The following is a 56,606-nucleotide window of genomic DNA, read 5'->3' as shown; positions in this document are numbered from 1 at the left end:
GTCGCTTGGTCGATCTATGCGGGCTGGATGCCGTGGGGCTATGCGCAGGATAGCGGAATCGTCCAGAAATGGGCGGATAAATACGGGATCGAGATCGAGGTCACCCAGTTTAACGACTATGTGGAATCGATGAACCAATATACTGTAGGCGCCTATGATGCGGTGACGCTGACCAATATGGACGGGCTGTCCATTCCGGCAGCAGGCGGCGTGGATACCACCGCCGTGATCGTGGGCGATTTCTCCGATGGCAATGATGCCGTGATCCTGAAGGGCAAGGACAAGCTCGAGGATATCAAGGGCGAGAGCGTCAATCTGGTCGAGTTCTCGGTGTCCGAATACCTGCTGAACCGTGGTCTGGAGACCGTGGGTCTGACGGGCCGCGATGTGAAGATCGTCAATACTGCCGATCCCGATATGGTCGGTGCCTTCCAGACGGCGGATGTGCAGGCGATGGTGACATGGAACCCGATGGTCTCGGAGATCGCCAAGCTCGATGACGCGCATATCGTGTTCGACAGCTCGAAGATCCCGGGCGAGATCCTCGATCTGATGGTGGCCAATACCGACACGCTCAAAGCGCATCCCGAATTCGGCAAGGCGCTTGCGGGGATCTGGTATGAAACCGTGGCGCTGATGACCTCGGATACGCCCGAGGGCGCCAGGGCGCGTGCCGCGATGGGCGCGGCCTCCGGCACCGATCAGGCGGGTTTCGAGGAGCAATTGGCCGCAACGCATTTCTTTGCCGATCCGGTCAAGGCGGTGAGCTTCACGCAGTCGAAAGAGATGGCCGATGGTATGGACCATGTGCGCAACTTCCTCTTCGACAAAGGCCTTCTGGGTGCGGGCGCGCCCTCAGTGGATGTGATCGGGATCGAACTCGCCGATGGCACGGTGCTGGGCGACGAAAGCAATGTGAAGCTGCGCTTCGACACGCAGTTCATGCAGGCCGCCGCCGATAACGCGCTGTAATCAGGGCCTCCCATGCGTCTCATCAACGTCAGACCCTCGCGTCGGACGGGGTTGTTTCTTGCCTGCCTGCCGTTCATCGCCCTGCTTGTCGCCTATGCGATCGGTTCGGCGGTGCGGCTCGAGGCCAACCCCGCCGACAAGCTCTTGCCCGGATTCCAGACGATCGCCGATGCGGTCAATACCTATGCCTTTACCCAAGACCGGCGCACCGGCGACTATCTCCTATGGGCCGATACCCGCGCCAGCCTGACCCGCCTTGTTTCGGGGCTGGGGATCGCCACGGCCATCGCGCTCGTTGTGGGCGTGGCGCAGGGCGTGCTGCCACTGGCGCGGGCCGCCCTTGCGCCGCTCGTAGGCTTTATCTCGATGGTGCCACCTCTGGCGCTTCTGCCGGTGCTGTTTATCGCGCTGGGTCTGGGCGAGACCGCCAAGATCGCGCTCATCGTCATCGGCGTGACCCCCATCCTGATCCGCGATCTGGCGCTTCAGGCGGGGGCATTGCCGCGCGAGCAGATCATCAAGGCCGAGACCCTTTCGGCCTCAAGCTGGCTGATCACCCTGCGGGTCGTGCTGCCGCAGGTGCTGCCACGGCTGATCGACAGCCTGCGTTTGCAACTTGGTCCGGCCTTTCTGTTCCTCATCGCGGCCGAGGCCATCTCGGCGGATGCGGGTCTGGGTTACCGGATCTTTCTCGTGCGGCGCTATATGTCGATGGATGTGATCTTTCCCTATGTGGCATGGATCACACTTCTGGCGGTGGTGATGGATGTGGCTCTCAGCCAGCTACGGCGGCGCGCCTTCCCTTGGACGGAGATCCGCCAATGACGCAGATTTCCGTGAAAAACCTCTGGAAGGAATATGGCGAGCAGGTCGTGTTGCAGAACATCGATCTCGAGATCGCGCCGCGCTCGTTTATCGCGCTTGTGGGTCCGTCGGGCTGTGGCAAGACCACCTTCCTGCGGATGCTACTGGGCCAAGAGGGTCTGACGCGAGGGGCGATCACCATTGATGGCGAGGCCCTGCCACCCGAGCCGGGGCCCGATCGGGGCGTGGTCTTCCAGCGCTATTCGGTCTTCCCGCATATGACGGTGCTGGCCAATGTGATGGCAGGCCCCGAGATGAAAGCCGCGCGCCTTTTGGGTCGGACCTTTGGTGCCACCCGCAAGCGCATTGCCGATGAGGCCCGCGCGATGCTGGCCGAGGTCGGGCTTGCGGGGGCCGAGGATAAATATCCCGCCCAGCTTTCGGGCGGAATGCAACAACGTCTGGCGCTCGCGCAGGCGCTGATGATGAAACCCAAGGTGCTTTTGCTGGACGAGCCTTTTGGCGCGCTTGATCCGGGCATCCGCACCGACATCCACAAGCTGATGAAACGGCTCTGGAACGAGGTGCCGATGAGCGTGGTGATGGTCACCCATGACATCCGTGAGGCCTTCACCCTATCGACCCGCATCATCGCCTTCGAGCGCACCCGCAACCTGCCCGAAGAACGGCTACGCTACGGCGCGACCATCACCAAGGACATCGCGATCTGGCCGCCCCGCGTGGCAGGGGCCACTTCGATCTATGATGCCGATATTTATCCCCGTCGGGACGACCCGACAGAACAGGGGCCACTGACCGGGACGACCTGGGCAAAGGAACTCTCGCATGCTGCAACACACTCCGCGTAAGCCCGAGACTATCGCTGCCGATCGCGCCCGCTATGAAGACCATCAACGCCGCGGGCTGGAGGCCGCGCCCTCTGCCATGCCGCAGCCGAGCCCGCTGCCCGCACCCGCGCCCGAAGGGGTGATCTGGGACGAGACCGTGCCGGGGGGCTGGTATTACACCGCCCGTCTGCAAAAGGGCGAGATCCTGCGCCTTCAGGCCAACGGGTTCGGGGCTTCGGCCTCTTTTGCGGCATGGCGCGAAGGCGATGTGACTGAGCGCCAGAACCTGCCCGATACCTGCAAGCTGCAATGGACGACGGATCTGAAAAAGGGCCGCGTGGTGTTTTCCGATATGGGCCGCGTGCTCTATTCGATCATCGAAGACAGCGCGGGCGCCAATGATGCGCTGTCAGGTGGCATGCCCGCCCGCTCGCCGTTTACGCCGGCCTTCCGCTCGACCCGCGAGAATATGATCCTCGCGCTGGCCAAGCTGGGTCTGGGCAAGCGCGACCTTCCTGCGCTTCTGACCTTCTTCGCGCCGGTGCGTGTGGATGACAAGGGGCAGTTCTTCTGGAACGAAAGCCTGCTTTCGGGGCAGGACTGGGTCGAGCTGCGCGCCGAGGAAGACATGATCTATGCGCTCTCCAATACCCGCCATCCGCTGGACCCGACGACGGGTCCGGATGTTCCCGCATTGACGGTGACGCGCATGACCGCGCGCGCTGTCCAACAGGACGACCTGTGCCGCAACGCCACCGCCGAAGCCATCCGTGGCTTTGAAAACAACGCTCGCGCCTGAGGTCTTCCCGATGCAAAACGAACAACAGATCCATGATATCCCCGCAAACCGCCCGTGGTCCGGTCTGGTTAAAAAGGGCCAGACGATCCGCATCATCGACAGCTATGGCCAGCAGGCCATCGACACGATCTTCTATGCAGCGGGTGACCATTCCGAGCGTTATTCCTCGCAAGACACCATGCGCGAGCAGAATGGCGCCTATATCACCCGTGGCACCAAGCTGATCTCGTCGGAGGGGCGCGTTATGCTGACCGTGGTCGATGATACCTCGGGGCGCCATGACACGAATGCGGGCTGCTGCTCGCGCGAGAGCAATACCGTGCGTTTCGGCCACGAGACATCCTATCAGCATGCCTGCCGCGAGAATTTCATTCTGGAACTGTCGAAATACGGCATGGACAAGCGCGACATCGTGCCGAACCTCAATTTCTTCATGAATGTGCCGATCTCGCAGAACGGGTCGATGACCATCGATGACGGCATCTCGAGCCCTGGCGATTACGTCGAGATGAAGGCCGAGATGGATGTGCTCTGCGTCATCTCGAACTGCCCGCAGATCAACAATCCCTGCAACGGCTTCGATCCGACGCCGATCCGCGTAGTGATCGGGGAGTAAGGGCCATGTTCGACAAGGTGCTAGTTGCCAACCGTGGCGAGATCGCGCTGCGGATTATCAAGACGTTGCGCAAGATGGGGGTGGCCTCTGTCGCCGTCTATTCCGATGCCGACCGTTTCGCGCCCCATGTGTCTGCCGCCGATGAGGCGGTCCGTCTGGGGCCGCCTGCGGCCTCGGAAAGCTATCTGCAGATCGATACCGTGATCGAGGCCTGCCTTGCCACGGGCGCGCAGGCCGTCCATCCGGGCTACGGGTTCCTGAGCGAGAACCTCGAGTTCTCGCGCAAGCTGGCGGATCACGGCATCCGCCTGATTGGCCCGCGTCCCGAACATGTGGAGGCTTTCGGGCTCAAACATACCGCCCGCGATCTGGCTAGGGCGGCGGGTGTGCCGCTTTTGCCCGGATCGGGCCTTCTGTCGGGGCCTGATGAGGCGCTCACCGAGGCTTCCTGCGTGGGCTATCCGGTGATGCTGAAATCGACGGCTGGCGGCGGCGGCATCGGCATGCAGCTTTGCGCCGATGAGGCGGCGCTGAGCGCGGCCTATGCGTCGGTCGAGCGGATGGCAGGGGCGAGCTTTGGCGATGCGCGTCTTTATCTGGAACGTTTCGTGGGGCATGCCCGCCATGTCGAGGTGCAGATCTTCGGCAATGGTCAGGGCCGTGTGGTGGCTTTGGGCGAGCGCGACTGCTCGCTCCAGCGCCGCAACCAGAAGGTCATCGAGGAGACCCCCGCGCCGCATCTGCGCGACGAGGTCCGCGCGCGGCTGCTACAGGCTGCCCGCGATCTCTGTGCCTCGGTGGATTATGCTTCGGCGGGGACGGTCGAATTTATCTATGACCCTGCCCGCGAAGAGTTCTACTTCCTCGAAGTCAACACCCGTCTTCAGGTCGAGCACCCTGTGACAGAGGCCGTGCTCGGCATTGATCTGGTCGAATGGATGGTGCGTCAGGCGGCGGGCGAGGACCCGATCCCCGCGCAGCTGCCCGTCTCCCAAGGCGCCGCTTTCGAGGCGCGGCTCTATGCCGAGATGCCGCATGCCGGTTTCCGCCCCTCGGCGGGATTACTGACCGAAGTCAGCTTTTCCGAAAAGGCCCGCAATGATGGCTGGATTGCCACCGGCACCGAGGTCACGCCCTTCTATGATCCGATGCTGGCCAAGGTGATCGTGCATGGTGCCAACCGCGCCGAGGCGCTGGCCAAGCTGCAGGACGCGCTGGCCGAAACGCGCGTTGCAGGAATCGAGACCAACCTCCATTATCTGCGCGCCATTGCCGCCTCCGACCTGTTGGGCTCGGGGAAGGTCGAGACCCGTGCGCTGGATACGTTCGGGTTTACCCCCGCGGTGATCGAGGTTCTGGCACCCGGTGCGCAGTCGTCCATTCAGGAACTGCCCGGACGCGTGGGGATGTGGGGCGTGGGCGTGCCGCCTTCGGGGCCGATGGATGCCCGCAGCCATCGCAATGCCAACCGTCTGCTGGGCAACCCGCCCGATACCACCACGCTGGAGCTGACCGTCAACGGTCCGACCCTGCGCTTTCTGACCGAGACCCGCGTGGCTCTGGCAGGGGCAAAGATGGCGATGGTGCTCGACGGTGCGCCTGTCGAGGGGCCGGTGGTCGATATTTCCGCGGGTGCGACACTGGCGATTGGCACGATTAGCGGCGCTGGCCAGCGCGCCTATCTAGCGGTTGAGGGCGGGTTTGCCGCGCCCGAGGTGCTGGGCTCGCGCGCGACCTTTGCCTTGGGTAAATTCGGCGGCCATGCGACGGGGGTTCTGAAAACCGGCGATACGCTCCATATCGGCGCGGCCCGGGGCGAGCCCGAGGCACTGGAGCCCGCCGACCTGACCCATGAGTGGGAGCTGTCGGTGGTCTTCGGCCCGCATGGTGCGCCGGATTTCTTCCGCGAGAGCGATATCGAGACGCTATTTTCCACCGCCTATGAGGTGCATTTCAACTCGGCCCGTACCGGCGTGCGGCTGATTGGCCCCGCCCCCGACTGGGCGCGCCCAGATGGCGGCGAGGCGGGGCTGCATCCGTCGAATATCCACGACAATGCCTATGCGATCGGCGCGATCGATTTCACCGGTGATATGCCCATTTTGCTGGGGCCGGACGGCCCGAGCCTTGGCGGTTTTGTCTGCCCTGCGGTGGTCGCCGAGGAGGACCAGTGGAAGCTGGGGCAGCTCCGTCCGGGCGACAGGATCCGCTTCTCTGCGGCCCATCGCCCCGAGGATCCGGTGGCAGGCCCGCGGCTTGCCACGCCCAGCCTGCAAAAACTCGGTTCGCCCATTTTGGGCGAGGGGGCAGGGGATGTGCCTGTGGTCTATCGTCGTCAGGGCGATGCGAACCTGCTTGTCGAATATGGCCCGATGGCGCTCGATATCGAGCTGCGGCTGCGCGTGCAGGCGCTGATGCAGGCGGTGGTGGCCGCAGGTCTGCCGCTGCGCGACCTGACGCCGGGCATCCGGTCCCTGCAGATCCACTATGATCCGGCGCGGATTTCCCGACCCGACCTGCTGCGCGAGCTGCAGAGGATCGAGGCCAGCCTGCCGCCCGCCCATCAGATGAAGGTGCCCACCCGCACCGTCTGGCTGCCGCTGTCGTGGAAGGATCCGCAGGCGGAACTGGCGATGCGCAAATATCAGGAGCTGGTGCGCCCCAATGCGCCCTGGTGCCCCGATAACATCGAGTTCATCCGCCGGATCAACGGGCTGGAGGATGAGGCTGCCGTCAAGCGCACCATTTTTGATGCCCGCTATCTGGTGATGGGTCTGGGCGATGTCTATCTTGGCGCGCCGGTGGCCACGCCCGTGGACCCTGCGCATCGGCTCGTGACCACCAAATATAATCCCGCCCGCACTTGGACGCCGGAAAATGCCGTGGGCATCGGCGGCGCCTATATGTGCGTCTACGGGATGGAGGGGCCGGGGGGCTATCAGCTCTTTGGACGTACGATCCAGATGTGGAACACATGGCGGCGCACCAAAGCCTTTGGCGACCGCCCGTGGCTCTTGGATCATTTCGACCAGATCCGCTTCTTCGAGGTGGATCATGACGAATTGACGGAAGCCCGCGAGGCCTTCCCGCATGGGCGCTATGATGTGCGCATCGAGGAGGGCACTTTCGATTGGGCCTCTGAGAAGGCGCGGATCGACCAAGGGGCGGCTCGGACCTTCAAGGCGCGCCAGCAGGCGGCCTTTGAGACCGAGCGCCAGCGCTGGATCGACGAGGGCTTGGATCATTTCTCGGTCGATGAGGTCTTTGGTGCCGATGCGGGCGAGGTGCCCGAGGGGTGCACCGGTGTCGAAAGCCCCGTGCCCGGGAGCCTGTGGAAATTCCTCGTGGCCCCCGGAGAGCCTGTTGCCGCAGGCCAGCCCATTGCCATCGTTGAATCGATGAAAATGGAGATCCCCGTGACCAGCCCCAGCGCGGGCCGTCTGACCGAAACCCGCACGGCCCCCGGCCGTACCGTTCATGCAGGCGATCTGCTTGCCATTGTGGAGGCCCTCTGATGCTGCCCGAATTTCTGTCCATCACCGCAATCCGCAAAGCCTATGCCAGCGGTATGACCCCCCTTGATCTGATCGAGGAGGTCATCCGCCGTTGCGATGCGTCCAAAGACCCCGCGATCTTCATCACGCGGGCCAAGGCCGAGGATCTGCGCGCGCAGGCCAAGGCGCTTGTCGCGCGTGGCCCCGAAGGGCTGCCCCTTTACGGCATCCCCTTTGCCGCCAAGGATAATATCGACGCGATCGGCCTGCCCACCACGGCGGCCTGCCCTGATTTTGCCTATGATCCTGCGGCGGATGCCACGGTGATTGCGCGGCTGAAGGCGGCGGGCGCGATCCTGATCGGCAAGACCAATCTCGACCAGTTCGCCACGGGGCTCAACGGCTCGCGTTCGCCCTATGGTATCCCGCGCTGTGTGTTCGCTGCCGATTATGTCTCGGGCGGGTCCTCCTCGGGCTCGGCTGTGGCCGTGGCATCGGGGCTTTGCGCCTTCTCGCTCGGCACCGATACGGCGGGCTCGGGGCGGGTGCCTGCGATGTTCAACAATCTCGTGGGGCTCAAACCCTCGCCGGGCCTCGTGCCCAATACCGGCCTTGTGCCGGCCTGTGCCTCGGTCGATGTGATCACGGTGTTTGCCGGATCGGTGCCAGAGGCGGCCGAGGTGCGCGCGGTGATGGAGGGCTATGATGCGGCCGATCCCTTCTCGCGCGTGGCCACGCCCCACGCTCTGCCCGCGCGTCTGCGGATTGGCGTGCTGGCGGGGGCCGAGAGGAATTTCTATGGCAATGCGGAGGTCGAGGCTGCCTATGACGCTGCCTGCAAACGCGCGGAGGATTTGGGGGCCGAGCTGGTGCCCTTTGACTATGCACCCTTCCGCGAGGCGGCAGCACTCCTTTATGACGGCCCATGGGTGGCCGAGCGTCTGGCCGCCGTCGAGCCTTTCCTCAACGATCATGCCGACAGCTTCGACCCGACCGTGCGCGGCATTATCGAGGGCGCGCGTAAATATAGCGCGGTCGATGTGTTCAACGGGCTTTACCGGCTGAATGCGCTGCGTCAGAAGGTAAAGCCTGTCTGGGAGGCGGTCGATATGCTGATGCTGCCGACCTCGCCCACGCGCTGCACGGTGGCGGATATGTTGGCCGAGCCGGTCAAGCGCAACAGCGAGTTCGGACTTTATACCAATTTCGCCAATCTCCTTGGCTATGCGGCGATTGCGGTGCCCGGAGGTTTTGGTGCGTCGGGTCTGCCCACGGGCGTGCAATTCGTGGCGCCGCCCTTCAGTGATCAGGCGCTCGTGCCCTTTGCCACCGCCATGCAGAAAGCGGCTGCCTCCGGCATGGGGATCGAGCGTTCCGCAGTGCTGCCCGAGGCGGCGCCTCAGGTGCCCGAAGGCTGGCTGACCATTGCCGCCGTGGGCGCACATCTGTCAGGGATGCCCCTGAACCACGAGCTGACAGGGCCGGGCGGGATATTGCTGGAGACGACCCGCACCGCGGGCGACTACCGCCTTTATAGCCTCACGGGCACGGTGCCGGCCAAGCCGGGTCTGGTCCGTGTGCCGAACGCCACGGGCGATGGGATCGAACTGGAACTCTGGGCACTCCCGCCCGCAGCTTTCGGCGCCTTTGTGGCGGCAATTCCCGCGCCCTTGGGGGTGGGGAAGGTGACGCTGGCCGATGGCCGCGCGGTGACCTGTTTCCTCTGCGAGGCCCATGCCACCGAGGGCGCCGAGGATATTACCGCCTTCGGCGGCTGGCGGGCATGGCGCGCTACGCAGGGATAAGGTAAAAGGCGCAGGCCGGAGGGGACGACCTCTCCGGCCGTTTTCCACCCGGGACGGCCCGATCTGACAGGAGCCAGTCATATGGCATGGATACAGCTCGCGCTTGCGGGGCTTCTCGAAATCATCTGGGCGGTCGCGATGAAGAAATCGCACGGGTTCACGATATTGGTGCCGAGTGTGGTGATGCTGGTCTCGGTGCTGGCCAGTTTCGCCATGCTGGCACTGGCGATGCGGTCGCTGCCGCTCAGCACGGCCTATGGGGTCTGGTCCGGCATCGGGGTGGTGGGCACCTTCATCCTTGGCGTTACCTTTCTAGGCGAGGAGATCAGCCCGCTCCGGCTGTTGGCCGCAGGGCTGATCATCGCAGGCATCGTGCTGATGAAACTCACCACGCCCTAACGGGCCAGCCGATGCGCCTCCGATTTCGGCAAGACGCAGAGCATCTCGTAAAGCAGGTTCGCCGCAATCACCGCCGTATTGCCCGAAGGGTCATAGGGCGGTGAGACCTCCACCAGATCGCAGCCCACCAGATTGAGACCGGCACAGCCGCGCACGATCTCGTAGGCCTGCCATGTGCTCAGCCCGCCCGGTTCCACCGTACCGGTGCCGGGTGCGAAAGCCGGATCGAGGCTGTCGATATCGAAAGACAGATAGACCGGCGCATCGCCCACACGGGCACGCACCTCCTCCATCAGGGGCTTCATCGACTGGTACCAGCATTCCTCGGCCTGCACCACGCGCCAGCCCTGCGCCCGCCCCCAGTCGAAATCATCCGCCGCATAGCCCGTGGCGCGCAACCCGATCTGGGTGACGCGGTCATTGATCAGGCAACCATCCTCCCACGCGCGGCGGAAGGGGCAGCCATGGGCTATGGTCTCGCCAAACATCGCCTCGTTGGTGTCGGAATGCGCATCCACATGGATCAGCGCGACCGGCCCGTGCTTCTTGGCCAGCGCCTTCAGGATCGGCCAAGTCAGCGTGTGATCCCCGCCCAAGGTCAGCGGGATCGCGTCATGGCTCAGCAGCGCGTGATAGTAGTCCTCGATGATCTGCACCGATTTCTTCAGATCGAATGTGTTGATAGGCACATCCCCGATATCGGCGACCTGCATCGCCTCGAAGGGGGCAGCACGGGTGGCCATGTTATAGGGCCGGATCATCCGGCTCTCGTCGCGGATCTGGCGGGGGCCGAGCCGCGTGCCTGCGCGGTTGGAGGCGCCGATATCCATCGGGATCCCCACGAAACAGGCATCGAGCCCCTGCGCGTTTTCCTGAGCAGGCAGGCGCATCATCGTGGCAGGGCCGCCGAAACGCGGCATACTATTGCCGCCCAAGGGTTGGTTATAGGTCATGAGACTCCTCGCATATCAACCGGCAGGGCGAGCCTAGGCCGTACCGAACGGTGATGCCAGCGCTTAGGGGCGTCTTTTCATGGCGGTGGGGCTTTGGCCCGTCCAGCCCTTATAGGCGCGCCAGAAGGCGGTGCCATCGGCATAGCCGAGGGTTGCGGCGATAGTCTCGATGCTTGTTGTGCCATCGGCAAGCAGCAGACGGGCGCGTTCCTCGCGGTAATCCTGCACGATCGCTTTCAACGAGCGGCCTTCCGCCGCCAGATTGCGCTGCAAGGTGCGGGGCGAGGTCTGGAGCTGGCGCGCCACGCTTTCCAGCGTGACCGGTTTTACCCCCAGCATCAGCATGACCAGCGCACGGACTTGATGGGCAAGGCTCTGCCCGCGACCGGCCTCCTCGATCAGCCCCGCCAGATGGCGGTCGATCAGATCCAGAAGATCGGGATCTTCCTCGCGCATCACGCGGGTGGCGGCCTGCATATCGATCAACAGCATATTGGCGGGTTGCGAGAACAGGACGGGCGCCTCGAACCAGCGTTCGATCTGCGCGGGCGGATCGGGGGCGGGATGGCTGAAATGGACCTCCAGCGGGCGCCAGCGCAGATCATAGCCGCGCCGGATCAGCGCGCAGATCCCCGCAAGGGTGAATTCGCTATCCTGCCGTTGCGGGCTCTGGTGTGGTGCGGTGATCATATAGCGAAGGCTCGCATGGGGCGCGTCCTGCTCGAGCGTGACCTGCGTGCCGCCCTGCAGCGCCGCCGAATAGCGTGCCAGACTCTCGAGCCCCTGAAGGATGGTGGCGCAATGCGCCGCGCGCAGCCCCATCGGTCCGAAACTGCCCGGCCGGACCTTGGCCCCCAGCCGCAGCCCCAGATTGGGATCGCCCAGGATCTCTGCCGCCTCCTCGAACAGACCCAGATAGGCCTGCAGCGAAACCGGCGCATACCCATCCTCCAGCACCCGCGAATCAAGGCCGTGGCGCGCGAGGAGTTTTCGCAAAGCGCCCATGTTTCCATCAAACATATCGAAAATCGGCTTAAGAATTATAGCCCTGATGGATAGCGGATTTGGCAAGGGCGCGGCTTGGGCTGACAAAATCTCCTCCTGACCGATCTGTAACGCCATTTGACGTATATTATCGGATTTATGGCGCGGCTGGCAATGGTCGATGCGGGGTCTGCCCCGCACCCAAGAGACAGACCAACATAAAACAACAGGGATGTAACCATGACTGACGCTACAGCCGGAAGCCGGCTCCGCGGCAATTCTATCGGACTTGCCCATATCGTTTTCTTCGTCGTCGCGGCAGCGGCGCCCATGACCGCAGTGGTGGGGGCGACCCCGCCCGCCTTCGCCTTTGGCAACGGCACCGGCGTGCCCGGCGCCTTCGTTCTGGCGGGGCTGCTCTATCTGGTCTTCTCGGTAGGCTACACCGCGATGACGCCCTACATCTCCGGCGCGGGCGGCTTTTTCAGCTATATCTCCCGAGGCATGGGCGCGGCTGCCGGTGTCGGCGGTGCGCTGATGGCGCTTCTGGCCTATTTCGCGATCCAGATCGGGATTTACGCGCTTTTTGCCGTCTTCATGGCCGCGACGCTCGCACCTTATGGCATCGAGCTGCCGTGGTGGGTCTGGTCGCTGGTGGTGCTGGGCGTCGTCGTCTATTTCGGACGCCGCAACATCGCCATCTCTGGGCGCATCCTTGGCGCGTGCATGCTGGCCGAACTGGCGATCCTGCTGCTTCTCGATATCGCGATCCTGTTCCACGGTGGCGGGCCGGAAGGCTTGACGCTGTCGGGGTTCCGCCCCTCCGAGGTGCTGGCCCCCGGTCTGGGTGTGAGCATGGTCTTCGTGCTGGGCGCCTATGTGGGCTTTGAAGCCACTGCGATCTTTGCCGAGGAAGCCCACCGCCCCGAGCGCACCATTCCGCGTGCCACCTATGTGGCCGTCCTGCTGATCACGCTCTTCTACGCTTTCTCCACATGGGCGATCAGCCAGTATTACGGGCCGTCGCAGGTGCGGGGGGCAGCCGAAGCCTCGCTTGAAGGGTTCTACTTCGACGCGGCGGCGGATCTGTTGGGCCCGTGGTCGGTGACGGTGATGAACCTTCTCCTGCTGACCAGCCTCTTTGCCTGCCTTCTGTCCTTCCATAACACGCTCAACCGCTACTTCTACACGCTGGCCCGCGAGAGCCTGATCTGGCGCAAGCTGGCGCATATCCACCCCGAGCATGGCTCGCCGCATATGGCAGGTCTGGTGCAGGCGGGGCTGGTGGCGGTGATCCTGATCGCCTTCGCGATTGGCGGGGCCGACCCCTATATGACCGTCTTCTCGTGGATGGCGGGGCTTGCGGTGCTGGCGATTTTGGCCACGCAGATCCTCGTCTCGGCCTCGGTGATCCGCTTCTTCCGCATCAATACCCATCGCCGTTCGGTCTGGGTGGTGCTGGTGGCGCCTGTGCTGGCGACACTTGGACTTCTGGCGGCCTTCGCCTTGGTCAGTGGCAATATCTCTATGCTGACGGGCAGCGAGAGCGCCATCGTTCTGGCCTTCCCCCTCCTTGTGATCGCCACGGGTCTGGGCGGCGCGCTGATCGCATGGGGCATCAAGGCCCGCAATCCCGCGCTCTATTCCAATCTTGGCCGCAGCTTCGACTGAGCCCTGTGTTTCCTGAAAGGATCTGTCTTATGAAAGACCTCCCCAACCTGCCGAAGATCGACTTCCTCTATCTGTCCGAGCCCGAAATGATCGCGGCTGGCGTCACCGATATGCCCGCCTGTGTGGATTGTATGGAAGAGATGTTCGCGCTTCTCCACCATGGCGATTACCGCATGGCTGGCCCCAATAGCGACAGCCACGGCGCGATGGTGACCTTCCCCGAGAATTCGCCCTTCGAGACCATGCCCAAACCCACGGCAGACCGCCGCTTCATGGCGATGCCCGCCTATCTGGGCGGCAGCTTCTGCACCGCGGGCGTGAAATGGTATGGCTCCAATATCGCCAATAAGGACAAGGGCCTGCCGCGCTCGATCCTGATGTTCACGCTCAATGATGCCGATACCGGCGCGCCGCTGGCCTATATGTCGGCCAATCTCCTGTCGGCCTATCGCACGGGGGCTGTGCCCGGTGTGGGCGCACGCCATCTGGCGCGCAAGGGCTCGAAAGTCGTGGGCATCTTCGGCCCCGGCGTGATGGCGCGCACGACCCTTGCGGCCTTTATCGCGGCCTGCCCCGAAATCGACACGGTAAAGGTCAAGGGCCGTGGCCAGCGCTCCCTCGATGTCTTCATCGACTGGGTCAAAGAGAACTACCCGCAGATCACCGATATCCGGATCGTCGACGATATCGAGGCGGTGGTGCGTGACAGCGATATCGTCACCTATTGTGCCTCGGGCGAGGTCGGCAACCCCGATGACTACCCGATGGTGAAGCGCGAATGGGTCAAGCCCGGTGCCTTCCTTGCCATGCCCGCACCGTGCAATTTCGATGCCGGAATGGAGGCCGATGATGTGCGCAAGGTGCTCGATAATACCGGCCTTTACGAGGCGTGGTATGAAGAGGTGCCCCATCCCGCACATAATGTGATCCCGCTCGTGGGCGTGAAATTCATGGATATGATCGCCGCTGGCACCATGGCGCCCGAGGCGCTCGAGGATCTGGGGGCGATCGTGGCGGGCGCCGCCGATGGCCGCCGCAACGAGGAGGAGATTATCCTGATGTCGGTGGGCGGCATGCCTGTCGAGGATGTGGCATGGGGCACCGTGCTCTATCGCAATGCGCTCGCCCGCGGCATCGGCACCAAGCTGAACCTCTGGGACGAGCCCGTCCTGCGCTGAGCCAACCGAAATCCCCCGACTTCCCCTGCGTGCCAATTCGCGCAGGGGCCTTTTTCCCGAGAGACACCAGATGACCCAGATCACCAAAATCAAGACCGGCTCGAAATTCGAGGATCATGCCAGCTATTCGCGCATCGTCGCGGTGGATAACTGGATCTTCGTGTCCAATACCGCGGGCCGCGACCCCGTGACCAAGGAGATCCCCGAGGATGTGGGCAGCCAGACCCTGCAGGTCTTTGCCAATATCGAACGCGCTCTGGCAGCTGTGGATAGCGAGTTGGGCGATGTGGTTGCCAGCCGCGTCTTCATCCAGACGCCCTCGGATACCGAGACGGTGATGACACTGATCGGCGAGAAATTCCGCGGCATCGACCCGACCACCACCGTGACCTGCCCGCCGCTCGGATCGAGCGTCTATAAGGTCGAGATCGAGGTGACCGCCTATCGCGGGGCGGCAAAGGCCGAGACGGTCTACAAGACCGTGGCGATCTGAGGGAGAGCACCGATGGCGCCACTGATCGCACCCGTCACGACCTCCACCGAGCTTCCCGTGCGCACCGAAGTCGTGATCATCGGCGGCGGCATCGTGGGGCTGAGTGCGGCCCTTACGCTGGCCGAGCGCGGCATCCCTGTGACCGTGCTCGAAAAGGGCCGGATCGCGGGCGAGCAAAGCTCGCGCAATCTGGGCTGGGTGCGCAAGACCTCTCGCGCGGCGGCCGATATCCCGCTGGCACTGGCCGCCGACCGGCTCTGGCAGGAGATGCCCGCACGCACGGGGATGGATGTCGGCTACCGGCAGGAGGGTATCCTGTTTTGCGCCCGCACCGAGGCCGAGATGGCCGCGCATGAGGCATGGGCGGCCTCGGTCGCGGGGCTGGGGCTGGGCGCGCGGCTCCTGAGCCCTCGGGAGATTGCGGCACTGGTGCCGGGCGGTGCGGCCAACTGGATCGGTGGCGTCACCACGCCAAGCGACGGGCGCGCCGAGCCGACCCTTGCCTCCAGCGCTATCGCCAAAGCCGCCTTGGCCAAGGGCGCGGTGATTGTCGAAAACTGTGCTGTGCGCGGGCTTACGACGCAGGCAGGCCGCGTGAGCGGGGTAATGACCGAGCGCGGCGAGATCGCCTGCGCACAGGTGCTGCTGGCAGGCGGGCTCTGGTCGCGCCGGTTGCTCGGCAATCACGGGATCTCGCTGCCGACATTGCCGCTGATCTGTTCGGCTTTCCGGACCGAGCCGATGGAGGGGCCGAGCGAGGCCGGTGTCGCGGGGCCGGATTTCTCGTTCCGTAAACATATCGATGGCGGCTTTGTCATCACGCAGCGCGCGGCGCTGTCCTGCCCGCTGGTGCTCGATCATCTGTTGCTGGGCCATCGCTATCTGTCCACTCTCAAGGCCACGGCGGGGCTGTTGCGGATCACGCTCAATCGCCAGAGCCTTGACGATCTGCGTCTGGCGCGGCGCTGGCGAATGGATCGGGTCTCGCCATTCGAGAAGACCCGTGTGATGGACCCGCCGACATTGCCCGCGCTGAACGCCGAGGCGCTCGACAATCTTTCCCGCGCCTGGCCGGTCTTCAAGGATGCTAAGATCGCTCAGGGCTGGGCAGGGGTGATGGACATCACGCCCGATAGTCATCCGGTCATCGGGCCGGTGGCAAGCCTGCCGGGGCTGGTGCTGGCCACGGGGTTCTCGGGGCACGGGTTCGGCACCGGCCCAGCAGCCGGACAGCTCGCCGCTGATCTGGTCACAGGGGCTGCACCCTTGGTCGACCCGCATCCCTACCGGTTCGACCGGTTCTAATCGCCGCGCGGCAGAGGCCATGATCTGCCGCGCGGCTCTCTCCTGGAGGCACTTTGTCTCTTCGCCGTGGTTAATGTTGCGCTAGGGTATTGCCGGATACCGCGTGCGGCATTGGCGGCGGGGCGCCGGATGGTGATGATCAGCCATCAACGGCACCTTGGAGGAGGTGCCCATGTCAGACGGTGAGGAGGACCAAACATGGCTACCAATCTGAACATTGAGACAGTGACCGATATCGTGATCAGTGCTATCGGACAGCATGGCGAGATTACCGACCGCCAGCGCGAGCTGATGACCGCTCTTGTGCGTCACCTGCATGATTTCTGCCGCGAGACCAAGCTGCAGCATGACGAGTTCCTTTATACCTGCGAGTTTCTGGCCCGCACCGGCCAGATGTGCTCCGAGAAGCGTCAGGAGTTCATCCTTCTGGGGGATATCCTCGGCGTCGAGATCCTTGTCGATATGCTGTCGAACCCGACCGAGGAGGGCGGCTCCGACAGCTGCATCCTGGGCCCGTTCTACCGCGAGAACCCGCCGGTCCTGCCCAAAGGCGCCTCCACCGTGCAGATGGCCTTCGAGGGTCAGGAGACGGTCTATTTCGAGGGTCATGTCCTTGATGCCGATGGCAAACCGCTCGAAGGTGTGCTGCTCGATGTCTGGGAAGACGCGCCCAACGGCCTTTACGAGAACCACGACTCGAACCAGCCCGAATATAACCTGCGCGGGCGTTTCATCACCGACGAGAAGGGCCATTTTGCCTTCCGTGCGCTGCGCCCTGTGCCCTATCCGATCCCCAATGACGAGTCGGCAGGCGAGCTGATCCGCGCGATGGGCCACCATCCTTTCCGCCCCGGTCACATCCATTTCATGATCGCCAAAGAGGGGTATCGCCCCTTCATCAGTCAGGTCTTCGACAGCTCGTCGGACTACCTCGAGGAGGACTCGGTCTTTGCGGTCAAACAGAGCCTGATCGCCGATTTCAAACCGGCACCCGAGGGGATCGATCAGGACCTCTATGTCAATTTCGATTTCGTCCTGACCCGCGCGGCCAAAGAAACCGCGCTGGCGGCAGAATAAGCGTCCTCCCACGACGCCAAAGCCTCGCAAGGAGGCACCTGCACCCCGCCGCGCCTCTTGCGGCGGGGTTTTGCGTGGGGTTAACTGCGGGGCAGGGAGAGGGTGGATGAATCTCAAACAGTTGCGCTACTTCATGGCGGTGGCCGAGGAACTGCATTTCGGTCGTGCGGCCGAGCGGCTCGGGCTCGCGCAGCCCCCGCTCTCGCGCCAGATCAAGCAGATCGAGGAGGATCTGGGCGCGATCCTTTTCAACCGTGGTCGCAACGCGGTGTCGCTGACGCAGGCGGGGGTGCGGCTGCGCGATCGCGGGCGGCATCTGCTCGGCGAGTTCGACGATATGTGCCTCGAGATCCGCCGGATCGGGCAGGGGGCCGAGGGGCGGCTCCGGATCGGGTTCGTGGGGTCTGCGACCTATTCGATATTGCCCAATATCATCAAGAGCTTCCGCGCGGCCTATCCCGATGTGGCGCTCTCGCTGCTGCCGATGAACAATGCCCGCCTCTATCGCGCGTTGATCGGGCGCGAGATCGATGTGGGTTTTGCGCGGCCCGCGCTGAAAGATGCCGAGCTGATCACCCGCAAACTGATGGACGAGCCGCTGATCGCCGCGATCCCCGATACTTGGGATACGGGAGTGGGGCCTTCGCTGTCTCTGGCCGCGCTGGAGCGCCCGACCTTCCTTCTGTATCCCGAATTTCCGCGCCCATCCTATGCCGATTTCGTGCTCGACGGGTTGGCGGAGTTGAAGATTGACACCTCGCGGCGCAGCTTCACCATGGACCTGCAGACGGCGTTAAGCCTTGTGGCGATTGGCGAGGGGATCTGTATCGTGCCCGGTTCGGTGGCGACGGCGCCGCGTCAGGGGGTGCGCTATATGAAGATCGCCGAACCCATGCGGCAGACCGCGCTCTCGGTGAATTTCCGCATCGATGAACAGGGCGTGCATGCCCATAATTTCGTGACCCTCGCCCAGACCGTGGCCCGCAAGCCGTTCAAAGCATCCGCCTGAGGCCCGATTGCACCTTCTGGAGCGCGGGCAGATATTCCCTGATAATCGCCGCCATGTCACCATGCAGCGCGGCAAAGCCGGTATTGAGGGCGGCCACCACCCGCCCGCGCGCATCATATATCGGCACCGCCAGCGAGCGCAGGCCCAGCTCGACCTCCTGATCAATCGTGGCATAGCCCTGCGTCCGCACCTGCGCGATCACCCCCAATATTTCCTCGGGGTCGGTCAGGCTGCGTGGGCTGCGCGGCGTCAGGTCCGAGGCGTCGAGGGTGGCGCGGGCCTGTGCCTCGGGCAGGGCCGCCAGCAGCACCCGCCCCATCGAGGTGCAATGGGCAGGCAACCGCGATCCGGGCATCAGCCCAATGGACATCACCCGCCGCTGCGCCGCCCGCGCCAGATAGACGATCTCTGTCTCGTCCAGAATCGCCACCGAACAGGATTGCCCGATCTGGTCGGAGAGCTGGTCGAGCCATGGCTGCACCACCTGCGCCAGCGGCATCGAGGCTAACGCCCCCATCCCCAGTCGCAAGACGCGCGGTGTCAGGCTGAAGAACTTGCCGTCATAATCGGCATAGCCTTCGTGATGCAGCGTCAGCAGGCAGCGCCGCGCAGTGGCACGGTCGAACCCCGTGCGCGCGGCCACATCGGTGATGGCAAGGCGCGGTGTGTCGGCCCCGAAACATTCCATCACCTTCAGCGCCTTGGCGAGAGACCCGATATGGTCGGTCGGCTTGTTCAACATGCGAACAAATTCTCCGTCATTATGAACAAAGATCAATATACGAACAATATCCCTTCTCGGGTGCAGGTCGCAAGCGTAATGTCCGGGCCAATTAGGAGGACTTACATGGACAAGACTGTTTCGTCTGTGGCCGCAGCCGTCGCCGATATTCCCGACGATTGCGTGCTGATGATCGGGGGCTTTGGCGGGTCGGGCGCACCGATCGAGCTGATCCACGCATTGATCGACCGGTTCCGCGCGACCGGCAGCCCGAAAAACCTGACCGTAGTCAACAACAACGCCGGTAACGGGTCCATCGGGATCGCGGCGATGATCAAGGCGGGCATGGTGGGCAAGATGATCTGCTCCTTCCCGCGCTCGTCGAATGCCGAAGCCTTCAACGAGAAATATCTCGCGGGCGAGATCGCGCTGGAACTGGTGCCGCAGGGCACGCTGGCCGAACGTATCCGTGCCGCAGGTGCGGGTATCCCCGCCTTCTACACGCCGACCTCTTTCGGGACCGAGCTGGCCGAGGGCAAGCCCGTCGAGGAATTCGACGGCAAATCCTATGTGCAGGAACGCTGGCTGAAGGCCGATTTCGCGCTGATCAAGGGCCATATCGGCGACAAGATGGGCAATATGACCTATCGGATGGCAGGTCGGAACTTCAACCCGCTGATGGCCATGGCCGCGAACCGCACCATCGCGCAGGTCTCCGAACTGGCCGAGCCGGGCGCAATCGACCCGCAGGAAGTCATCACCCCCGGCATCTTCGTGGATGCCATGGTCGAGGTGAAAGACCCGCAACAGGAAGAAGTCCTTGTCCGGACGGGAGTGGTCTACTGATGTCTGATATGAAACTTTCCAACGCGCAGATCGCATGGCGCGCGGCGCAGGATATCGAAGACGGCTCCTATGTGAACCTCGGTATCGGCTTCCCCGAGATGATCGCCAAGTTCCAACCCGAAGGCCGCGATGTGATCTATCACACCGAAAACGGCGTTCTGGGTTTCGGCGAGGCACCGCCCGCCGGTGAAGAGGACTGGGATCTGATCAACGCGGGCAAGAAGGCCGTGACGCTGAACCCCGGTGCCGCCTTTTTCCACCATGCCGACAGCTTTTCCATGGTGCGCGGCGGCCATCTGGATCTGGCCGTGCTGGGCGCTTATCAGGTGGCCCAAAACGGGGATCTGGCCAACTGGCGCGTAGGCTCCAAGGGCGTGCCCGCCGTGGGCGGCGCGATGGATCTGGTGCATGGCGCCAAACGCGTGGCCGTGGTCACCGACCATGTCACCAAGGATGGCAAGCCGAAGCTGGTCGAGGCCTGCACCTTCCCGTTGACCGGTCTGGGCTGTGTGACCCGCGTCTATACCTCGCTTTGCGTGGTGGACATTGTCGACGGCAAGTTTGTCCTGCGCGAGAAACTGGCCGCGATGTCGATGGAAGAACTGCAATCCTACACTGGGGCGACACTCCATGTCGAAGGCAGCGTGGGTGAACTGGCTGTACCGGAGGAGCTGGCATGACCGAAGTCTATATCTGCGACTATATCCGTACCCCGATCGGCCGGTTTGGCGGGGCATTGTCGAGCGTTCGTGCCGATGATCTGGGGGCGATCCCGTTGAAGGCTCTGGCCGAGCGCAACCCTTCGCTCGATCTCGCGCAGATCGACGAGGTGATCTTTGGCTGCGCCAACCAGGCAGGCGAGGATAACCGTAACGTGGCGCGCATGTCGCTTTTGCTTGCGGGCTATCCCGAAACGGTGCCGGGCACCACGATGAACCGTCTTTGCGGTTCGGGCATGGATGCGATCATCACCGCCGCCCGCGCGATCAAGGCGGGCGAGGCGAACCTCATCGTGGCTGGTGGTGTGGAATCCATGTCGCGCGCGCCCTTCGTCATGCCCAAGGCGACTGCAGCCTTCTCGCGTAGCAATTCGGTCGAGGACACCACCATCGGCTGGCGTTTCGTCAACAAGCTGATGAAGAAGATGTATGGCGTGGATTCGATGCCCGAGACGGCAGAGAATGTAGCCGAGGACTTCAACGTCTCGCGCGAGGATCAGGACGCATTTGCCCTGCGCTCGCAGGCTGCCGCTGGCCGCGCGATGGAAAGCGGGCGGCTCGCGCAGGAGATCGTTCCGGTCAGCATCCCGCAGCGCAAGGGCGATCCGGTGGTTGTCGATACCGACGAGCATCCGCGCCCCGAGACGACCCTCGCGGCACTGCAGAAGCTGAAGGCCTTTGTGAAAGAGGGTGGCACCATCACCGCAGGCAATGCGTCCGGTGTGAATGACGGGGCGGCGGCGCTGATCCTCGCCACCAAAGAGGCCGCCGAGGCCAATGGTCTGACCCCCATCGCCCGCGTGCTGGGCGGGGCCACCGCAGGGGTTGCCCCGCGCATCATGGGCTTTGGTCCGGCACCGGCGTCGAAGAAGCTGATGGAGCGTCTGGGGCTGGCGCAGGACGACTTCGCGGTGATCGAGCTGAACGAGGCCTTTGCAAGCCAGGGGCTGGCCACGCTGCGCGACCTGGGGATTGCCGATGATGATGCCCGCGTGAACCGCAATGGTGGCGCGATTGCTCTCGGGCACCCGCTTGGCATGTCGGGTGCACGGATCACCGGCACCGCGATGCTGGATCTGAAGCCGGGCGAGAAGTCGCTGTCGACCATGTGTATCGGCGTGGGGCAAGGGATCGCGATCGCGCTCGAGCGCGTCTGATCCACCGCAATTGCAGAATGGAAAAGGCTGGCGGAGACGCCAGCCTTTTCTTTTGGAGCCCTGTGCGTGGCGTATTACAACGCCGAATGGAGCTTGCGCATGATCTTGGTCATGAAGCTCGCATCGATCCCCTTGGTCAGGGTCACCGCAGGCACCTGCGCCAGCACGGTGCCGTTGGACGAATAGGTGATGGTGCCCACGCGCGCGCCCGCGGGCAGCTCCTCGGGGATCTGCGGGTTGAAGCTCACCGTGGTCTCCACCGATTTCATCAGCGCGCTCGGCACGCTCATCGTCATATCCTCGGCCGCGCCCACGGGGATCTGTTCGGGGTCGAAGCGCGGATCATCGAGTTCGCCCAGCTTGGTGCCCGCCGTCACGACCTGCGCATTCTCGAAGAAATGGTAGCCGTAATCGAGCAGCACTTCGCTTGCGGTGGTGCCGCTGTCCCAATCGGGCGCGCCCATCTCGACCGCGATCAGACGGCGGCCGTTGCGCGAGGCGGTGGCGGCGATGCAATGGCCCGCCGCATCGGTCAGGCCCGTCTTCAGCCCGTCGACCGAGGCATCCTTGAAGAGCACCGGATTCCAGCTGCGCTGGGTGATATTGTCGAAGGTATATTCCTTCTGCGCCGAGATCTCGAGGAACTGCGGATAATCGCGGATGATCGCATGGCTGAGCTTGGCCACATCCAGCGCCGAAGTGTGGATATCGCCCTGCGGCAGGCCCGAGACATTGGTATAATGGGTATCGGCAAGGCCGAGGGTCTTGGCTTCTGCATTCATCGCCAGCACAAATGCCTCCTGCGAGCCGCCCACCGCCTCGGCCAGAGCGACCGCCGCATCATTGCCTGACTGGATGATCAGCCCGTGCAGCAGCTGGTGGATGGTCACTTTGGCGCTGGGGTCGAGAAACATGCGCGAACCGGTGGCCTTCCATGCGGCATTGCTGACCGGCACCACCTGATCCTCGCGCACGCGGCCCTGCGCCAGCGCCTGATAGGTCAGATAGGCGGTCATCATCTTGGTCAGGCTCGCGGGCGCGCGCAAAAGCCCCGCGCCTTTGGAGGCCAGAACCGTGCCGGTCTGCGCATCCATCAGCACATAGCTTGCCACATCCGGCAGGGCAGGTGCCTCGGGCGCGCCGGGCAGGGCGGTGACAGGCGCCTGCTCGGCCGTCAAGGGAGCCGCGGCTTCCTGCGCGGCAGCAGGCGCGCCCCCCGCGCCCGTGCCGAGCGCAAGGCAGAGCAGTGCGGCACCGGTAAGGAGCGATTTCGGGGTAAGACCGGACAGAGAGACCTTCGGGGAGTTCATGGCAACCTTCGCGCTGGAATAAGGGACACAAGCCATCAGACAATGTCCCACCGGCTCGGGATGATTGTGCGCAGTCCTAGAAAGGCGGGCGCGAGGCGTCAACGAAGGGGCGTGCTCACTTCTCCGGCAAGCCGATCACTTTGGATTGAGCAGGGAGCATAGGGCGCCGTGCAATGGCCTACTGCGACATTATTTCCCAGTCTTCTCAACGGCCTTCTGGGGAACCCATCGCCGATGCCGCGGGTTGCGGGGGTAACACTCCTGCGCGTCCTGCGGGCGGCGCGCTCCCATTACATCACAGGATTTTATTGATGGCAGAAGCGAAGGGCGAGAAGCCCATTACAGTCTATGGGGCCTTGGTGGCCAATCTGGTGATCGCGGTGGCGAAATTCGTGGCCGCCGCCTTTACCGGTTCCTCCTCGATGCTATCGGAAGCGATCCACTCGCTGGTCGATACCGGCAATGAGGGGCTTTTGCTCCTTGGGCTGAAACGCTCGAAGAAACCGGCGGATGCACGCCATCCGTTCGGCTACGGGCAGGAGATGTATTTCTGGTCGCTCATCGTGGCGATGCTCCTGTTCTCCATCGGCGGCGGGCTCTCGGTCTATGAAGGGGTGATGCATGCGCTCAACCCAGAGCCGATCGAGGAACCGATCTGGAACTATGCCGTGCTGGGCATCGCCTTCCTCGCCGAGGGGACCTCGTGGTATATCGCGATCAAGGCAATGATGAAGGCCCGCAAACCGGGTGAGGGAGTTCTCAAGACCTTCCGCCGCAGCAAGGACCCGTCGGTCTATACCGTGGTGGCCGAGGATACGGCGGCGCTTTTGGGGATCATCGCAGCGGCGCTTGGTGTGTTTTTGTCGGTCACGCTCGACCAACCCGTATATGACGGGATCGCATCTGTTGTGATCGGTGTGATCCTGATCGGTGTCGCCATCATGCTGGTCATCGAGACCCGCGAGTTGCTGATGGGGGAGGCCGCCGACGAGGATGTGGTGGCCTCGATCCGCGAGATCGCGATGGGCGCGCCTGCAGTGGTCAGTGTGCCGCATCTGCGCACCATGCATCTGGCACCCGACCAGATCCTGCTCAATATCGAGGTCGAGTTCCGCACCGGGATCGCGCCGCGCGAGATTTTCGACACGGTCGAGGGCATTCAGGACCGCATCCATAAGGCGCATCCGCAGGTCCAGCGGATCTTCCTCGAGATCCGGTCGCTGCAATCGGCCCAGATGGCCGTGTCAAGCGCGGTCGCACAGGGCAGCTAGGAGGTCAGGCGGGGGAGGTCACTCGGCGGCCAGCGCCACCTCTCCCAGCCAGCTCTGCGCAGAGCCTTCGAGCACTAGATCGAGATAGACGCCATTGGTCCAGCCGAACCCGTCCTGCAGTTCGTATTCGCCGCCCGTTCCGGCGGCTCGGTCATCGAGCACGTTATATTTCTCGACGAACTTTCCGGTCTCGGCAAAGACATCCTCACAGGCCGTGATCCAGCCCGATTTGATGCGTTGCGCGACGGCAGTATAGCCATAGCGCCGCAACCCGTGGATCGCGATCCATTGCAGCGGCGCCCAGCCATTGGGCGCATCCCATTGCTGGCCGCTGGTGATATCGGTGCTCAGCAGCCCGTAACGTGCCAGAAGCCGTGTCTGCATGGTCTCCGTGCAGCGCGCGGCCTGCGTGCGCGTGGCAGCACCCGCAAAGAGCGGAAACAGCCCTGCCGCCGACACAACGGGGCTCAGCGCGTCCTCGTCGATCAGGCGGTCATGGAAAAAGCCCGTCTCGGGATTGTAGAACCGCTCGCGCAGCGCCTGCGCGCGCCAGTCAGCGGCCTCGCGATACATGGCCGCACGCTCGGGGGCCACTGCCGTGCAGATCTCGGCCAGATAGGTCTCGTGGCACAGGAGTAGCGCGTTCAGATCCACCGGCCAGATCCGCGTCGTGCGGATCGAGCCCAGATCATCAGGGTCCGCGAGCCAGCGCGAGGAGAAATCCCAGCCGCTCTCGCAGGCCGCCCGCAGATTGCGATACAGTCCCGGTGTTTTGGCGGCATGGGCCTGCCAGTGCAGATCGGTGGCAAACATTTCGATCCGCGGCGTGTCCATCGCATCCCAGTAGCGCGCGAGCCCCTCATGGGTGCGCGGGCTCGCGGTCCAGAACCGGTATTCCTTCTCCAGCGCCGGCAGATAGCGCGCCATTACCGCCTTGGGGTCGGGGCTCGCCTGCGCGGCCGCGCGCACCATTGCCCAAAAGAAGGGCGGCTGCGACCGCGAGAGATAATAGGTGCGGAACCCGTTGGGCACGAAGCCGAACCGCTCGATCGCGTCGGCGAAATTTTCCAGCATATCCTCGACGACCGACATCCGCCCCGCGCGGATCAGCCCCAGCAGGGTGAAGAATGTGTCCCAGTAATAGGATTCCTGAAACCGTCCGCCCACCACAACATAGGGACGGTTGAGCGCGATGCGGCTCGATTGCAGGTCGGGATCATCGGCGTCCCGCACCAGAAGCGGCCAGAGCGCCTCGATATGCTCCTGCGGTCCATGCGCGGGATCTGTCTGGTAGTTCGCCTCGCGCGCCCGCACGGGGCGGAAATACTCGTCATAGAACGCCCGCAGATCCATATCGCCCAGCGATTTCCGGACCGTATAGGCCATATAGGTCTCTGCGGGGCTTCGAAGAAGCACGGAATCCGCAATCGCTTTCTCGTCTTCCCACAGGCCGGAGCGCTGCAGGTCGATGAAGAGGTTCGAGAGCCGCTGATCGAGAAAGTCCATACCGTGTCACTTACCTTGGGCGAGAGGGAGGCCATTGGCCCCAATGGTGGGGCGTGGCCGTGAAGTGGCAAGAGCTAAGTATCCACCCTGCCGGTCCTCAAGGGGCACACGGGATTTTTCCGGCGAAGTGACCGGTTCTTCGGCATAATCAGACCGGCGCGCGACCCTATTGAAGCGCGAGTTATCGGTCCGATCTGCTGGCTCTCCTCCTCGTGACTTGCAGATTCCGGTGATCGGACATATGGGACGAATTAGATGATAGCTCATCTAATGATGGTTCATCTTATCCGTCCCGTGAAACGCCGCCGAAGGAGACATCCGTGTCGCAAGAACAGTCGTTTGATATGCAGAGCTGGGACGATCTGGGCCGGATCATTCCGGCGGTGGGCCAGTCATGGCGCCGCGTTCTGGGCCAGAGACTGGCAAATGAGGGCCTGTCCGACGCTACCGCGCTGCCGATGCTGGTGCTCTGGCGTCCGGGCAAGGATGCGATGCGGCAGAACGAGCTGGCTCAGCTTCTGGGGCTGGAGACCTCGGGCGTGGTGCGCCTTCTGGACAGGTTGAGTGCACGGGGCCTTCTGCGCCGGATCGAGGATCCGTCGGATCGCCGTGCGAAACTTCTGGAGCTGACCGAGGAGGGGGCCGAGCTGGCCGCGCGGGCCAATCGGGTGGCACGGGTGCTGCGGCGCGAGCTGCTCGACCAGTTCGCCCCCGACGATCTCGAGGCGGCCTATCGCGTGCTCGCCCAGCTCTCGGAGACGCTTGATGACTATGAGGCCAAGCAGAAAGGCAGATCATGATCGCGGGCGGAATTCAGGTCCATCATGTGATCTTCTCGGTGAAGGCCTTCATTGCGGGGATGCTGGCCTATCTGATTGCCGATTATTTCGGGCTGACCAATCCTTACTGGGCCTTGGGAAGCGCCTATATCGTAACCAACCCGCTCTCGGGTTCGGTGGCTTCCAAGGCCGTCTACCGTTTGGGTGGCACGGTTCTTGGCGCGGGAGCGGTGATCGTTCTGGTGCCCTCTTTTGTGCAGGAGCCGGTGCTTCTGGTGATGGCGATCACGCTCTGGGCCGCGATCTGCCTGTTCGTGTCCTCGCTCGACCGCACAGCGCGCGCCTATGTCTTCATGCTGGCGGGCTATACGGCGGCGCTGACGGGGTTCTCCATCGTCAGCACTCCCGAGATCAGCTTCACCTATGGCACAAGCCGCATGATCGAGATCGGTATCGGTATCCTATGCGCGTCTGTCGTGGGGCGTCTGATCCTGCCGCAGGCCCTTGCGCCGGTCCTGTCCGGCAAGGTCGAGGGATGGCTCTCCAGTGCCGCCGATCTGACCCGCGAGGTGCTCTCGGGCGAGACCGGTGCCGCAAGGACGCAAGCCGAGCGTAACCGTCTGGCCGCCGATGCAACGGGGATGCGGATGCTCGGGGCGCAGGTGGCCTATGAAGGCGCGCAGGCGCGCGCCGCGGTCGAGCGGTTACAGGCGATCAAATACCGGATGGTGATGATCCTGCCGCAGCTCTCGGAACTGGCCGATCTTCGCACAGCACTCGGCCAGAGCGCGAGGGGGCGGGAGGCCGGTCGGGCGATCATTGCCCCCGTGCAGGACTGGCTCGACATGGAGGATGCGCAGGCGCTGGCCGCCGTGGATCGCTTGCTCTCACGTCTGGCACAGACCGGCGCTGCCGTGCTCGCAGACGACAGCGAGGCGCTTCGCGCGCTTTGGAAGGGCGCGCCCGCTGGAGCCTTGGGCACATGGGAGGCACTTCTTGTCACCCGTCTGGCCGAGCGGCTCTCGGATCTGGTGTGTATCTGGAACGATTGTCGCATCCTGCGCTCGGATCTTGCCCATAGCGAGGGCCCTGCACTGCGCCAGAGCCTTTCGTCACGCTACCGTCGCTCGGATCATCTGCATTTCGATTACGGCACCTCGGTGCTGGCTGTGGTCACGATGATGGTCGCCGCAGGTATCGCGGCCGCGATCTGGATCGGGACGGGGTGGCATTACGGGGCGGGCATGCTGGAATTTGCCATCATCATGTGCTCGTTCATGGCGGCGATGGACAATTCGGTGCCGGTCATGAAGAAGGTGCTGCAGCTCACCCTGATCGCGCTCGGGCTGGCCTTTGTTTACCAGTTTGCGATCCTGCCCGCAATTGGCGGTGGCTTTGCGGCCGAGGCTGCGGCACTGGCCTTCGTGCTGATCCCCTGTGGCATCCTCATGGCTTCGCCGCCCACATGGTTTGCGGGCTTCCAGGTGAGCGTGAATCTGATCTATATGCTGACCCTCAGCAACCAGATCGGCACCGATCTCGTATCTTTCACCAATGCGTCTCTGGGCACTGTCGCGGGGCTGATCGTGGCGGCTACGGTCACCTCGGTATTCCGTGCCATCGGTGCCGAACGGGCGGCCACGCGGATCGCTCGGGCGGGCTGGTCTGTGGTGATCGATGCGGCCTCGGGCCGACGCAATTTCGAGCGTGAACGGCTTTACGGGCGCATGCTCGACCGTCTGGGGCAGATCGTCCCGCGGCTTGGCGCACTCCCCGAAGGATCACGGGTGCGAGGCAATGATATTCTTCGCGATCTTCGGGTCTCGCTCACCGTGATGCAGATCCAGCGCGCCAAGGCCGCTCTGGCCCCCGTTGCGCGGATGCGGACAGAGGAGGTTCTGGCCCGTATTGCGGCGCTGTATCGCGCGCGTCGCAGGCATCAGGAAGGTGCGCCGGACGATCTGCGCAGGGCGCTCGACATGGCACTTGCCGCGGTGCCGCTCTCGGACCGGCCCCTGTGCGATGCGCTTGCCGGGCTGCGTTGCACGCTCTTCGCAGCCGCTCCGCCTCCCGGTCTGGATCCCCTATACAGGCCGTCTTTCGACCGGCGCACCGACGATGAAAGGATACCGGCATGAGACCCGAATATGACGTCATGGGCGTCTTCGTCCCGACCCTGATGCTCCTGGGGCTAGTCTGTTACGGGCTGTTCCGGATGCTGCATCATGTGCTTGCCCAGAGAGGCCTCTATCGACATGTCTGGCACCCCGCATTGTTCGATATCGCGCTTTATTTCACCCTTCTCGGCGCCGCCGGATATCTATTGGAGTTTGTAACGCCGTGATCTCTTCTCTCAAACGCAACGGGGGGCGCGTGGCGCTGACCTTCGTCATGGTGGCCTGTGCGGGGTTTCTCGGCTGGCATCTGTGGAACTATTACATGAACGCGCCCTGGACCCGTGATGGCAGGGTCTCGGCCGATGTGGTGCAGATCGCGCCCGAGGTCGCGGGGCGCATTGACAAGGTCGCGGTGAAAAATGACCAGTTCGTCCATGCGGGTGATCTGTTGTTCGAGGTCGACCCGTCCAGTTTCAAACTTGCGGTCGAGCAGGCGCAGGCCGAGCTCGATAGCGAGCGCGAGACGATGGAGCTGAAAGCCTCGATCGCGCATCGCAATGACAGCCTGACGAAACACGGCACCATCAGCGTGGAAACCAACGAGGAGGCGCAACGCGAGGCGGCGGCGGCGGCGGCCAATGTTCGCTCGGCCAAAGCGGCGCTCGCCATCGCGCAGCTCGATCTCCAGCGGGTCGCCGTGCGCGCGCCAACCGATGGTTATGTGACCAACCTGCATCTGCGTCAGGGCGATTACGCCGTAGCGGGCACCGATGCGGTCAATCTGGTGGATGCCAAAAGCTTCCGGATCACCGGCTATTTCCGTGAGACCCAGCTGCCGCGTATCACCCTGGGCGCGCCGGTCTCGGTCAAGCTGATGGGCGCGCGCGGAACCGTTACCGGCCATGTGGCAAGCTTCGGGCGCGGTGTGGCCGATAGCAACAGCGCAAGCGACACGCTGGGCCTGCCCGATGTCGATCCGGTCTTCGAATGGGTGCGTCTGGCCCAGCGTATTCCGGTGACCGTGCAGATCGATACCCTGCCCGAAGGCGCCGTCCTGTCTGCGGGCATGAGCGCGAGTGTCTATATCGACAAAACAACCAAGAATGTTCGTGGCAATGTGCCTTTCAAGGGCGAAGTTCTGCTGGCACCAGCCAGCTAACCCACGCGCGATAGGTTCTTCGGCGGGGCGGGGGAAACTCCGCCCCGTTCCCTTTCGCGCGGCACGAATGCGCCACGACACTGGCCCGGTCTACCAATTCATAAGCAGGCTTCTCATCGCATAGACATTAGGCGGCTCTCGTATTTGTGGTTTATATTTCAGGCAGTTGGCAGGCGCGTTCCATCACGTCACCTCGCGCCTTTACACGAGGCCGTGCAGGCCCGGGATCTTTGGGCGCGGCCGGATTACCACCAGACCAAACCGAAAAATAAAAATGGGGATTGAAAAACTATGGCATCCATAGAGTCGATGGGGGCTGCCGCAACGGGCAGTGCCGGAAAACTGAAACGCGATGTGGGGATTATCGGGCTTCTCTTCGCCTCGACCACCTCGATGATCGGCTCGGGCTGGCTCTTCGGGGCCTATCACGCGTCGAAAATCGCGGGACCGCTGGCGGTCTGGTCATGGGTGATCGGGGCCGTCATCATCATGCTGATCGCGCTCTGCTTTGCCGAGCTGTCGACGATGTTCGCCAAATCCGGCGCGCTCGTGCATATGAGCCATGCCAGCCACGGCCAGACATTGGGGCGGCTCTGGGGCTGGATGCTGTTTCTCAGCTATGCGCCGATTCCGGCGGTCGAGGCCGAGGGCATCCTGACCTATGCCAATAACTATCTGCCCTATTTCCTGAAAGGGGATGGTTCGGGCAGCCTGAACGCTATGGGCTTTGTGGCGGCCGTCGTTCTGCTATCGGTGCTGGCGGTGCTGAACCTGATGGCGGTGAAGGCACTTCTGAAAGTCTCGAACACCGTGACATGGTGGAAGATCGCGATCCCGCTGGTGACGGTGGTGGGGCTGATCGCGGCCTCGACCCATTGGGGCGTGTGGCATGCGGGCGCGGGCACCTATTCGACCCAAGGCATGTTCACCGCCATTCCGGCGGCGGGCATCGTGTTCTCCTTCCTCGGCTTCCGCACCGCCATCGATCTGGGCGGCGAGAGTGCCAATCCGGGGCGCAATATCCCGATGGCGGTGATCGGCTCGGTGATTTTGGGGGCTGTGATCTATATCCTGCTGCAGGTGGCCTTCATCATGGCGCTCTCGCCCGATGATCTGGCAGATGGCTGGGCCTCGTTGAACTTCGCGGGATCGGCCGGGCCGTTTGCGGGTCTGGCGATGACGCTCGGGATGGGCTGGCTTGCGGTGCTGCTCTATGCCGATGCCTATGTCTCGCCGGGCGGGACGGGGCTGATCTATATCACCGGTGGCGCGCGTATCCTGCATGCGGTGGGCGATACCGGCGCGGGACCGAAATCCCTGTCGCGTGTCAATGCCGCAGGCGTGCCGCTGACCGCCGTCATCGTGATGTGGATCGCGGGGATCTTCTTCCTGCTGCCCTTCCCTGCATGGCAGATGATGGTGGGCTATATCAGCTCGGTCACCGTGCTGACCTACGGGTTGGGCCCGATTGTGCTTCTGATCCTGCGCCGGTCGCAGCCCGATCTGAAACGCAGCTTCCGGCTGGCGGGTGCGGGCGTGCTGGCGCCTGTGGCCTTCATTGCCTCGAACCTCGTGATCTACTGGACGGGGTTCTATACCGACTCGATCCTTTTCGGAATGCTAGTTGTGGGCTTTGCGATCTATGCCTTCGTGTTCCATGTCCTGCAGAAACGCAGTGCCGAAGAGTTCGGCTGGAAGCATCTGGGCTGGCTCGGCGCATGGTTTGCGGGGATCTGGCTGCTGACCGGCCTCAGCGATAGCGGCGCCGATATCGTGGGCTTCTGGACCGGCATGGCGCTGGTCGCCTTGTGGTCGCTGGTCGTGGTGTGGATGGCGCTGCGTTCCGCGCTTCCGGCGGAGGAAACCGTCGAGCTGATGGAGCACTTCCAGAGCGGCAACTAACCGGAAAATGCGTTTTGTAATCGGCGGCGCGCGGGCCAGCCTGCGCGCCTTTTTCGTTAGCCAAATCGCTGTGGCGAGAAGGGCGCCAGATCCAGCGCGGGACGCTGCCCCATGGCCAGATCGGCGACCACCTCTGCCGTGCCCGCCGATTGGGTGAGCCCCAGATGACCGTGACCGAAGGCATAGATTACGCGATCTGTGGCGCGCGCTGTGCCCAAGGCGGGCAGGCTGTCGGGCAGGGAAGGACGGTAGCCCATCCATTGCACCCCGCCGCTCGGCTGCAATCCGGGCAGGAAGGCCATCGCCTTCTGCAGCATCGCCTCTGCGCGTTTGTAATTGGGCGGCAGGTGCAACCCGCCAAGCTCGACCGCGCCGCCAATCCGGAGGCCATCACCGATTTTCGTGGCGACAAACCCGTGCATCGAGAAGGTCAGATGGGTGCGCAGATCGAAGGTCGCTGTCGGGAAGGTCGTGTTATAGCCGCGCTCGGGTTCCAGCGGCATCCGGTCCCCCAAGCCCCGCGCCAGATGATGCGACCACGCGCCCGCCGACAGCACCACCTGCGGCGCATGGCGCGGGCCCTGCGATGTCAGCAGCTCGATCCCGTTCTCCTGCGGGCGCAGGCCGAGCACCTCGGCGATCTCGATCCGGCCACCCGCGTCGCGCAGGGCCTGCGCCAGATGCAGCGTCCATTCCTTGGGGTCGCGCACGGTATACCAGTCGGGGGTGAACCCCGCACGGGTGAAGCGCGGCGAGAGCCCGGGCTGGATCTCGGCAATGTCCTCGGGCGTGTCCAGATAGCTGCAGCTGATCCCCAGCGCCTCGCGCATCTGCCAGCTGGGCGCATTGGCTGCAAAATCCCGTGCGTTTTCATATAGCTGCAGCTGGCCCTCGCGCCGGATCCAGGTCTCACCCGCAACCCGTGGCAAGAGCCGCTCGAGCGCGTGGCGCGAGAGGGTCATCATCGCGCTTTGTGCCCTCACGCCTGCCTCGTAGCGTGCGGGGCGGCTCGCCCGCCAGAACCGCCAGAGCCACGGCACCATCTGCCGCGCATAGGCGGGCGGTAGCGAGAGCGGCCCCAGCGGATCGATCAGCCATTTCGGCGCTTTGCGCATGATATTGGGGGTGGCGACCGGCTCGATCTCGGAAAAGGCAAAGCCGCCCGCATTGCCCTGCGAGGTCTCGGCGCAGACCCCTTTGCGGTCGAGCACGGTGACCTTGAACCCGCGCCGCTGGAGTTCCAGCGCGGTGGTTATGCCGATGATGCCTGCCCCTATGACGGTGATCTCGCTCATTGGGCTCGTCCTTTCGGAATGCCGTGCCGGAACGGGTCGGCCGGGTCGAAGATCAGTCGGCTCTCGGCCATGAGGAACGCCTGTCCGGTGATTTGGGGGATCACCCCGCCTGTGGGGCCGTGGCGATAGGACAGGCGGTAGCGGCTGCCGATGACGCTTTCCTGCACGATCTCTTGGCCCTCGGCCAGATGCCCCTCGGCGGCCAGACAGGCCAGCCGCGCCGAAGACCCCGTGCCGCAGGGCGAGCGGTCATAGGCGTCATCGGGGCAGAGCACGAAATTGCGGCTATGGACATCGGGGCTCCCCGGGGGGCTCTGAAAGATCACATGATCCACCATATGCCCCTGCGCGCCCACCGTCTCGCGCAGCGCGATCCCGAGCGTGGTCAGTTGCGGAATATTCTGCGGGCAGACGGGGACGGGTGAGGGGTCGATAATGTAGAACTGATTACCGCCATAGGCGATATCGCCGGTTATGGTCGCGCCTCCCACGCTCACGCGCACATCCTTGGCAATGCGGTGGCTCTCGACATTGGTGACAGTCACGGTATGGGCGTCGTGGAGGGTGACGCTGACCACGCCTGCCGGGGTCTCGATCCGGTGGGTGCCAAGGCCGATCCGGCCCAGATGCGCGAGCGTCACCGCCAGCCCGATCGTGCCATGCCCGCACATCCCCAAGACCGCATCGGCGTCGAAATAGATCACACCGGCCGCGCAGCCAGGGTCCGTGGGCTCCACCAGAAGCGCGCAGACCATCGCCACCTGACCGCGCGGCTCGGCAATCACCGCATTCAGGAAATCCGATTGTTGCGCCAGTCGTTTGGCACGCGTGCCCAGCGGCCCGTCACCCAGATCGGGACCGCCCTCCAGAATGACCCGCGTAGGCTCGCCCACGGTATGGCTGTCGATCACATGCATTCGGCAATCACTCCGCCCTGCGCCGCCCAGTTGGCGAACCATGTGTTGAACTGGTGGAACTGCGCCTCGCAGAACCGCGCCTGCGAGGGCGAGAGGCAATCGGTCTCGTAGATGTTGAGTGCGAATTCCTGCCGTCCCTTCAGCACCATGAGATGTTTGAAATAGAGGACCAGATCCACGCCTTCATCGAATTTCGCCAGAACCGAGAAGGCATTGGCCAGCTCGCGCGCGCGCAGATCGGCCTCGGGACATCCCAGGGCCGCGCGTTTCGACAGGGCCACCTGCAACAGCGCTTCTTTGGGGAAGATGGTGCCGATGCCGGTGATTGTGCCGACCGCGCCGCATTTGACGATGCCATGATAGACCTCGGTATCCACCCCCACCATCAACAGCACATCTCCGTCGCGATGGGTGATATGCTCGGCGGCATAGGACAGATCAGCCTGCCCGCCGAATTCCTTGAACCCCAACAGATTTGGATGCCGGTCGCGCAGCTCGAAAAACAGATCGGCCTTGGTCGCGTAGCCGTAATAAGGGCTGTTATAGATGATCGCCGGAATATCGGGGGCAGCCTCGAGGATTGCCGTGAAATGGTTGCGCTGCGCCGCCACGGAGGCCCCGCGCGAGAGCACCCGCGGGATGACCATCAGCCCCGCCGCGCCGATCTCCTGCGCATGAGCCGCATGGGCCACGGCCATGCGCGTGTTGACCGCGCCGGTGCCCACCACCACCGGCACGCCCGCGCGGGTCAGCCGCGCGACGCCCTCCATCCGCTGCGCGTCGGTCAGGAGCGGCCAGTCCCCGCAGGAGCCGCAATAGACCACGCCGGACATGCCTGCCGCCATCATCTCCTGACCCAACGCCACCAGAGCGTCGAAATCGGGGCTGCGGTCTGGGGCGCAGGGGGTCAGGAGTGCGGGGATCGTGCCGTGGAAGATATCGGTTCTCATCATAGTCCCTCATCTGATGGCATGGCTTGCGCCGGAGTGAATTTGAGTCTAGACAGTCATTATTGGTAATATAAGAAAAATATGATGCAAGAAGGAAAATCAGCGGACTGGGAGCAGGAGCGCCAGCAACTCCGCGACGAGCTGGGTCAGCGGGTGAAATCGCTGCGGCTTGGCTGTGGCTTCACGCTGGATATGGCGGCGCAGGCGACGGGGCTTGCACTCTCGACCATCCACAAGATCGAGAACGGGCGAGTCTCGCCAAGCTATGAAAATCTTGTGCGGATCGCGCGCGCCTACGGGGTGGGCATGGAGCGGATCTATGCCGCCGAGGATGCTCCGAGCCCGACGACCCGTCTGACGGTGACCAAGGCGGGGCAGGGGCAGAAGGTCCGCACCCGCAATTTCGAATATGAGGTGCTTTGTAACGCGCTGACCGAAAAGAAGATCGTGCCGCTGGTCACGCGGGTCGAACGCCGCGCGCCCCTGACCCCTGCCGATCTGGAGGCGCATGAGGGCGAGGAAACGCTCTATGTGCTGTCAGGGCGCGTCGAGCTTTGTGTCGAGCATTATGCGCCCGTGGTTCTGGAAACCGGCGATTGTGCCTATTTCGACAGCACGATGCGCCACGGGCTGCGCGCCTTGAGCGAGGACGATACGCGGGTTTTCTGGGCCTGCACCTATGTCGATGTCGATAAACCCGAGTGAGGATCTCATGGAACCGCTGACCACCCTCTCCGTCGAAGCGCTGGAAACCCGCGTAACGGGCATTCTGCAAACTCATGGCTTCAGCGCCCCCAATGCGCAGGCCGTGGCCCATGTGATCGTGGCGGGCGAGCGCGATGGCTGCAAATCCCACGGGCTCTACCGGCTCGAAGGGGTGCTGAAAGTGCTCAAGGCGGGTAAGGCCTCGGGGGTCTCCACTCCTGTGGTGCATGATACCAGCGGTGCGATCCTCGAGGTCGATGCGGGTGGCGGCTATGCGCCTGCGTCCTTCGTGGCGGGCAAGGAGGCATTGGTCCAGCGCACCCGCGAGCTGGGTCTGGCCGCGCTGGTGATCCGCGATTGCCTGCATTTCTCGGCGCTCTGGCATGATGTCGAGGCGCTGGCCGAAGAGGGGCTGGCCTCGCTCTCGATGTGCCCGAGCTATGCGTTTGTGGCCCCTTCGGGGGGCACCAAACCCCTGTTCGGCACCAACCCCTTTGCCTTTGGCTGGCCGCGCAGGGGGCCGCATCCCTATGTGGTGGATTTTGCCACAAGCGTTGCCGCTCGCGGCGAGATCGAGCTGCATCGCCGTGCAGGCAAACCCCTGCCCGAGGGCTGGGCGATCGATGCGCAAGGCAATCCGACCACTGATCCGCAGGCCGCGCTCGAGGGCGCGATGCTGCCCTTTGGCGGCCATAAGGGCTCGGCCATCGCCACGATGATCGAACTGATGGCGGGAGCGATGCTGGGCGAGTTCATGTCCCGCGAGGCGCTCGATTTCATGGGAGGCGGTGACCTTCTGCCACGGCACGGGGCGCTGGTGCTGGCCTTCGATCCGGCGCGCTTTGCCGCGCGGTCCGGGCGCGATCCGCTGGCCGAGGGCGAGACCCTGCTGACCGCCATCGAGGATCAGGGCGCGCGCCTTCCCTCGCAGCGCAGGTTTGCGGCGCGGGCAGAGGCGCTGGCCCGTGGGATCACGCTATCGGAGGCCGAATGGGCCATGCTGGGACGGCTGGGACAGGGCCCTTCGGCTCTGTAACGGCGCAGCAAATGCCCGTGAAAGCGCGGTTTTGCGCTGTTTCTCGGGGATATCCACGGTCTAGGTGGAAGGGCCGGGCCGCTCCGGCCCAGACCGGAGACCGCGCATGTTCAGATCCTTTTTCCCCAATCCACGGCTTTTCTTCCCCAGCGTTCTTCTCGCGCTTCTGGCGGCGGTGGCGCTGTGGTATCTCGGGGCCGATGGCTGGGGGGCGGTGATCGGCCTGCCCAACCCGCCCGCAGACACACCACCCGTGATCGGGCTGGGCTATTTCCTGACGCCGGATTTCCTGTGGTTCTACATTTATGCGGCGCTCTGGGTGGCAGGGGTCTCGGCGGCGTGGATGATCCTTGCGCCCCATCCGTGGCAATGGTGGGCCATCCCCGGATCGGCGCTCATCATCTTCTCGGATTACTTCTCGGTGCAGGCCACGGTGGATCTGAACAACTGGCAGCGGCCGTTTTTTGACGCGATCCAGAAGGCGCTGGATGGCGGGCAGGGAGTGACAGCGGGCGATCTCTACCAGATGCTCTGGATCTGGTTCCAGATCGCGCTGGTGTGGATGGTGGTCTATATCCTGACGCGGTTCTTCACCTCGCATTACGTCTTCCGCTGGCGCACGGCGATGAATGATTACTACATGTCCTATTGGCCCCATGCCCGCCAGATCGAGGGCGCGGCACAGCGGGTGCAGGAAGATACCGCGCGTTTCGCCTCGATCATGGAGGATCTGGGTGTGTCGATGGTGGATTCGGTCATCACCCTTTTCGCCTTTCTGCCGGTGCTGGCGGGGCTGAGCCATTTTGTGACGACCCTGCCGGTGGTAGGGCCGATCGCCGAGCCTCTGCTGGTGGCCGCCATCTTCTGGTCGCTGTTCGGCACCCTCCTGCTGGCGGTGGCGGGGATCCGGCTGCCGGGTCTGGCATTCGCCAACCAGCGCACCGAGGCCGCCTATCGCAAGGAACTGGTCTATGGCGAGGACGATCCCTCGCGCGCCCATCCGCTGACGGTGCGCGAACTCTATGGCAGCCTGCGGACATCTTACTTCCGCTACTTCTTCCATTTCGCCTATTTCAACGTCTTCCGTGGGTTCTATATTCAGGCCGATAATGTCTTCGCCAATATCATGCTGATCCCGACCATCGTGGCGGGCAAGATCAGCTTTGGCGTGATGCAGCAGATCCTGACGGCCTTCGGGCAGGTGACGGGGTCCTTCCAGTATCTGGTGGGCTCATGGACCACTATCATCGAGCTATTGTCGATCCATAAACGTCTGCGTGGTTTCGAGAAGGCGTTTGAAGGCGCTAGCCCATCGAAGTGATGAAGGCCGAGAACAGCTCGCCCTGCGAGGACACGCCCAGCTTGGCATAGATATTGCGCCGGTGGATGCGCACCGTGCCGGTGGAGATGCCGAGCGCGCGACCGGTGGCCTCGGAAGAAAACCCCTTGAGGATATATTCCACGATCTCCGCCTCGCGCGCGGTCAGGTTGTTGCGCCCGAAATCCTTGAAAGCCTTGTCGATCAGTTGCGGCAGATGCTGGTCGCTTTGTGCCGGCATATGGGAGAATCGCGAGATCAGATTGCCCCAATGGCGCTGCGTCAAAGCGCGAACAAACGGATAGAGGGCCGCCAGATCGCGAAACTCGCGGGCCGAGAACGGCTTTGTCTCGCGCATGGCCGAAATGACGACGGTGACTTTTTCACCAACATCCACGATAAAGCCTATTTCTTCAGCAAGCCCGGTCTGGATGTAATAGTTGCGGAAATATTCCCCCTGATAAAACCGGTCGGGGGCGATGTCGCGCAGCCGCACCAGCCCTACCTTCGCGGGTGCCTGTGCCGCGCGGAATAACGGGTCCAGAAGATAGGGGCCTTCCTGATAGTCATCCACCATCACCTTGCGCTTGCGGGATGGGAAATTGTCAAACAGATCCAATGGTCTATGACTGTCATGATAGCCGAAAACCACAGAAAACTCGAAGGGGACGACGGCCTGCAGGCAGCGGAGCAGAACCTCGGGGAAGCGAGGCATGCCGATGCAGTCCACTGCCTCGGCCATGATGCTAACTACGGTCTCTTGGAGGGATTTCATGCTTATCTATGCCCTTTGGGATATATACTGCAAATATCGTTTCTCGTAGCGTTTTTGATATTGGAGGCATAGCCCGCCAATACAACAAAATTCGAGATAACCGCTTGGTGGGGTTTAGGTGCTGGATCAGATCATGAAAATTGCCGAAGTCGATACGCCCGAAACCGTCCGCTCCAGCGAGGCCGTCGCCGAGTTCGTGAATACCACCAAAGCGTTTGGCGAGGTGCGGGCCGCCAATAATCTCAACCTGCGCATCAAACGCGGCGAGTTCCTGTCTTTCCTCGGGCCCTCGGGCTGCGGCAAGACCACGGCGCTGCGGATGCTGGCGGGGTTCGAGAGCCCTACCAGCGGTGAGGTGCTGCTGGACGGGCAGGCGGTGGGCGCACGCCCCGCCCATAAGCGCCCCGTGAATATGGTGTTCCAGCATTACGCGCTGTTTCCGCATATGACAGTGGCGCAGAATGTGGGCTACGGGTTGCGTCAGCGCCGCCCGAAAATGGCCAAGGCGGAGATCGCCGCCAAGGTCGATAAGGCGCTCGCCACGGTGCGTCTGCAGGAGTTCGGGCCGCGCCGGATCTGGGAGATGTCGGGCGGTCAGCAGCAGCGCGTGGCCTTGGCGCGGGCCATTGTGAATGAACCCAAGATCCTGCTTCTGGACGAGCCGATGGCGGCGCTGGATGCCAAGCTGCGCGGCGAGATGCAGAGTGAACTTCTCTCGCTCCAGCGCCAGCTGGGCATCACCTTCGTGCTGGTGACCCATGATCAGGAAGAGGCGATGGCGATGTCGGACCGGATCTGCCTGATGGGGCAGGGGCGCATTGCCCAGATCGGCACGCCGGAGGATCTCTATGACCGGCCCGCAAACCGTTATGTCGCGGATTTTATTGGTAAGGCTAATATCCTTCCGGCCACGATTACCGATCGGGCCGATGGCATGGCGCGGGCTGTGCTGGCCAATGGGGCGCAGGTGGTTTTGCGTGACCGAGCAGGCGATACGCAGGCGACGCCCGAGGTGGCGATCCGCCCCGAGGCGCTGATGCTGATGGGGCCCGACGACCAACCCGGCCCCGGTGATGCGGTGCTTACGGGCCGCGTGACCCATCGCACCTTTCTGGGCGATATGACCGAATATCTGCTGCAGACCGAGGCGCTTGGCGTGCTGCAGATGAATGTTCCGCGACAGGCCGCAAGAGCCATGCACGGGGCGGGGACGGGCGAGACAGCCCGTCTTCTCTGGGCCAAGGGGGCGGGGCTTGTCCTTGGCCCGATGGCGTAAATTCCTCAACGATTACAACAGGGAAATAGAGATATGACGCAAGATGACCAACCGATTTCGCGCAAGAAATTCATGGAAGAGTTCCGCCGCTTTGAAAAGGGGTCAGTCTCACGCCGCCATTTTCTGGGGGTGACGGGGCTTGGCACGGCGATGGCGGTGATGGGCGGCGCCATGCCCTCGCTCCTGCCGCGGGCCGCGCGTGCACAGGATCTGGGCGACCGCGTGGCGCTGGCCACCTGGCCGAACTATCACGACCCCGATAACTTCGACATTTTCGCGGAAAAGACCGGCGTTTACACGCAGGTCAATGTCTTCGGCTCGAATGAGGAAATGCTGGCCAAGCTGCAGGCCGGTGGCTCGGGCTGGGATGTGTTCGTGCCCACGAACTACGCGATCTCGACCTATGTCGCCGCCGATCTGATCGAGCCGCTCGACCTGACGAAACTCCCCAATTACGACGCAGCCGCTTTCGAGAAGCGCTTCTCGGATGCGGGGATGGTCGATGGCAAGCTTTATGCCGTGCCGAAGAACTGGGGCACCACGGGGATTGCCTTCAACTCCGAACATACCGGCAAGGTCGATAGCTGGAAGACCTTCTTCGATGGGGCCCGCGACAAATGGTCGGGCCGCGCGATGGTTCATGACTATCAGCTGACCACCATCGGCAATGCGCTGGTCTATTTCGGCCATAGCTTCAATTCGGTCGATCCCGCCGAGCTGGCCGATGCCGAGAAGCTGCTCATTGATGTGAAGCCGCATCTCTATGCGATCGCGTCCGATTACCAGCCCGCGATGCGCAATGGCGATGCGTGGCTGACCATGTGCTGGACGGGTGACGGCAAGCAGATGAACACCGACATGCCCGAGATCGGCTTCGAGCTTGGCAAAGAGGGCGGTGAGATCTGGTCCGATTTCTATGCCATCCCGAAGGATGCGCCCCATCGCGAGGCCGCCTATGCGCTGATCAACTTCCTGCTCGACCCCGAGGTCGACAAGCGCGAGGCGCTGGCGCATGGCTATCCGGTGGCGGACGAGCGCGTGAACGCACTGCTGCCCGAGGAACTGTTGAACGACCCGATCCTTTATCCGGCGGCTGAGAAGCTTTCAGCGCTAGAATTCGGTGCGGCAGCCACGCTGACCGACCCGAACCGTGCGGAGCTGATGGCCCGCTTCAAATCGGCCTGATCGGATGGCGACGGTGATGAGCACATCTTCCAAACGCGCCAAGGCGCTTCTGCTGACGCCTGCGGGGCTCTGGTATGGCGCGATGCTGGTGCTGCCCCTCATCGTCGTCCTGATTTTCTCCTTCGGTAGCCGGTCTGCCGTGGGAGGCTACGCGCCGGGTTTCAGTCTCGAGCAATACGCCAACCTGCCCGCGCGTTTCGCGGCCTTCCGCAACACGCTGACGCTGGCCCCCATCGGCACGATCGCCTCGCTGATCATCGCCTATCCGCTGGCCTATTTTCTGGCCGTCAAGGTCAGTGCCAAATGGAAGACGCTGCTTCTGGTGCTGGTGATCGTGCCTTTCTGGACCTCGATCCTCATCCGGTCCTATGCGTGGATCTTCCTGCTAGGCGGCAAGGGCATCCCGCAACTTCTGGAAGTCTTCGGCATCGAGGGGCTGCGGCTGATCAACACGCCTTTCGCGGTGCTGGTGGGGATCGTCTATGGCTATCTGCCGCTGATGGTCTTCCCGATCTATGTGGCGCTTGAGAAACTCGACAAGCGTCTGCTTGAGGCGGCCGCCGACCTTGGCACCCCGCCGTGGCGCGCCTTCTGCCAGATCACCCTGCCGCTTTCGATGCCCGGTGTCCTGACGGGTTCCATGCTGGTCTTCATCCTGCTGATGGGCGAGTTCCTGATCCCTGCCATTCTGGGCGGCGGCAAGGTGTTTTTTGTCGGTAATGCGCTGGTCGATCTGTTCCTTCAGTCGCGCAACTGGGCGTTCGGCTCGGCTGTGGCGGTGGCGCTGGTGGCGCTGATGCTGGTGGTCGTCGGTCTTTATACCCGCATCCTGAAGCGCTTTGGCGGCGCGTCCGATGCCGGTCTGATGTGAGGGTTTTGTGATGCGTCTCTATGCGCTTGCCGTCTATATCTTCCTCTATCTGCCGATCGGTATCATCGCGCTGTTCTCTTTTAGCGCGGGGCGCTCGGCCACTGCGATGCAGGGGTTCTCGACCAAATGGTATGCCAAGGCGGTGCATAATCCCTTCGTGATGGAGGCGCTCTGGACCTCGGTCAAAATCGCCTTCTTCTCGGCACTTCTGGCGGCGGTTGTCGGCACACTGGCCTCACTGGCGCTGGTGCAGATGAAGGGGCGGATGCGCGCCATTTTCGATCTGCTGGTGCAGGTGGCCGTAATGATCCCCGGCATCGTGATCGGGATCGCCACGCTGATTGCACTGGTCTCGGTCTTTGATCTGGTGAACCCGTGGCTCGAGGCGCTCACCGGCTGGCGGCTGTCGCTTGGTTCGGGCTCGCTGATTGCGGCGCATGGCCTCTTTACGATGTCGCTGGTGATCCTGATCGTGCGGGCGCGTCTGGAAAGCTTCGACCGCGCCCTGCTGGAGGCCGCCGCCGATCTTGGCACCCCGCCCGTGCGGACCTTCTTTCAGGTGACGCTGCCGATCATCGCTCCGGCCATTCTGGCGGGTTTCCTGCTGGCCTTCACTTTCTCCTTCGATGATTTCATCATCGCCTTCTTTGTCGCAGGCTCCGAGACGACGCTTCCTATCTATGTCTTCTCCTCGATCCGCCGCGGCGTTACCCCCGAAATCAATGCCATCGGCACGATGGTCATGCTGGCCTCATTGACCATTCTCATCGGCGCGCAACTGTTGCTGCGCCGAGGTGGTGCGAAGGGCTAATCCCCAAAGGAGTTCCAAATGTTGGACAATCGTACAGCCTTCGTCACCGGCGCAGGCTCCGGTATCGGACGCGCGAGCGCCATCGCATTGGCCGAAGCGGGCGCCTATGTGGTGGTGACCGATCTGCGCCACGATCTGGCCGATGAAACGCTCGCCCAGATCAGGATCGCAGGCGGGCAGGGCGAGGCCCATGCGCTGGATATGCGCGATGACGCGGGCATCAAGGCGCTGGTGGCCGATGTGGTGGCGCGCAAGGGTATCGATATCCTGCACAGCCATGCAGGCATCCAGATCCCCGGTAAGCTCGAACAGGTCACCCCCGATCAGATGGATGCGGCATGGGCGCTGAATGTGCGCGCGCATTTCGTGATCTCGCGCGAGGTGGTGGCGCCGATGCGCGCGCGCGGTGGCGGCTCGGTGATCATCACAGCCTCCAATTCGGGCTGCCAGTTCGACCGCGAGATGATCTCCTATGCCACGACCAAACACGCGGCTGTGGCGATGGTCAAGCAGATGGCCGCCGATTACGCGCGCGACAATATCCGCTTTAATGCGCTCTGTCCGGGGTTTGTCGATACGCCCTTCAATGCCGGTTTCGAGAAACAGATGGGCGGTCGGGCTGGTCTCGAATCCTATGTATCGGAGACGATTCCGATGGGTCGCTGGGCCTCGGTCGATGAGATCGCAGCTGGCATACTCTATCTTGCCTCGCCCAAATCGGGCTTTGTGACGGGGCTCGCGCTGGTCATTGACGGGGGCGAAATCCTTTAGAGGCCAGAAGGTTGCGGTGCATTGGTGGACAGGCGGTGGGACGGGGCTTGATCCCGACCAAAACTATCAGGTAATAAAGGGCACGTCCCTCTCACGCCCGAGGCTCCATGTCTGTCGCTCAAACCTTTGCCGCTGCGGCCTCCGTATCCTTCTCCTGTCCGTCCGATTTCATGATCCGCCTGTCGGAGTATCTGCAGAGCTACGGGTCCAGTTTCTCGGCTGCCGGAGGGTCTGTCGAGGCCCGCGATAGCGCGGGCCATTGGCGGATCGAGCGGCGCGGGGCGGGGCTGCATGTCGCGGTCTCGGCGCATGACGCGGCAGGGCGTCAGCGCCTCTGCGATACGGCGGCCTTTTTGATCGATCATATCGCGCCGGGCCTTGTGGATCGTCTGCAATGGGAAGGGCTGGGGCAGGAAGGGGCGCTTCCGGCCAATATGCACGAGGCGCAACTGGTCTCGGTTCGCCGCCTCTCGCCGCATTTCCTGCGGTTGCGGTTGCGCTGTGCGGGGCTTGCGGCGCTGATGACCGGTGGCATGCATTTCTCGCTGCTTCTGCCGCCCGAGGGCCGTGCGCCTGTCTGGCCGAGCCTCAATGTGGCAGGGCGGACGGTCTGGCCTGCGGGCGCGGACAAGCTGCATCGCGCCGTCTTCACCTTTGTCGATTTCGACCCGCAGGATCACAGTTTCACCTTCGATCTGTTCGAGCATAAGGGCGGCCCGGCCACCCATTGGGCGCAGACCGCGCGGGCGGGGGCACAGGTGGTCATCGCGGGTCCGGGAGGCGGCGAGATGCCGGATCTGGCGGCTGATGGCAGCACCACGCTGGTGATGGCCGGAGACGAGACCGCCCTTCCTGCAATCCGCCATATCCTGCGCAATGCGCCGCCCGATCAGCGCGGCTTCGTGCTGGTCGAGACCGGCGATCCGGCGGACCGGCTGATTGCCGATCTTCCCGCGGGCGTGACGCTCCACTGGCTCGACCGCGCGCAGGACGAGCATCTGGCCCATCATCTTCCCCATCTTCCGTTGCCCGATGCTCGTGCGCCCTTCCAGCTATGGATTGCAGGCGAGCAGGGAATGATCCGCGCCGCGCGCAAACTGTTTCTCGAGGAAGCTGCCCTGCCCAAGACGTGCTGCTATCTGGCGGGTTACTGGACCGCCCCGAAATGAGTTTCATGCCGAATATGACCGCGCAGACCCGCGCGCTGCGGGTCACGCAGCCGCTATCATGGCGTCGCTGGGAGGGGGTGGTGGCCGATGTCTGGCACGCGCGCAGCGAGACGGGCGGCGGCGGGTATTATCGCTCCCCCGATCCGCGGCTGATTGTGTTTCTTGGCGGGCAGGCACCCGAGATGGGGCTGCGCACGCGCTCTGACGCGCCATGGCAGAAAGGCGTCGGGGCGTTCTATATTCCGGCGCATATGCCGCTCTGGTCCGAGGCGTTTTCGGCGCAGGATTACGCCCATCTCGACCTACATCTTCAGGCAGGGCCGCTACAGCAGCGGCTCGCAGAGATGGGTCCGCACATGCTCTCCAGGCAGGCCCCCCTGTTTCTGCCGCAGGCCGAGAGCCTGACCCAGATCGCGGCGCTGATGGCGGGGCAGGTCAGCTGCCCCTCGCGTCCCGATGCGATGCTGGACGGGCTTCTCTCGGCGCTTCTTTGCGAGGTGTTCGATCTGGCGCAGGCGCCCTCTGCGCCTCCGGCCAAGGGCGGGCTGCCACCTGCAACCCTGCGCCGGATCGAGGATCATGTCGCCGCCCATCTGGATGTGCCGCTCAGCATTGCCCAACTCGCCGGAGTGGCGGGGTTGTCCGAGAGCTGGTTCCCGCGCGCCTTTCGCCAGAGCACCGGCCAGACACCGGCGCGGTGGATCAGCGCCAAACGGGCCGCAGAGGCCGCCCGTCTGATGCGCGAGAGCGATCTGGGACTGGCCCAGATCGCCGCGCGATGTGGCTTTGCCGATCAGGCACATTTCAGCCGTGTGTTCCGTGAACTTCACGGCGCGCCACCCGCACGCTGGCGGCAGGCACAGCGCGGGCAGGGTTTGGGCGGAAATCTTCAAAGCGCGGCGGTCTGATACAAGGCGCGCCCCTATTTCCGACTTAAACACTCGGAAAAATCATCTCTCTCTCACGGATCCTTGACCCATGTCCCTGCGCTGCACGCTTCTGACCGGCACCAGCCTTGCCGCCTTCTCCCTTGCCTTCGGCACCACTGGGTTCGCCCAGTCGACCACCGATCTTGTCGCCCTCGACGAGATCGTGGTGACCGGATCGGGCGATACCACCGCCCCTGTTGCGGGCTATGTCGCCAATGATTCCTCGACCGCGACCAAAACCGCTACGCCCATCCTCGAGGTGCCGCAATCGGTTTCGGTCATCACCGGTGACCAGATCGAGGATCAGGGTGCTACGACATTGGGCGACACGCTGGGCTATAGCGCGGGCATTCTGGCCGAGCCTTACGGCACCGATCCGCGTTTCGATGCTCCCGTGATCCGCGGGTTCGATGGCGCCAATGCGCAATTCCTCAACGGGCTGCGTATCCTTCGGGCACAGGGCGCGCCGTCCTTCGAGATCTATTCGACCGAGCGGATCGAGATCCTGAAGGGGCCGGCTTCGGTGCTTTACGGCTCGGGCATTCCGGGCGGTGTGATCAATCAGGTGCAAAAACGCGCCTATAATGCCGATTTCGCCGAGGCCGGTGTGGGCGTTGGTAGCCCGAAATCCAACGAGGTCTTCCTCGACTGGAACAAGGCGCTGTCCGATGATGTCTCGGCGCGGGTGACGGCTGTGGCCCGCGATAGCGAGGGCAATGTCGACGAGATCAAGAATACCCGCGGCTATCTGGGTCTTGCCACCCGCTGGACGCCGCAGGATGGGACGGAGATCCAGTTTCTCGGCTCCTACCAGAAAGACCGCCCCGTCAGCCCCGTGGGCGTGCCCTATGATCTGTTGGGGCAGGTCGATGACGACAGGCTCCGCAGCTTCTATTTCGGCGATACCGGTGCCGATGACAGCGACCGCACTACCGCTAATATCGGGTTCGAGGTAAAGCAGGATCTGGGCGCGGGATGGCAGCTGCAGGGCGGCTTCCGCTATCAGGATCTCGATTGGGATTACGAGGCGCCCTATACCTCCAACACCGTGGCCGATGGTGACACGATCACGCGCGGCATTTCCTATAATGGCGAACATAGCCAGACCGCGGATCTCGATCTGCGGGCAACCAACACTTTCACCTTCGGGCAAGTGACCCATTCGGTTCTGGTGGGGGCAGAGCAGCGCCGTTTCGACTCCTCCATCTCGACCGAATTCGCCTATATGGACAGTCTCAGCCTGTCGAACCCCATCTATGATGGCGGCAATCCGACAGCGCCATGGTATACCAGCCAGACCGATCTGGTGCTCAAGCAAAGCTCGCTCTACGGGCAGGACGAGATCACATGGGGCAACTGGCACGGCTCGCTCGCGCTGCGCCATGACTGGATCAGCCAGAGCGGCACACAGGTCACCAATTACGGCAATAGCGATCTGGGGATCGATGCGGAGGCGACCACGGGCCGCGTGGGTCTGTCCTATCTGTTCGACAATGGCATGGCCCCCTATGCCAGCTATGCGACCTCTTTCGATGTGCCCTCGACCGGCGCTGATATCGATGGCAATGCGCTCGAGCCCACCAAGGGCAAGCAGTGGGAACTGGGCGTAAAATACCAGCCCGCAGGCTTTGACGGGCTGTTCAGCGTGGCGGCCTTCGATCTGACGCAGAGCAATGTGTCATCTTCTGTGGTAGAGAACGGCATCTCGGGCACCCGCCAGATCGGCGAGGTCCGCTCGAAGGGCATCGAGATCGAGGCGACGGCCAATCTTGCGCATAACTGGAACCTGCGTGGCAGCTATACATGGAACGAAACCGAGCAGACCAAGGGGGACAATATCGGTAATGAGCTTGGAAATGCGCCCGAACATAGCGCCAATCTGTGGCTGACCCATGATTTCACCCAAGGCCAGCTCGAGGGGCTCAGCCTTGGCGGCGGCATCCGCTATATCGGCGCGCGCTATAATGATGCGGCCAATACCTACAAGCTCGACGACGTGACCCTGCTGGATCTGAGCGCCGGTTACGATCTCTCGGCCGATACGTCGCTGGCCCTCAATGTCAGCAATGTCACCGACAAGGCCTATGTCGCCAGCTGCAGCGCCTATTATGGCTGCTATTATGGCGACGGGCGCACGGTCCAGTTGCGCCTGACCCATAAATGGTGATCGCTCGGCGCCAGTTTGTCGCAGGCGCTCTGACCCTTATCGGGGGCGCGGCCCGTGCAGGTTCTGCACGGGCCGCGCCGCCTGAGCGGCTGGCGGCAATTGACTGGGCGATGATGGATACGGCTTTGGCCCTGGGGCAGGTGCCGGTGGCGGCCTGCGAGCTGCGCCAGTTCCGCGCGCGTGTGGCGCAGCCGGTTCTCCCGCAGGGCGTGACCGATCTGGGCCTGCGCGGCAGCCCCAATCTGGAGCTTTTACAAATCTGCCGCCCCGATCTGATCCTGTCCTCGCCTTTCTACAGTAGCATCGAGGCGCAGCTCGCACGGATCGCGCCCGTGGAAATCGAGGCGTTCTATTATCAGCCCGAGACCCCTTGGACCCGCTGTCTTGCCGCCCTTCCCGCGCTGGCCGAACGGCTGGGCGACCGTGCAGCGGGGGCTGCACGCGCCGATGCGCTGGCCGAACAGGTTGCGGGCGCGGGGCAGGGGCTCGCGGCGCGCCCGCTCTATCTCGTGGAGATCGGCGATGCGCGCCATCTGCGTGTCTTCGGGACGGATAGTCTCTTCGGATCGGTGGCGCAGGCCATGGGCTTGGAGACTGCATGGGACCGGCCCACACAGTTCTCCTTTGCGGCCCCTGTGCCGCTACAGGCATTGGCGGAGCGGGAGGATGCGGCAATTGTGATCTGCGCGCCCGTGCCTGCGCTGGCGCGCGGCGCGCTGGAGCGTTCGGCCCTCTGGCAGGCGTTACCTGCCGTGCGCGCGGGGCGGGTCTATCAGCTATCGGGGCTCAATGCCTATGGCGGGCCGTTGGCAGGGGCGGATTTCGCACTCAGGCTACGCGCCGCTCTGGGGGCTCTATGAGATATCTTCTCCTTCTGACGCTTCTCGTGACCCTCTGGCTCTGGGGGCAGATCCCGCCTGCGGGTTCGGACCCGATCACCGCGCTTCTCTTCTATCAGGGCACGCTGCCGCGTGGCGTGGTGGCACTGCTTGCGGGGGCGCTTCTGGGCCTGTCGGGCGTGCTTATGCAGACCGTTCTGCGCAACCCGATCGCCGATCCATCAAGCCTCGGCCTGTCGGCGGGCGCGCAGCTGGCGCTGATTATCGCAACGCTCTTTTTCCCCGACTGGCTGGTCTGGGGGCGCTGGCCCTTCGCATTTGCGGGGGCCTTCGCAGCCCTTGCGCTGGTCATGGGATTGGGAGCGCGGGGCGGCTATCATCCGGTAAGCATGGTCGTCGTGGGCATGCTGGTGGCGCTGCTGGCCTCGGGGCTTGGCGCGGCACTGGTTCTGGGACAGGGCGAATATCTCTATTCGCTCGTCATCTGGACGGGTGGATCGCTCGTGCAGACCGATTGGCAGCCCGCACGGGTTCTGGCCGCGGTTCTGGCCCTTGGGGCCCTGGGGGCGGGGCTGTTGCGCCGCCCGCTCGCGGTCCTGTCTCTCGGCGCGGAGGCGGGTCAGGCGCTCGGCCAGAATGTCGCGCTGATCCGCCTCTCGGCGCTCGTGCTGGCCACGGTGCTTGCTGCCAGCGTTTCGGCCTTTGTCGGGCTGATCGGTTTTGTCGGGCTCGCGGGGCCTGCGCTTGCCCATGCGGGCGGAGCGCGCAGCCTGCGCGAGACGCTCGTCTGGGGCCCGTTCTGCGGCGCGCTTCTTCTCTTCGGGACCGATGTGCTGCTGGCGCGGATGACGGGGGCGGGTGATATGTTCCCGACCGGTGCGGTGGTGGGTCTGATCGGCGGGCCGCTCCTTATCTGGATGATGCGCTGGATGCGGGCGGTGGCTCCGGCGGAAGCCTATCGCGCCCTGCCACGCGCGCGCAGGCCCGTGATCGTGGTGATGGCGCTTGCCGTGGCGCTGCCCGCGCTGGTGATCGGGCTGGCGCTGTCGGGGCGCACGCCCGACGGCTGGCTCTGGCTCGATCCGGCACAGGCGGCGGCTTTCCTTCCGGGGCGGCTGACACGACTTTGTGCGGTGGCCGCGGCGGGCGGGCTTCTGGCTCTGACCGGGGCTGTGCTGCAGCGGCTGAGCGCCAATCCGCTGGCTTCACCCGAGGTGCTGGGCGTCTCGGGCGGGGCCTCGATGGGCTACGGCCTTACGCTGTTCGGGCTGGGCGCACCCTCGGCTGCGGCGCTCTATGGCGCCTCGGCTCTGGGCGGCGCGTTGGCGCTAGGGGTCCTGCTGGCCATGATCCGGCACGGGGCGATCCAGCCGCAGCGGGTGCTGCTGGCGGGCGTATCGGTCTCGGCGCTGGGGGGGGCGGTGCTGACCCTGCTGATGGCTTCGGGCGGTCCGAAAGCCTTCGCCATTCTGGCATGGCTGTCGGGATCTGCCGCCCATGTCACGGCTCCCGCCGCGACGGGCCTTTGCGCCGCGCTCGTCGTGCTGTCCGCACTCGGCCTTCTGCTGGCACGGGGGCTGACGGTGCTGTCACTCGGGCCTGCTGTGGCGGGCGGGCTTGGTGCGCCCCTGCGCGCGCTCTGGGCGCTCTGCCTTGCGGTGGCGGCCCTTGCCACGGGGGTGGCCACGGTGCTGGTGGGACCGGTGAGCTTTGTCGGGCTGGTGGCGCCGCATCTGGCGCGCCATCTGGGGCTGGCCACCACCGCCTGCCATATTTTGGGCAGTATCCTGACCGGTGCGCTCCTGATGGTTCTGGCCGATTTCGGCGCGCGGATGCTGGCCTTTCCCTATGATCTTCCGCTGGGGCTTTTTGCCTCGCTTGTGGGCACGCCATGGCTGCTATGGCTGATGTTGAGGAAATGACATGACCCGAGATCTCTTTTCCCTCAAGGGGCTGCGCCATGACATCGCGGGGCGGGCGCTTCTGGACGATATCACCCTGACGCTCCCCGAAGGCCGTATGATCGGGTTGATCGGTCATAACGGCTCGGGCAAATCCACGCTGCTGAAACATCTGGCCCGCCAGATGCAGGGGCAGGGCGAGCTGGCCCTGAAGGGACGCGATCTGGCGCGCTGGTCGCGCCGTGATCTGGCACGGGCGCTGGCCTATCTGCCCCAGACCCTGCCGCAAAGCGACGCGATGGAGGTGCGCGAGCTGGTGGCCTTGGGCCGCTACCCGTGGCACGGGCCCTTGCGGGCGCCGGGACGTGCCGACCGTCAGGCGGTCGCGGCGGCGCTGAGCGCCTGCGGGCTCGACGCCTTTGCCGACCGCCGGATCGATGCGCTTTCGGGCGGCGAGGCGCAGCGGGCGTGGATCGCGATGATGGTGGCGCAGGAGGCGCAGGCGCTTCTGCTCGACGAGCCGATCTCGGCGCTCGATATCGCCCACCAGATCGAGGTGCTGGGCCTTCTGCAGAGGCTCACCCGCAACGAGGGCCGCTCGGTCGTGATGGTGATCCATGATCTCAACATGGCCGCACGATACTGCGACCATATCGTGGCGCTCAAACAGGGCCGCGTCGTCTTTGACGGGCCGGTGGTACAGCTGATGACACCCGCGCGCCTGCATGACATCTATGGGGTTTCCATGCAGGTCCTCTCCCCGCCCGATCTCTCCCCCGTTGCCATTCCGGATATTACCTGATGCTCAAACAGTTTGCCGCCTATTACCGCCCGTTCAAACGGCTCTTCTGGCTCGATTTCTCCTGTGCGGTGGTGTCGGGTTTGCTGGAACTGGTTTTCCCGCTGGCTATCACCGGCTTCATCGACCACCTTCTGCCGCAGAACGACTGGGGGCTGACGGTGCTTGCAGCCTTCGGCCTTTTGGTGATCTATGCGGTCAATACCGCGCTGATGGGGGTGGTGATCTATTGGGGCCATATGCTGGGCATCAATATCGAAACTACCATGCGGGCGCGGGCCTTCGCACATCTGACGAAACTCGGCTGGGGCTTCTTCGACCGGATAGAGACCGGCAGACTGATCGCCCGTGTCACCCGTGATCTCGAGGAGATCGGCGAGGTCGCCCATCACGGTCCCGAGGACCTGTTCATCGCCATCATGACCTTTATCGGGGCGCTGATCCTGATGGCCTATATCCATCCGCAACTGGCGCTGATCACCTGTATCATCGTGCCCGCGATGGTCTGGCTGACCGCTGTCTATGGCGGGCGGATGACCAGTGCGTGGCGTTCCATCTATGCGCGGGTGGGCGCGTTCAACGTGCGGCTCGAGGAGGCGCTTGGCGGTATCCGTATCGTGCAGGCTTTCTCCCGCGAGAAACACGAGGCGGGGCTGTTTGAGCGCGACAATCAGGGCTACCGCACGACCAAGCTCTCGGCCTACCGGATCATGGCTCATGCCACCGCGCTGCAATATATGGGGCTGCGGCTTGTGCAGGTGGTGGTGATGGTCGCAGGCGCGGGCTATGTGATCGATGGCAGTCTGACGACAGGTGGCTTTGTGGGCTTCCTGCTGCTGGTCAATGTCTTCTTCCGCCCGCTGGAAAAGATCGCTGCCGTGATCGAGACCTATCCGCGCGGTATTGCCGGTTTCCGCAACTATCTGGACCTGCTGAACACCGATCCGGAGATTGCGGATGCCCCAGATGCGCGCCCCGCCCCTGCCTTCCACGGCGAGATCCGCTTCGATCGCGTGGCCTTTTCCTATGCCGGAAAGGCATCGGTCCTGCACGAGGTCGATCTGACGATCCGCGCGGGCGAGACGGTGGCGTTGGTGGGTGCCTCGGGGGCGGGGAAATCCACGCTGATGTCGCTCGTGCCGCGCTTCTATGATCCCAGCTCGGGCAAGGTCCTGATCGACGGGGTGGCCTTGGCCGATATGACGCTGGAAAGCCTGCGCGACCAGATCGGGCTCGTATCACAGGAGGTCTTCCTGTTTGGCGGCACGCTGCGCGAGAATATCGCCTATGGCAAGCTTGATGCCACCGAGGAGGAACTGGCTCTGGCCGTGCAGCGCGCGCAGCTGACGGAGTTTGTGGCGGGTCTGCCCGAGGGGCTCGAGACAGTCGTGGGCGAGCGCGGTGTGATGCTTTCGGGCGGGCAGCGCCAGCGGGTGGCGATTGCGCGGATCTTCCTGAAGAACCCGCCGATCCTTCTGCTGGACGAGGCGACCTCGGCGCTCGACAGTCAGACCGAACGCGAGATCCAGGCCGCCCTGACCGAGCTTGCCCGCAACCGCACCAGCCTGATCATCGCGCACCGGTTGTCCACAATCGAACATGCCGACCGGATTCTGGTCATGGATCAGGGGAAAATTGTTCAGGAAGGCACCCATGAGGCGCTTCTGGCGCAAACAGGGATTTACCGCCGCCTGCATCATCAGGACGCGGCCTAACCCGCCACATGGGTGAGCAGGAGTGAACTTTCCGAGTTCATCACGCCCTGAACCTCGCGGATGGCGCGCAGGACCCTGTCGAATTCCACAAGGTCCTGCGTGCGGATATCCACCACCAGATCCCATTTTCCATTGGTCGACCAGACAGTGGCCACCCCCTCGATGCGCGAGAGCGTGTGGATCACCTGCCGCGACATGCGGCCCTGCAACTCGACCATGGTGATCGCGCGGACCCCGCCCTCGGCATCGACATCGGTCTCGATGGTGAAGCGCCGGATGCGTCCGCTGGCCTTCAGCTGGTCGAGCCGTGCCGTGACGGTGGTGCGCGAGAGCCCCGTCACATGGGCCAGCTCCGTCACCGACATGCGCGCATTGTCGCGCAGGGCGGAGATCAATGCGTGATCGGCGGGGGAAAGGTCGGGCGTAGTTTTCATAATGATGTTCTATCTTTACAAAATGACTAGTTTTAGTTTCATTATGATCACTTTATTTGTCAAATATTTCTTTCGCCTTTGCCATGATCGGGAAAAGAGATCATGAAAGGGCCGGATCATGCCGAAGAGATGCGCCATCCTTGGAGCGCCGATCGAAACAGGGGCCTCGCAACGCGGCTGTGTGATGGGGCCCGCCAGCCTGCGCACTGCCGCCATCGAGGACGAGCTGCGCGCTCTGGGATGGGAGGTGAGCGACCTTGGCGATGTGGCGATCCCGCCCGTCGCACCGCTGCCCCATCCCAACCCCGCGCTGCATCATCTGGCCGAGACCCGCGCATGGATCGGAGCGCTTCACGAGGCCGCCTTTGACGCGAGCCAGACCTGCGATCTGCCGGTATTTCTGGGCGGTGACCATTCGATGGCCGCGGGCACCGTGCCCGCGATGGCGCGGCGGGCCGCTGCGGCGGATCGTCCGCTTTTCGTGCTCTGGCTCGATGCCCATCCCGATCTGCACACGCTGATGTCCACGACCAGTGGCAACCTGCATGGCACGCCGGTCGCCTATTTCACCGGCCAGACCGATTGCGAGGCCTATCCGCCGCTGCCGCAGGCCGTGGAGCCCCGGAATATCTGCATGATGGGTATCCGCTCGGTCGATCCGGCCGAACGCGCCCGCATCCGCGAGACGGGGATCGAGGTGCATGACATGCGCGCCATTGATGAAACGGGCGTGCTTGTGCCCCTGCGGGCCTTCCTTGCCCGCGTGGCACAGGCGGGTGGCATGCTGCATGTGTCCTTCGATGTCGATTTCCTCGACCCTTCCATCGCGCCGGCTGTGGGCACGACCGTGCCGGGGGGCGCCACCTTCCGCGAGGCGCATCTCATCATGGAGACGCTCTGCGACAGCGGGCTCGTCACCTCGCTCGATCTGGTCGAGCTGAACCCGTTTCTCGACGAGCGCGGGCGCACCGCGCAGTTACTTTGCGATCTGACCGCCAGCCTGTTCGGTCGTCAGGTCATGGACCGTATGACAAGGAGCTACCTCTGATGATCCCCGCCTCTCCCTTGGCCTATGTGCCTTTTGTTTCCGTGCAGAATATGATGGGCCTTGTCCACCAGACCGGCATCGAGACTTTCCTCACCGAGCTCGCCGACCATATCGAGGAGGATTTCAAGCGCTGGCCCGAGTTCGACAAGGTGCCGCGCGTGGCCTCGCATGTGCCAGGCGGCGTGATCGAGCTGATGCCCACCGCCGATCAGGCGCTTTACGGGTTCAAATATGTGAACGGCCATCCCAGAAACACGCGCACCGGCCATCAGACCGTGACCGCGTTCGGGGTGCTTTCGGAGGTAAGCACCGGCTATCCGGTGCTCCTGAGCGAGATGACGCTGCTGACGGCGCTGCGCACGGCGGCGACCTCGGCGCTGGTCGGGCGCTATCTGGCCCCTGCGGGCGCGCAGGTGATGGCGATGATCGGCAATGGCGCGCAATGCGAGTTTCAGGCGATGGCCTTCCGCGCGATCTGTGGCATCAACCGGCTGCGGCTTTACGATCTGGACGCGACGGCCACTGAAAAAGCCACCCGCAATCTGCGTGCGCAGGGCTTTGACGTCACGCCCTGCCAAAGCGCCGAAGCGGCTGTCGAGGGCGCGCATATCATCACCACCTGCACGGCCGACAAGCAATATGCCACGATCCTCACCGATAACATGGTGGGCGCGGGCGTGCATATCAACGCCATTGGCGGCGACTGTCCGGGCAAGACGGAGCTGCACCGCGATATCCTGCTGCGCTCGGATATTTTTGTGGAATATCCCGAACAGACGCGGATCGAGGGCGAGATACAGGTGCTCGCGCCCGACCACCCCGTCACCGAACTGTGGCAGGTGATGCGCGGCGAGGTGCAGGGCCGGCGCCATGACAAACAGATCACGCTCTTCGACAGTGTGGGCTTTGCCACCGAGGATTTCTCGGCGCTGCGCTATCTGCGCGCGAAGGTAGCGGGCACGGGCTTTGTGCAGGCGCTGGACCTTCTGGCCGACCCCGATGATCCGCGCGATCTGTTCGGCATGCTGGCGCGTGCCGCTCCCAGGACCGGTGCCTGAGGCCGGTTTTCAGGGCGATGTGAAGCGCAGGGGTCGGATCGGCCCTTGCGGCGCGATACAAAAAACGCCCAAAGAGGCGCCGCAAGACAACAGGGACTTTGGTCATGACTTCTTCTCGCCCCGACGCCTCGTCAGAGGGTCCGCGTTTGCCCAGCTTCTGGGAAGCGGCGCTTTCACTGCTCGCTCTGATCATGGGGATCGGCGTATCGATCGTGATCTACGGGCTCGATCCGCAGATCCCGATGCTCTTGGGCGTGATCATGGCCTCGCTGATCGGCTGGCGCTGCGGCTATAGCTGGGGCGATATTCAGGACGGGATGGTCAAGGGGATCACCAATGCCTTGCCCGCGATGATCATCCTGCTGGTGGTGGGGATCCTGATCGGGGTGTGGATTCTGGCGGGCGTGGTGCCGACGCTGATCTATTACGGGCTCGACCTGTTGAGCCCGTCGATCTTCCTGCCGGCCACGGTGGTGATCTGCGCGATCGCCTCGGTCGCCACGGGCACCAGCTGGGGCACCTCCGGCACCATCGGGGTGGCATTGATGGGCGTGGGCGGCGGTTTGGGCTTTCCGCTGCCGGTGGTGGCGGGGGCCGTGCTGTCGGGGGCCTATTTCGGGGACAAGATGTCGCCGCTCTCGGATACCACCAATCTTGCGCCCGCCATGGCGGGGACCGATCTGTTTACCCATATCCGGCATATGTCCTATACCACGGGTGTCTCCATCGGCCTGACGCTCCTG

At 63.6% G+C, this 56,606-nt stretch carries 51 protein-coding genes (2 of these 51 running past the window's edge); 41 read left to right on the top strand and 10 right to left on the bottom strand.

From position 1 onward, the window contains the following. From WDB91_RS15725 to WDB91_RS15690, 8 genes are all read left to right on the top strand, one after another. On the top strand, positions 1–972 hold the 3' portion of the coding sequence (locus WDB91_RS15725) for a putative urea ABC transporter substrate-binding protein (RefSeq protein WP_339115110.1). 45 nt of this gene lie to the left of the window's left edge; 972 of the gene's 1,017 nt are visible here — the last part of the coding sequence; the start codon falls outside the window, past its left edge; the stop codon is at positions 970–972. Between the two features lie 12 nt (positions 973–984). After that, positions 985–1,797 (top strand): ABC transporter permease subunit, encoded by an 813-nt coding sequence (locus WDB91_RS15720; RefSeq protein ID WP_339114573.1) that lies wholly within the window; start codon positions 985–987, stop codon positions 1,795–1,797. Further along, entirely contained in the window at positions 1,794–2,645 is an 852-nt protein-coding gene (locus tag WDB91_RS15715) for an ABC transporter ATP-binding protein (RefSeq protein WP_339114572.1), read from the top strand. The genes WDB91_RS15720 and WDB91_RS15715 overlap by 4 nt, the downstream gene beginning before the upstream one ends. Continuing rightward, on the top strand, positions 2,626–3,423 hold the full coding sequence (locus WDB91_RS15710; RefSeq protein ID WP_339115109.1) for an urea amidolyase associated protein UAAP1: 798 nt from the start codon (positions 2,626–2,628) through the stop codon (positions 3,421–3,423). Before WDB91_RS15715 ends, WDB91_RS15710 begins: the two co-directional genes overlap by 20 nt. Before the next feature lie 10 nt (positions 3,424–3,433). Further along, positions 3,434–4,039 carry an urea amidolyase associated protein UAAP2 gene (locus WDB91_RS15705; protein WP_339114571.1) on the top strand — a complete coding sequence of 202 codons (606 nt, stop codon included), beginning with the start codon at positions 3,434–3,436 and terminating at the stop codon, positions 4,037–4,039. 5 nt (positions 4,040–4,044) lie between these two features. Beyond that, positions 4,045–7,554 (top strand): urea carboxylase, encoded by a 3,510-nt coding sequence (gene uca / locus WDB91_RS15700; RefSeq protein WP_339114570.1) that lies wholly within the window; start codon positions 4,045–4,047, stop codon positions 7,552–7,554. Continuing rightward, complete coding sequence (gene atzF / locus WDB91_RS15695; RefSeq protein WP_339114569.1) at positions 7,554–9,338, top strand: allophanate hydrolase; 1,785 nt, start codon at positions 7,554–7,556, stop codon at positions 9,336–9,338. The genes uca and atzF overlap by 1 nt, the downstream gene beginning before the upstream one ends. A gap of 81 nt (positions 9,339–9,419) precedes the next feature. Then, positions 9,420–9,737, top strand: coding sequence for a multidrug efflux SMR transporter (locus WDB91_RS15690; RefSeq protein ID WP_339114568.1), 318 nt, complete (start codon positions 9,420–9,422; stop codon positions 9,735–9,737). On the opposite strand, the gene speB is transcribed toward WDB91_RS15690, so the two are convergent. Next, positions 9,734–10,690 (bottom strand): agmatinase, encoded by a 957-nt coding sequence (speB, locus tag WDB91_RS15685; RefSeq protein ID WP_339114567.1) that lies wholly within the window; start codon positions 10,688–10,690, stop codon positions 9,734–9,736. The genes WDB91_RS15690 and speB overlap by 4 nt on opposite strands. Positions 10,691–10,753: 63 nt before the next feature. Then, complete coding sequence (locus tag WDB91_RS15680; RefSeq protein WP_339114566.1) at positions 10,754–11,710, bottom strand: AraC family transcriptional regulator; 957 nt, start codon at positions 11,708–11,710, stop codon at positions 10,754–10,756. Between the two features lie 204 nt (positions 11,711–11,914). On the opposite strand from WDB91_RS15680, the gene WDB91_RS15675 reads away from it, so the two are divergent. The 6 genes from WDB91_RS15675 (at position 11,915) to WDB91_RS15650 (ending at position 18,407) form a co-directional block, all read left to right on the top strand. Further along, positions 11,915–13,345, top strand: a complete 1,431-nt coding sequence (locus WDB91_RS15675) for an APC family permease (RefSeq protein ID WP_339114565.1) — start codon at positions 11,915–11,917, stop codon at positions 13,343–13,345. Positions 13,346–13,374: 29 nt separating this feature from the next. Further along, positions 13,375–14,523: a tyramine oxidase subunit B gene (locus tag WDB91_RS15670; protein WP_339114564.1), complete on the top strand. Its 1,149-nt coding sequence runs from the start codon at positions 13,375–13,377 to the stop codon at positions 14,521–14,523. A 70-nt stretch (positions 14,524–14,593) separates the two neighbouring features. Beyond that, a complete protein-coding gene (locus WDB91_RS15665; protein WP_339114563.1) occupies positions 14,594–15,016 on the top strand; it encodes a RidA family protein in 423 nt (140 codons plus the stop codon). Positions 15,017–15,028: 12 nt separating this feature from the next. Then, complete coding sequence (locus WDB91_RS15660) at positions 15,029–16,321, top strand: FAD-binding oxidoreductase (protein WP_339114562.1); 1,293 nt, start codon at positions 15,029–15,031, stop codon at positions 16,319–16,321. A gap of 198 nt (positions 16,322–16,519) precedes the next feature. Further along, the gene (locus tag WDB91_RS15655) at positions 16,520–17,398 is read left to right on the top strand and encodes a dioxygenase (RefSeq protein ID WP_339114561.1); all 879 of its coding nucleotides are present in this window, start codon (positions 16,520–16,522) and stop codon (positions 17,396–17,398) included. A gap of 106 nt (positions 17,399–17,504) precedes the next feature. Then, positions 17,505–18,407, top strand: a complete 903-nt coding sequence (locus tag WDB91_RS15650) for a LysR family transcriptional regulator (RefSeq protein WP_339114560.1) — start codon at positions 17,505–17,507, stop codon at positions 18,405–18,407. Here the strand turns inward: WDB91_RS15650 and WDB91_RS15645 are convergent. Beyond that, positions 18,391–19,149: an IclR family transcriptional regulator gene (locus tag WDB91_RS15645; RefSeq protein ID WP_339114559.1), complete on the bottom strand. Its 759-nt coding sequence runs from the start codon at positions 19,147–19,149 to the stop codon at positions 18,391–18,393. The two genes, WDB91_RS15650 and WDB91_RS15645, sit on opposite strands and share 17 nt — an antisense overlap. A 105-nt stretch (positions 19,150–19,254) precedes the next feature. Here WDB91_RS15645 and WDB91_RS15640 point away from each other — a divergent pair, with 105 nt between their 5' ends. Genes WDB91_RS15640 through pcaF form a run of 3 tightly spaced genes read left to right on the top strand, consistent with a single transcriptional unit; the run spans position 19,255 to position 21,850 of the window. After that, positions 19,255–19,974 (top strand): 3-oxoacid CoA-transferase subunit A, encoded by a 720-nt coding sequence (locus WDB91_RS15640; protein WP_339114558.1) that lies wholly within the window; start codon positions 19,255–19,257, stop codon positions 19,972–19,974. Beyond that, a complete protein-coding gene (locus WDB91_RS15635) occupies positions 19,974–20,654 on the top strand; it encodes a 3-oxoacid CoA-transferase subunit B (protein WP_339114557.1) in 681 nt (226 codons plus the stop codon). Before WDB91_RS15640 ends, WDB91_RS15635 begins: the two co-directional genes overlap by 1 nt. Beyond that, the gene (pcaF, locus tag WDB91_RS15630; protein ID WP_339114556.1) at positions 20,651–21,850 is read left to right on the top strand and encodes a 3-oxoadipyl-CoA thiolase; all 1,200 of its coding nucleotides are present in this window, start codon (positions 20,651–20,653) and stop codon (positions 21,848–21,850) included. Before WDB91_RS15635 ends, pcaF begins: the two co-directional genes overlap by 4 nt. 74 nt (positions 21,851–21,924) lie before the next feature. On the opposite strand, the gene WDB91_RS15625 is transcribed toward pcaF, so the two are convergent. Then, entirely contained in the window at positions 21,925–23,160 is a 1,236-nt protein-coding gene (locus WDB91_RS15625) for a D-alanyl-D-alanine carboxypeptidase family protein (protein WP_339114555.1), read from the bottom strand. A 311-nt stretch (positions 23,161–23,471) separates the two neighbouring features. Here WDB91_RS15625 and WDB91_RS15620 point away from each other — a divergent pair, with 311 nt between their 5' ends. Next, positions 23,472–24,431 carry a cation diffusion facilitator family transporter gene (locus tag WDB91_RS15620; protein ID WP_339114554.1) on the top strand — a complete coding sequence of 320 codons (960 nt, stop codon included), beginning with the start codon at positions 23,472–23,474 and terminating at the stop codon, positions 24,429–24,431. 18 nt (positions 24,432–24,449) lie between these two features. Here the strand turns inward: WDB91_RS15620 and WDB91_RS15615 are convergent, their stop codons facing one another. After that, a complete protein-coding gene (locus WDB91_RS15615; protein ID WP_339114553.1) occupies positions 24,450–25,937 on the bottom strand; it encodes a trehalase family glycosidase in 1,488 nt (495 codons plus the stop codon). Positions 25,938–26,257: 320 nt separating this feature from the next. Here WDB91_RS15615 and WDB91_RS15610 point away from each other — a divergent pair, with 320 nt between their 5' ends. The 5 genes from WDB91_RS15610 to WDB91_RS15590 all read left to right on the top strand — a co-directional run bounded on the left by WDB91_RS15610 (position 26,258) and on the right by WDB91_RS15590 (position 31,894). Next, the gene (locus WDB91_RS15610; RefSeq protein ID WP_339114552.1) at positions 26,258–26,737 is read left to right on the top strand and encodes a MarR family transcriptional regulator; all 480 of its coding nucleotides are present in this window, start codon (positions 26,258–26,260) and stop codon (positions 26,735–26,737) included. After that, positions 26,734–28,854, top strand: a complete 2,121-nt coding sequence (locus WDB91_RS15605) for an FUSC family protein (RefSeq protein ID WP_339114551.1) — start codon at positions 26,734–26,736, stop codon at positions 28,852–28,854. Before WDB91_RS15610 ends, WDB91_RS15605 begins: the two co-directional genes overlap by 4 nt. Beyond that, complete coding sequence (locus WDB91_RS15600; RefSeq protein WP_339114550.1) at positions 28,851–29,060, top strand: DUF1656 domain-containing protein; 210 nt, start codon at positions 28,851–28,853, stop codon at positions 29,058–29,060. Before WDB91_RS15605 ends, WDB91_RS15600 begins: the two co-directional genes overlap by 4 nt. Next, positions 29,057–29,992 carry an HlyD family secretion protein gene (locus tag WDB91_RS15595; protein ID WP_339114549.1) on the top strand — a complete coding sequence of 312 codons (936 nt, stop codon included), beginning with the start codon at positions 29,057–29,059 and terminating at the stop codon, positions 29,990–29,992. Before WDB91_RS15600 ends, WDB91_RS15595 begins: the two co-directional genes overlap by 4 nt. Before the next feature lie 291 nt (positions 29,993–30,283). Beyond that, positions 30,284–31,894, top strand: coding sequence for an APC family permease (locus WDB91_RS15590; RefSeq protein ID WP_339114548.1), 1,611 nt, complete (start codon positions 30,284–30,286; stop codon positions 31,892–31,894). Positions 31,895–31,950: 56 nt separating this feature from the next. On the opposite strand, the gene WDB91_RS15585 is transcribed toward WDB91_RS15590, so the two are convergent. Genes WDB91_RS15585 through WDB91_RS15575 form a run of 3 tightly spaced genes read right to left on the bottom strand, consistent with a single transcriptional unit; the run spans position 31,951 to position 35,056 of the window. Then, on the bottom strand, positions 31,951–33,189 hold the full coding sequence (locus tag WDB91_RS15585) for an FAD-binding oxidoreductase (protein WP_339114547.1): 1,239 nt from the start codon (positions 33,187–33,189) through the stop codon (positions 31,951–31,953). After that, positions 33,186–34,106, bottom strand: coding sequence for a proline racemase family protein (locus WDB91_RS15580; protein WP_339114546.1), 921 nt, complete (start codon positions 34,104–34,106; stop codon positions 33,186–33,188). The genes WDB91_RS15585 and WDB91_RS15580 overlap by 4 nt, the downstream gene beginning before the upstream one ends. Continuing rightward, positions 34,097–35,056, bottom strand: coding sequence for a dihydrodipicolinate synthase family protein (locus WDB91_RS15575; RefSeq protein ID WP_339115108.1), 960 nt, complete (start codon positions 35,054–35,056; stop codon positions 34,097–34,099). The genes WDB91_RS15580 and WDB91_RS15575 overlap by 10 nt, the downstream gene beginning before the upstream one ends. Positions 35,057–35,137: 81 nt before the next feature. On the opposite strand from WDB91_RS15575, the gene WDB91_RS15570 reads away from it, so the two are divergent. The 3 genes from WDB91_RS15570 (at position 35,138) to sbmA (ending at position 38,118) form a co-directional block, all read left to right on the top strand. Beyond that, entirely contained in the window at positions 35,138–35,761 is a 624-nt protein-coding gene (locus WDB91_RS15570; protein WP_339114545.1) for a helix-turn-helix domain-containing protein, read from the top strand. Between the two features lie 7 nt (positions 35,762–35,768). Next, the gene (locus tag WDB91_RS15565; protein WP_339114544.1) at positions 35,769–36,797 is read left to right on the top strand and encodes an Ldh family oxidoreductase; all 1,029 of its coding nucleotides are present in this window, start codon (positions 35,769–35,771) and stop codon (positions 36,795–36,797) included. 106 nt (positions 36,798–36,903) lie between these two features. Further along, entirely contained in the window at positions 36,904–38,118 is a 1,215-nt protein-coding gene (gene sbmA, locus WDB91_RS15560) for a peptide antibiotic transporter SbmA (protein ID WP_339114543.1), read from the top strand. On the opposite strand, the gene WDB91_RS15555 is transcribed toward sbmA, so the two are convergent. Further along, the gene (locus tag WDB91_RS15555) at positions 38,102–38,890 is read right to left on the bottom strand and encodes a LuxR C-terminal-related transcriptional regulator (protein ID WP_339114542.1); all 789 of its coding nucleotides are present in this window, start codon (positions 38,888–38,890) and stop codon (positions 38,102–38,104) included. The two genes, sbmA and WDB91_RS15555, sit on opposite strands and share 17 nt — an antisense overlap. A gap of 133 nt (positions 38,891–39,023) precedes the next feature. Between WDB91_RS15555 and WDB91_RS15550 the strand changes: the two genes are divergently transcribed. From WDB91_RS15550 to WDB91_RS15495, 12 genes are all read left to right on the top strand, one after another. Further along, a complete protein-coding gene (locus WDB91_RS15550) occupies positions 39,024–40,166 on the top strand; it encodes an ABC transporter ATP-binding protein (RefSeq protein WP_339114541.1) in 1,143 nt (380 codons plus the stop codon). A 33-nt stretch (positions 40,167–40,199) separates the two neighbouring features. Beyond that, positions 40,200–41,351: a spermidine/putrescine ABC transporter substrate-binding protein gene (locus WDB91_RS15545; RefSeq protein WP_339114540.1), complete on the top strand. Its 1,152-nt coding sequence runs from the start codon at positions 40,200–40,202 to the stop codon at positions 41,349–41,351. Positions 41,352–41,367: 16 nt separating this feature from the next. Then, positions 41,368–42,222: an ABC transporter permease gene (locus WDB91_RS15540; protein WP_339114539.1), complete on the top strand. Its 855-nt coding sequence runs from the start codon at positions 41,368–41,370 to the stop codon at positions 42,220–42,222. A 10-nt stretch (positions 42,223–42,232) separates the two neighbouring features. Then, positions 42,233–43,033, top strand: a complete 801-nt coding sequence (locus tag WDB91_RS15535) for an ABC transporter permease (RefSeq protein WP_339114538.1) — start codon at positions 42,233–42,235, stop codon at positions 43,031–43,033. 18 nt (positions 43,034–43,051) lie between these two features. Beyond that, on the top strand, positions 43,052–43,804 hold the full coding sequence (locus tag WDB91_RS15530; RefSeq protein ID WP_339114537.1) for an SDR family oxidoreductase: 753 nt from the start codon (positions 43,052–43,054) through the stop codon (positions 43,802–43,804). Between the two features lie 107 nt (positions 43,805–43,911). After that, complete coding sequence (locus tag WDB91_RS15525) at positions 43,912–44,973, top strand: siderophore-interacting protein (protein WP_339114536.1); 1,062 nt, start codon at positions 43,912–43,914, stop codon at positions 44,971–44,973. A gap of 5 nt (positions 44,974–44,978) precedes the next feature. Continuing rightward, on the top strand, positions 44,979–45,881 hold the full coding sequence (locus WDB91_RS15520) for an AraC family transcriptional regulator (RefSeq protein WP_339114535.1): 903 nt from the start codon (positions 44,979–44,981) through the stop codon (positions 45,879–45,881). Positions 45,882–45,951: 70 nt separating this feature from the next. Then, a complete protein-coding gene (locus WDB91_RS15515; RefSeq protein ID WP_339114534.1) occupies positions 45,952–48,069 on the top strand; it encodes a TonB-dependent siderophore receptor in 2,118 nt (705 codons plus the stop codon). Next, positions 48,063–48,929, top strand: a complete 867-nt coding sequence (locus WDB91_RS15510; protein ID WP_339114533.1) for an ABC transporter substrate-binding protein — start codon at positions 48,063–48,065, stop codon at positions 48,927–48,929. The genes WDB91_RS15515 and WDB91_RS15510 overlap by 7 nt, the downstream gene beginning before the upstream one ends. Then, on the top strand, positions 48,926–50,830 hold the full coding sequence (fhuB, locus tag WDB91_RS15505) for a Fe(3+)-hydroxamate ABC transporter permease FhuB (RefSeq protein WP_339114532.1): 1,905 nt from the start codon (positions 48,926–48,928) through the stop codon (positions 50,828–50,830). The genes WDB91_RS15510 and fhuB overlap by 4 nt, the downstream gene beginning before the upstream one ends. Before the next feature lies 1 nt (position 50,831). Continuing rightward, complete coding sequence (locus tag WDB91_RS15500; RefSeq protein WP_339114531.1) at positions 50,832–51,611, top strand: ABC transporter ATP-binding protein; 780 nt, start codon at positions 50,832–50,834, stop codon at positions 51,609–51,611. After that, positions 51,611–53,323 (top strand): ABC transporter ATP-binding protein, encoded by a 1,713-nt coding sequence (locus tag WDB91_RS15495; protein WP_339115100.1) that lies wholly within the window; start codon positions 51,611–51,613, stop codon positions 53,321–53,323. Before WDB91_RS15500 ends, WDB91_RS15495 begins: the two co-directional genes overlap by 1 nt. Here the strand turns inward: WDB91_RS15495 and WDB91_RS15490 are convergent. Continuing rightward, positions 53,320–53,757: an Lrp/AsnC family transcriptional regulator gene (locus WDB91_RS15490; RefSeq protein ID WP_339115099.1), complete on the bottom strand. Its 438-nt coding sequence runs from the start codon at positions 53,755–53,757 to the stop codon at positions 53,320–53,322. The two genes, WDB91_RS15495 and WDB91_RS15490, sit on opposite strands and share 4 nt — an antisense overlap. A gap of 118 nt (positions 53,758–53,875) precedes the next feature. Between WDB91_RS15490 and rocF the strand changes: the two genes are divergently transcribed. The 3 genes from rocF to nhaC form a co-directional block, all read left to right on the top strand. Beyond that, positions 53,876–54,805, top strand: coding sequence for an arginase (rocF, locus tag WDB91_RS15485; protein WP_339115098.1), 930 nt, complete (start codon positions 53,876–53,878; stop codon positions 54,803–54,805). Beyond that, positions 54,805–55,863 (top strand): ornithine cyclodeaminase, encoded by a 1,059-nt coding sequence (locus WDB91_RS15480; protein ID WP_339115097.1) that lies wholly within the window; start codon positions 54,805–54,807, stop codon positions 55,861–55,863. The genes rocF and WDB91_RS15480 overlap by 1 nt, the downstream gene beginning before the upstream one ends. 104 nt (positions 55,864–55,967) lie before the next feature. After that, positions 55,968–56,606, top strand: partial view of a Na+/H+ antiporter NhaC gene (gene nhaC / locus WDB91_RS15475; RefSeq protein WP_339115096.1) — the beginning only. Its footprint extends 795 nt past the window's final position; only the first 639 of its 1,434 coding nucleotides appear in the window; the start codon lies at positions 55,968–55,970; its stop codon lies beyond the right edge, outside the window.

The sequence above is a fragment of the Thioclava sp. GXIMD2076 genome (assembly GCF_037949795.1).
GTDB lineage: Bacteria > Pseudomonadota > Alphaproteobacteria > Rhodobacterales > Rhodobacteraceae > Thioclava > Thioclava kandeliae.
The sequence above is the reverse complement of the archived record's forward strand: the minus strand, read 5'-3'. Positions and strand labels throughout refer to the sequence as shown.

Excerpts from the sequence above, each read along its gene's own strand:
- WDB91_RS15660 (WP_339114562.1), top strand. The coding sequence starts at position 15,029 with ATGGCGCCACTGATCGCACCCGTCACGACCTCCACCGAGCTTCCCGTG.
- WDB91_RS15675 (WP_339114565.1), top strand. The coding sequence starts at position 11,915 with ATGACTGACGCTACAGCCGGAAGCCGGCTCCGCGGCAATTCTATCGGA.
- WDB91_RS15495 (WP_339115100.1), top strand. The coding sequence starts at position 51,611 with ATGCTCAAACAGTTTGCCGCCTATTACCGCCCGTTCAAACGGCTCTTC.
- WDB91_RS15480 (WP_339115097.1), top strand. The coding sequence starts at position 54,805 with ATGATCCCCGCCTCTCCCTTGGCCTATGTGCCTTTTGTTTCCGTGCAG.
- pcaF (WP_339114556.1), top strand. The coding sequence starts at position 20,651 with ATGACCGAAGTCTATATCTGCGACTATATCCGTACCCCGATCGGCCGG.
- WDB91_RS15680 (WP_339114566.1), bottom strand. The coding sequence starts at position 11,710 with ATGTTTGATGGAAACATGGGCGCTTTGCGAAAACTCCTCGCGCGCCAC.
- WDB91_RS15510 (WP_339114533.1), top strand. The coding sequence starts at position 48,063 with ATGGTGATCGCTCGGCGCCAGTTTGTCGCAGGCGCTCTGACCCTTATC.
- WDB91_RS15540 (WP_339114539.1), top strand. The coding sequence starts at position 41,368 with ATGAGCACATCTTCCAAACGCGCCAAGGCGCTTCTGCTGACGCCTGCG.
- WDB91_RS15625 (WP_339114555.1), bottom strand. The coding sequence starts at position 23,160 with ATGAACTCCCCGAAGGTCTCTCTGTCCGGTCTTACCCCGAAATCGCTC.
- fhuB (WP_339114532.1), top strand. The coding sequence starts at position 48,926 with ATGAGATATCTTCTCCTTCTGACGCTTCTCGTGACCCTCTGGCTCTGG.
- WDB91_RS15640 (WP_339114558.1), top strand. The coding sequence starts at position 19,255 with ATGGACAAGACTGTTTCGTCTGTGGCCGCAGCCGTCGCCGATATTCCC.
- WDB91_RS15645 (WP_339114559.1), bottom strand. The coding sequence starts at position 19,149 with ATGTTGAACAAGCCGACCGACCATATCGGGTCTCTCGCCAAGGCGCTG.
- uca (WP_339114570.1), top strand. The coding sequence starts at position 4,045 with ATGTTCGACAAGGTGCTAGTTGCCAACCGTGGCGAGATCGCGCTGCGG.
- WDB91_RS15490 (WP_339115099.1), bottom strand. The coding sequence starts at position 53,757 with ATGAAAACTACGCCCGACCTTTCCCCCGCCGATCACGCATTGATCTCC.
- WDB91_RS15550 (WP_339114541.1), top strand. The coding sequence starts at position 39,024 with ATGAAAATTGCCGAAGTCGATACGCCCGAAACCGTCCGCTCCAGCGAG.
- WDB91_RS15690 (WP_339114568.1), top strand. The coding sequence starts at position 9,420 with ATGGCATGGATACAGCTCGCGCTTGCGGGGCTTCTCGAAATCATCTGG.
- WDB91_RS15605 (WP_339114551.1), top strand. The coding sequence starts at position 26,734 with ATGATCGCGGGCGGAATTCAGGTCCATCATGTGATCTTCTCGGTGAAG.
- WDB91_RS15635 (WP_339114557.1), top strand. The coding sequence starts at position 19,974 with ATGTCTGATATGAAACTTTCCAACGCGCAGATCGCATGGCGCGCGGCG.
- WDB91_RS15600 (WP_339114550.1), top strand. The coding sequence starts at position 28,851 with ATGAGACCCGAATATGACGTCATGGGCGTCTTCGTCCCGACCCTGATG.
- WDB91_RS15670 (WP_339114564.1), top strand. The coding sequence starts at position 13,375 with ATGAAAGACCTCCCCAACCTGCCGAAGATCGACTTCCTCTATCTGTCC.
- WDB91_RS15620 (WP_339114554.1), top strand. The coding sequence starts at position 23,472 with ATGGCAGAAGCGAAGGGCGAGAAGCCCATTACAGTCTATGGGGCCTTG.
- rocF (WP_339115098.1), top strand. The coding sequence starts at position 53,876 with ATGCCGAAGAGATGCGCCATCCTTGGAGCGCCGATCGAAACAGGGGCC.
- WDB91_RS15615 (WP_339114553.1), bottom strand. The coding sequence starts at position 25,937 with ATGGACTTTCTCGATCAGCGGCTCTCGAACCTCTTCATCGACCTGCAG.
- WDB91_RS15520 (WP_339114535.1), top strand. The coding sequence starts at position 44,979 with ATGCCGAATATGACCGCGCAGACCCGCGCGCTGCGGGTCACGCAGCCG.
- WDB91_RS15535 (WP_339114538.1), top strand. The coding sequence starts at position 42,233 with ATGCGTCTCTATGCGCTTGCCGTCTATATCTTCCTCTATCTGCCGATC.
- speB (WP_339114567.1), bottom strand. The coding sequence starts at position 10,690 with ATGACCTATAACCAACCCTTGGGCGGCAATAGTATGCCGCGTTTCGGC.
- WDB91_RS15705 (WP_339114571.1), top strand. The coding sequence starts at position 3,434 with ATGCAAAACGAACAACAGATCCATGATATCCCCGCAAACCGCCCGTGG.
- WDB91_RS15720 (WP_339114573.1), top strand. The coding sequence starts at position 985 with ATGCGTCTCATCAACGTCAGACCCTCGCGTCGGACGGGGTTGTTTCTT.
- WDB91_RS15500 (WP_339114531.1), top strand. The coding sequence starts at position 50,832 with ATGACCCGAGATCTCTTTTCCCTCAAGGGGCTGCGCCATGACATCGCG.
- WDB91_RS15650 (WP_339114560.1), top strand. The coding sequence starts at position 17,505 with ATGAATCTCAAACAGTTGCGCTACTTCATGGCGGTGGCCGAGGAACTG.
- WDB91_RS15655 (WP_339114561.1), top strand. The coding sequence starts at position 16,520 with ATGGCTACCAATCTGAACATTGAGACAGTGACCGATATCGTGATCAGT.
- WDB91_RS15515 (WP_339114534.1), top strand. The coding sequence starts at position 45,952 with ATGTCCCTGCGCTGCACGCTTCTGACCGGCACCAGCCTTGCCGCCTTC.
- WDB91_RS15665 (WP_339114563.1), top strand. The coding sequence starts at position 14,594 with ATGACCCAGATCACCAAAATCAAGACCGGCTCGAAATTCGAGGATCAT.
- WDB91_RS15590 (WP_339114548.1), top strand. The coding sequence starts at position 30,284 with ATGGCATCCATAGAGTCGATGGGGGCTGCCGCAACGGGCAGTGCCGGA.
- sbmA (WP_339114543.1), top strand. The coding sequence starts at position 36,904 with ATGTTCAGATCCTTTTTCCCCAATCCACGGCTTTTCTTCCCCAGCGTT.
- WDB91_RS15580 (WP_339114546.1), bottom strand. The coding sequence starts at position 34,106 with ATGCATGTGATCGACAGCCATACCGTGGGCGAGCCTACGCGGGTCATT.
- WDB91_RS15525 (WP_339114536.1), top strand. The coding sequence starts at position 43,912 with ATGTCTGTCGCTCAAACCTTTGCCGCTGCGGCCTCCGTATCCTTCTCC.
- WDB91_RS15530 (WP_339114537.1), top strand. The coding sequence starts at position 43,052 with ATGTTGGACAATCGTACAGCCTTCGTCACCGGCGCAGGCTCCGGTATC.
- WDB91_RS15585 (WP_339114547.1), bottom strand. The coding sequence starts at position 33,189 with ATGAGCGAGATCACCGTCATAGGGGCAGGCATCATCGGCATAACCACC.
- WDB91_RS15570 (WP_339114545.1), top strand. The coding sequence starts at position 35,138 with ATGATGCAAGAAGGAAAATCAGCGGACTGGGAGCAGGAGCGCCAGCAA.
- WDB91_RS15575 (WP_339115108.1), bottom strand. The coding sequence starts at position 35,056 with ATGAGAACCGATATCTTCCACGGCACGATCCCCGCACTCCTGACCCCC.
- WDB91_RS15715 (WP_339114572.1), top strand. The coding sequence starts at position 1,794 with ATGACGCAGATTTCCGTGAAAAACCTCTGGAAGGAATATGGCGAGCAG.
- WDB91_RS15545 (WP_339114540.1), top strand. The coding sequence starts at position 40,200 with ATGACGCAAGATGACCAACCGATTTCGCGCAAGAAATTCATGGAAGAG.
- atzF (WP_339114569.1), top strand. The coding sequence starts at position 7,554 with ATGCTGCCCGAATTTCTGTCCATCACCGCAATCCGCAAAGCCTATGCC.
- WDB91_RS15565 (WP_339114544.1), top strand. The coding sequence starts at position 35,769 with ATGGAACCGCTGACCACCCTCTCCGTCGAAGCGCTGGAAACCCGCGTA.
- WDB91_RS15555 (WP_339114542.1), bottom strand. The coding sequence starts at position 38,890 with ATGAAATCCCTCCAAGAGACCGTAGTTAGCATCATGGCCGAGGCAGTG.